Genomic DNA, 57,671 nt, shown 5'->3' with positions numbered 1-57,671 from the left:
GAGCATCCTGCTGACCATTCCTGCAGGCAGTCAGGCCGGTCAGCGGCTACGCATTAAGGGCAAGGGTCTGGTAAGTAAAAAACATACCGGCGATTTGTATGCGGTGATAAAGATCGTCATGCCACCGAAACCTGACGACGCCAGTGCCACCCTGTGGCAACAACTGGCGGATGCACAAAAGACCTTTGATCCGCGCAAAGAGTGGGGGAAAGCATAATGGCTAACGTTACCGTCACTTTTACCATTACCGAATTTTGTCTGTACACCGGTGTGTCAGAAGAAGAACTGCATGAGATTGTCGGCTTAGGGGTGATAGAACCCCATGAAGACGATACGTTTGACGATCATGCGCTGACAGTAATGCGTCGCGCGGTGCGTCTGCGTCAGGAGCTGGAACTTGACTGGCCAGGGATTGCCGTTGCGCTGACGTTGCTGGAGGAGAACGCTCAGTTACGCCAGGAAAACCGCCTGCTGCGCCAGCGCCTGTCTCGCTTTATCAGCCATCCTTAGTATGTCAGGACCAGCATGGTGCTGGTCCTTTTATTATCCGCCCCGCGCTCTTAATGACATTGCCCAGCAGATGACATACAGTCTGAGATGAGAATTATCTTAAACAATAAGACGTTGAGTCATGCAGCTTAAACCCCTCACGAAAGGTCGTTTTCACAACATCTGGCAGCAGGATGATGCCTTGATTGAGAAGATATTTCAGGAACTGCTCTCTGAAACGCAGATTATCCAGGAAGATGAGTATCTATACCGCCAGGGACAGGTTGTCGATCGACTGATCATGGTGCAATCCGGAAGAATTTCACTGCGTTACAGCGCGGAGAATGGTCGCCGATTCCAGTTGGGCGCCATGGAATGCGACGAGCAGCTGTTTGGTGAAATGGAGTTTTTTACCGGGTATCGCTGCCAGCTTGATATCGTCGCGGAAGAACCACTGACCGTAGCGGTGTGCAGCTGTGACCGTCTGGAAGAAGCGCTAAATCAGCACCCCAGACTGGCGATATTTTTTGCCAGTGCAATGGCGATTGATTATCAGGATATGCTGGAAATCTTCCTGCACCGGATGCTCTACCCTATCGTACATAACGTGGCGTATGACCTGTATCGCCAGCATCAGAACAAGCAGCCGATGGATGGTTTCCATAAAAAATACCAGGAAGCTGAGCGATTCGGCACAACCGACCGGGTCTATCGGCGGGCGGTTAAAGCGCTGACGGATGCCGGGCTGGTAACGCGAACGAAGCAAGGACTGGAAATTAAGGATCTGGATGGGCTGCGTAAATTTCTCGGCAATGACATCATTGACTGACACACCAACTCTCGTTAACAGAACATTGGTGTGTCATTTCGGCGCAATCAGAACTTATAGGTGAGGCTGAAATAATGACCGAGCCCGGTGGTACGCCCTGCTCCGCCGTGGTTTTCCATCAATGCCATGTTACGGAAATACTTCAGGCCATAACCGACTGCATAATGCTCTGAATGCCAGTAGATACCGTTATACCATTCAATTGCGTTATTGCTGTATAACGGTTGATTAGCAATCTTATTCGCGGCGAACTGGTAGTCAAAGTACCCCTGATAGTTCAGATAACTGCCGTTGGCAAAGGTATAGAATGGCGTCGACCAGTTAGTCGAGAACATATAGCCATCCCACTTTCCTTCGTTATCCGCACCGTAGTTTTCACGAACATAGTGCGCATAGATGTTCATTCCCACCAGACCAAACCACGGGACCTTCACATCTGTACCCAGGCCAACGTAATGTTCAAATAATTCCCGGTCGCCAATGTTATTTACCGTTGCAATATAGAATTCGTTAAACGGCCCAACGGATAAATCTTTATTAAAAATAGCGTCCAGGGAAAAACGCGGAGATATCTTGGCAAAGAAGTTATCCCCCCCATGACGATCGTCCTGCTCGCGATCCAAAATATCAAAGAAATCCACATAACCGTACAGATCGATAATGCCAGAGCGTGCACCAAACTCCAGTTCCAGATAGGTGTCATTGCGAATACCATATGGCACTTTCGCGTCCACACTTTGCATTAAGTTCATCTGCATCCAGTTAAAATCATTTTTACGGATGTTGCCATCAGTATAGTCAGCTGCGAATGCTTGCATACAGCTCATTGTCACTACTGCACCCAGGATTGTTTTTTTAATCATTAACTTATTGTTCTTCAGCATTTTTCAATTCCTTTGAGTAAGGTTGAGTATCGCCCCACCATATAAATAGTGTGGCGACTGGCTATTTAATTAAAGAGGTAAGTGTTATTAGTGCTTTTAATTACGCTTGAGTTTTAATGTCACCATCAACATGACAAAGATAATTAAATACAACACCGGTATTGCGTACATAATTTTCTGCAATCCCATTGTTTTTTCCATGAGCGCGCTAATCGCCGGACTAAACATGGCCCCGGCACTGCCGCTAATTAAAATATAAGAAACGTTCTGACTGCTCGCGCGCTTCACGAAAGAAACACCGTAGGCAATAAATGAGTTATACAGTGCAGCACAGACAAACCCGTAACTGTAGGCCAGATAATCAATCCCGGAGATATTATCCTTCGTGACGATAATTGTGGTAATAATGCTAGCCAGCAGAATAATACTTAGCAGGAAATAATGTATCTTCACCCGAGAAACAATGACGGTTGATACTAATGCCCCGACCAGCGCAGCGCCCCAGTATTGCGTAATAATATTTCCTGCTTCTTCAAAGGGAATGCCAAATTTGTTCTTCACAAATAATGGTGCCCAGGTCAGGAAGGTGTACAGCGCCAGCATACCTAAGAACAGGCCAATGCCTCCGCTGATGATCCCTGGATTCCACTCCGATTTTACCTTATCTGTCCGATCTGCCGTGGGCGCCGTCTCGCAGGCAGTAAAGCGGGTGAGCGCCACAACGCCCAGCGTGAGTAAGGCCACCATACCCACGCTTAGATAGCTGTAACTCCACGACATATTGTGCGTCAGGGCGAAGGTCGTGATCAGCGGAAAAACCACGCCCGCAACGTTGAAAGTGGCGTCCTGCACCACCAGCATCGTACTTTGAATACGATCCTGCCAGACCGATACCACAATCGTTCCCGCCACGCACAGACCGATCCCACCGCAAAAGCCCACCAGGGTCATGGCGACCATCACAGGCCATAAGCCAGGGCTTAAATGCATTACCAGAGCGCAAAGGAACACTATCGAATAGATAATGAGCGTCATACGCTTCACACCGATTTTCTCAATCAGGAAAAAGGCGGCGATGGTGCCGGCTAATGCTCCACCATTGAGCAACGAAAATATCGAAGCAACGGTATTCACATCGGCATCGTAGCGTACTGCAATCGGTTCGATTAGCATACCGAACTGACTGGCAAACCCTGCCATAATAAAATTTGCCAGAAAACTAATCAGCGTAAGTGCTATTTTATTCTTCATATAATGCCATCTCTGATTGGTTCAATTAAAAGCCGGAACTAAGCGGTAACAGCAGTATTTAGCGCCAACTCAATCATGTTGTTAAAGGTCAATTGTCGTTCTTCTGCGGTTGTTTCTTCTCCGGTCAGGCAATGATCGGAGACAGTTAAAATAGCCAGCGCTTCAATATTAAACTGATGCGCTAAAGCGTATAAGCCTGCTACTTCCATATCTACACCCAGCACACCGAATTTTTCCAATGCCGGTATTAAATTTTCGTCAGGGTCGTAATAAAGATCGCCGCTGAAAACATTGCCCACTTTAATATCAATACCGGCTTTCTGTGCCAGCGTCCACGCCTGCTGCAATAATGGGAAATAGGCGGATGTTGCCATCGCATAGCCTGCGCTACGTTTTAAATTTGTGACTGAATCCGTTCCGGCGGCGACGGCCAGGATAATATCGCGCATTTTGACATGATGTTGTGTTGCCCCTAAACTGCCGACACGTATAATTCTTTGCACACCAAAATCATGTACCAGTTCATGGGCATAAAGCGTCATTGAAGGAATGCCCATTCCATGTCCCATCACCGAAACAGGTTGCCCAAAATATAAACCGGTATAACCCAGCATATTACGTACATTGGTGACTTCGCGGTAATCCATTAGATAATTTTCGGCAATAAATTTAGCACGGAGCGGATCGCCCGGCATAATAACGGTTGGCGCGAAATCACCTGGCTTGGCATTAATATGTGCAGTCATAACAATTCCTGAATTATGGGTATTGAAGATATGCAGGGATTGTAACCAGACGTTTGTGAGGTGATTGAGGACAAAAGTCCTGCTCAGAGGATCGGCCTCTCATTTTTGAGAGTTAGTGGTGCAGGTAAGTGGTAAAACGGAACACAGCGTGTTGGTCTTCTGGCGTGCGGTGAGTAACGTCAGCATCCCGACGCAAAGAAGCAGTACGTTGTTCATGGCAAATTCGCACTGCCAGATGAAGGCGACGGCTGCGACGGGAACCAGTCACAAGCAAGCGCCTCACCATCCGATTGTGGCCCCCCAAATCCCCTCAGCGGCGTGGTCACTACCGTCGCCAGCAGCAGGGACTTACGATTCCCATTTATAATCCGTATGCAGAATAGCGCCAAAGATAATTGCATTTCTGACTCTTGCCGCTCAATATTGTTTTTAAAGGAGGCTTATTGTTATTATCGTTTTCCATTCTAAGATTGAGTTATGCATGCCATGATCCCATTTAGATTTAGTGAGATGGCTCACGCCGATATTCCTGCTGTTCAGTCGTTCCTTATTGAGCATCTTAATTTATTCTTCAATGCCGGCAGCTCCATGCCTTCTGCCGAAGAAGATCTCTTTGATCTCGAACAACAGTATCTGTTACAGGAAAGAAATTTATTGCTTTGCGCATGGAGTGAAAACCAAGAATTAATCGCCACACTGGCGGTATGTCAATATAATGATCGTATTACTGAACTGCGTGGGCGTTACAACTTGCGTGAAACGGCAGAAATTTGTCGTTGCTACGTGGATGAACGCTATCGTAGACAGGGGATTGGTAGCCAATTGTTTGCTTTAGCAGATGTATTCTGCCAGCAACATCAATATAAAACGTTGTATCTTCACACCCATCATTTTTTACCCGGAGGATATCACTTCTGGTTGCGTAATAATTTTAAGGTGATTATGGATATGCAGGATGAATGGCAATTGGTACATATGGAGAGTTCATAAAAAAAGGATTCAAACACCAATCCGCAGCATTTTTGATGGTGATCAATATGTTTCATACGCAGAGATTGAATCATGCTCGTAGTTTGATCAACATCAATCAATTCTCATTTAGCTTTCTGTTGTTATTTTCATTTATAGCAACACACAGAGGAATGCATCTACATCCTATTGTTTTTACTGATCATTTTCAGAACAGCATTATCTCTTTACCTCTTACATTCCGTGGTTGACCTTGTTAACAATTGCCGTTAGAGTCACTTTCGACAGCATTTCATTACATTTTGTGTATGAATAGGAATATGGTGAGAATTATTTAATTCAATTCCATAACTGCCCCCGCAACTGTAGGCGGATGCAGAATATCCTTGTGTGGCTAATAAGCCACTGGTCACTGTAAAGTTTATCTTTATGGGAAGGCTGATATTCTGATTACCGTGAGTCAGGAGACCTGCTGTCAATGATGTATACCATTGAGTGGACGGGATGGTCCATGGGATGAATTATTTGACACAAGCAGTAGTGTATTTATGAATAAGATTTTGGCTAAGTCAGGATTATTTGCATTTTTCGCATATCTTTATTCTTAAATTTCACGATTCAATGTCATCTATCTTCATGTCTCCTCCCGATATATGGAATGAAATGAGCCATGACCAGACCTTAAGATTCTGGCATCAACGGGACGATGACAATGTACGCTAATTCTACCTTTTACTCCTATAAAAAAACGCTTCTGGCTATTTTTGGTACCACTGCTCTGCTGCTCGCTTCCGGTTTTTCTGACGCGGCAAAAACTGAATATCCTCTGACGATTAAAAACTGCGGCCGCGATATTACCTTTAATCAGGCACCAACGCGCGTGGCAACGGTGGGTCAGAACAGTACCGAGATCCTCTATTCATTAGGGCTTGCCGATCGCGTCGTCGGTACTTCATTGTGGTTTGGCCCGGTACTGGACACCTATAAAACAGAAAATGAAAAAGTTGCCGTTATTGCGCAAAATATTCCGAGCTTTGAAGGGATTTTGGCTAAAAAACCGGATCTGGTCGCCAGCCAGTTTGAGTGGCAAATCGGCCCAGCTGGCACGGTTGCCTCTTATGAACAGTTTAGTGAACTGAAGGTTCCTGTTTACACCGCGCCAGCTGACTGTGCGAAAGATAACGAAGATGGTGGTGATGGTGTCCGTAAAGGGATGTTTGATATCACCATGGTGTATCAGGAAGTCGCCGATCTGGCAAAAATCTTCGATGTTCAGGATAAAGGCGAAGCGCTGATTGCCAGCCTTAAAGCACGTGAAGCCGCAGCGAAAAATAAAATTACCGGTATTGATAAGAATGTTTCTGCCGTGTTCTGGTTTTCAAGTGCCGATTTACAGCTCGATCCTTACGTTGCCGGAAAGTTTGGCCCAGCAGCATGGATAGCCCAAACACTGGGTGTGAAGAATGTGATTGATTCTGCCGAAGAATGGCCAACAGTGGGCTGGGAAACTATCGCTAAAGCTAATCCTTCTGTCATTGTGCTCGGCGAGATGAGCCGTCGCCGCTTCCCGGCAGATGACTGGAAGATCAAGATGGAATACCTCAAGTCCGATCCTGTCACCACGCTGGTTCCTGCCGTTAAGGAAAACCATCTGCCGGTCATCGACGTACAGACAATGAATGCTGGGATCAGAACTATTGATGGGCTAGAAAAACTGGCTGATGCCCTGGTTGAATATGGCTTAGCTCATCCGCAGGCTGCTCATTAATCTACGTTTTGCGCTATATCCTGCGCGGTATAGCGCATCTCTGTTACTCAGGAACGCAGATAATCATGAGTGATCCACGCAGGATGCGTCGTGCCTTTGGTCTGCTTGCAGTGAGAGTCGGTGGGCATACCGTCTGGGTCAGTGCGCTGATGTGCTGCGTACTGCTGGCGGGGATTTCCATCGGCGAAACGCTGATCCCCTGGCGGCATGTGCTCAGTACGCTGGCAAATCATCTTTTTGATACCCACTATCCTGTCGATGCGCTGGATGCAGGGATCGTCTGGAACTATCGCCTGACCCGAGCGCTGGTCTCTGCCAGTTGCGGTGCCTGCCTGGCTGTTTCCGGCGTAGTGTTACAGTCGCTGCTACGCAATGCACTCGCCGAACCTTATCTACTGGGGATTTCTGCCGGAGCATCCACCGGAGCGGTGCTGATTGCTCTCACCGGGCTTGGGGCCGGCGTTATCAGCATGTCATTGGGGGCTTTCATTGGCGCGCTAACGGCATTTATGTTCGTTGCACTATTGGCAATGGCTGCTGGCGGTAGACAAGGCGGCGGTGTGACAACCCAAATAATTCTTGCCGGCATCGCCAGCTCGCAGCTTTTCAATGCAATTACGTCGCTCATCATCACCCGCTCAGCAAATGCCGAGCAAGCGCGTGGAATTATGTTCTGGTTGTTAGGTAATTTGAGCGGTGTACGTTGGCCCGATGTTGTCTTAGCCATTCCTACCGCTCTGGTCGGTATTGTGCTGTGCTTCTGTTATGCCCGTCATCTCGACGCCTTCTCCTTTGGCGCTGAGTCTGCGGCATCGTTGGGCATTCCAGTAAAACGTACCCGTGCAGTACTGATTGCCGCCGTCACCGGCATGACGGCAATTATGGTCTCCATTGTTGGTGCGATCGGCTTCGTCGGTCTGGTTATCCCGCATGCCGCTCGTCTGCTGGTCGGCAACCAGCATCATCGACTGCTGCCAGTGAGTGCGCTTACCGGCGCGATTTTCCTCATTATCGCAGATGTTATTTCCCGCACGTTACTCCCCGGCCAGGTTCTACCAATAGGCGTGATCACAGCTCTGGTTGGCGCCCCTGCGTTTTCAATCATTCTGATTAGAGGAAACCAGAACAAATGACGGTGAATCTCGTATCCCCCCTTGTGAACTCTGCACAAGCCGTTATTGAAGCCTGTAATCTGCGCTGGAGGGTTAAAGGTAAGACGATTGTTGATGACATTTCACTCAGCGTAACGCCCGGTGAGTTTGTCGGCATCATTGGTCCCAACGGCTCGGGCAAAACGTCACTGATTTCACTGCTGGCCGGTTTGCTGAAGCCGACCTCCGGGTACATCACTCTGCAACATAAGGCGCTACAGCATTATTCGCGGCGTCATCTTGCGCAACAGGTGGCGCTGGTCGAACAACAGGCTGAAACCAGCGAGCGTCTTACCGCTTTACAAGCCGTTTCTCTGGGGCGAACCCCCTGGCTTAGCATGCTCTCCCCCTGGTCCGCCAAAGATGACGATATTGTGCAAACTATGCTGGAAAAGGTCGATCTCAGTGAATTACAGCATCGCTGCTGGCATACCTTTTCAGGGGGAGAAAAACAGCGCCTGCATATCGCCCGGGCGCTGGCGCAACAACCGAAGTTGTTGCTGATGGATGAGCCCACCAACCACCTCGACATTCAACATCAGATTGGCCTGCTGAGTCTGGTTAAACGTGAAAAGCTCACGGTGATTGCCGCTCTGCACGATCTTAATCATGCCGCGATGTTCTGCGATCGCATCATCGTAATGACGTCCGGACATATGGCGATGCAGGGGAAACCTTGCACCGTTTTTACCCGCGAAAACCTCCACACCTGGTTTGGAATCAACGCCATCATTGAAAAGGATGCGGGTGGTGAAAATTGTTTTATTCGTTATCAACGGCCTGATGAATTTTAAGGAAGAATCAATGAAATACCTCAAACAGAGTCTGCAAATTTTGTGTTTACTCGCCTTCGCCTCTTCTGCCTTCGCACAAACTCACGAAGTGTTGATGAAAAATCGTGGGGCTGGGGGACCAATGGTCTATGAGCCAGATTATCTGGAGATCCAGCCAGGGGATACGGTGAAGTTTATCCGTAAACATAAGAGCCACAACGCGGCTTCAATCGCTGAATTGTCTCCGGCTGGCTATCCTGGATTTATGGGAAAAATAGATGAAGAGATCGAAGTTACTTATGACAATGCCGGGTTTTACGGCATCAAATGTACACCGCATTACGCACAGGGCATGGTGATGCTGATTAAGGTTGGAGATGCCTCGTTACCAGAAAGCTACCGAGCGTTCAAAGCACCAGGTATTGCTGACAAGCGCTTTCAGGAAATTTACGCGCGTATCGACAAACGTTAATCCGCGATACTCAGGGAGGTATACGAGGTGGCAGAGAATAAACTTCCAGACGGCGAAATCCAGGAACAACGTAGGGAATGCCTGTGTAAACTGACAAAATTTGTCGGTGCAGCAGGCATCGCGGCTGCAGTCTGGCCGCTGGTTTCGGCCTTGGGTCCGGATGAAAAAGCGCTTGGGGAAAATGAACCGATTGATGTCTCTCTTGCAGGTGTTGCTGCTGGACAAACCGTCAGACGTGTATGGCAAGGAAAGTTGATTCTTATTCACCATCGCACCACGGATGAAATCATTACTGCCAGAAGTGCCGACCTGGATACGCTTATCGACCCACAGCCAGACAGCGCCAGGGTCTCTGCAGCCCATCCTCAATGGCTGGTAGTTCAAGGTTATTGCCCACATGCCGGGTGTGTACCCAACGCCCGACCGGGAGGGGAGGGGTGGATTTGTCCGTGCCACGGTTCTGAGTTTGATACCTCCGGGCGCGTGACACGCGGGCCCGCGACTGCCAACCTGGCAATCCCAGACTACGTTATTCATTCCGATGGGCAGGTCGTGCGTATCGGCACGAAGGAAGTCTGAAATGAGGAATGAGCTTGTCTATTCGCTTCGCGGGCGTATCCCTTTTCCTCGCTCTGTTGCTGGACTCTGGGTATTTGCAATCGGCGCTATCCTGCTGGTTATGCTCGGGGTGCAGATCCTTACGGGTATTGTGCTGGCGATGTTTTACGTGCCGACGGCTGAGCTGGCATTTGACTCCATTATTCATATTATGCGCGCGGTTCGCCATGGAGAGCTGTTACGCAACATGCATGCTATTGGCGCGTCGCTCTTTTTCTTTGCCTGCTATCTGCATATTTTTCGTGGTATGTACTACAACGTTTACCGCAAGCCCTGGACGACAATGTGGATGGTTAGCGTCACGCTGTATATCCTGCTGATGATAACTGCGTTTCTTGGTTATAGCCTTATCTGGGGGCAAAAAAGCTACTGGGCGGCAACTGTAATTACCCGTTTTGCCCAGGCTATCCCGCTGGTGGGTGATTCAATTTACGCATATTTAGTCGGCAGCCATACGCCGGGGACACCGATGCTTGGCCGCTTTTTTGTTATCCACTTTATTCTTCCCTTCGTGATTATCGTCGCCACGGTTATCCATATACGTACCGTACAGTCGGCGTTTGCCCAAGCGATGAAAAAGAAGTTTAGCGAGAAAGAGTCCAGGAGCCTGTTGTTCGATTACAAAATTACCGATCTCGATGCTATCAAAATCACTCTTTTTTTGATGGTTTTCGCCTGGTTTTTATTCTTCGCACCGCACTATCTGAGCAGCGCCGACAACTTTATTGCTGCGGACCCAACGATTACACCCGCGATTGTTGCGCCGGAATGGTATTTCCTTCCCTTCTTCTCCATCTTGCGCTGCTTCCCGAATGAATTCGTGGGACTAGCCGCGATGTGCGGTTCGATACTGATTTTCTATTTTCTGCCCTGGCTTGATACTTCCCGAGCTCGTTTTCGCCATTACAGCAAACTGGTTAAGTGCGGATACTGGCTATGGGTTATTAATGCCTGCTTTTTAGGCTGGTTAGGGTCGAAAGCGCTGGTTGGCCCGGATCTTCTTGATGGCTTTCGTAATGAAGAGGGTTGGATTCGTGCCGCATCCCAGCTTTCGACACTGATTTGGTTTGCCTGGTTTTTAATCGTCTTACCTTGCCGTCGTTTTTTGGAAAAACAGGATTGAGGATGAAACAACTATTGAAATTCAGCGTCCTGTCCTTTTCTGTATTGGGGCTGGGTTCCTCATATGCGCAGGAAGCCACGCCTGAACGCCAGGAATGGAGCTTCAGCGGCATTACCGGTCAATATGATAAGGAACAGCTTAGACGTGGTCTGCAGGTTTATGAAGAGAAGTGTCGCGCTTGTCACGGCATGAAACACCTTACCTTTCGGACGTTGACCAGACCCGGTGGTCTGGAACTCACGGTTGAAGAAGCAAGAAGTATCGCCAGCGGCTATCAGTTTCCTGCGATTCAGGATGACGGCCAGATAGGTGAGCGCGACGGTACGCTAAATGACAGCTTTATATCACCATATCTAAACGACCGGGAAGCACGCTACCTTAATAATGGCGCTGAACCCGTTGACCTGAGCTATATCGTCCGTGCCCGCTCATACGATCGCGGATTCCCACAATTTTTGTTAGATGCTTTTCTGCCCTACACGGACCAGGGGGCAGATTACGTTTACGCGCTGCTAACCGGCTATCTGCCTGCCGATCCCGAACTGAAGGCTAATCGCTATTTTCCTGGCGGTGTGATTAACATGCAAAAACCGCTGACGAGTGGGGAGATCCAATGGAGCCCAGCGTCGAAAAAAGCTGAAACTGAGGAGCAATATGCCAGGGATGTTACCGCCTTTCTGGCATGGGCTGCCGACCCGACGATTTCTGAACGAAAGCAACAGGGAAATTACGTTATGGGCTATCTGGCTATTATGCTGGGCTTGCTATGGATAGCACGACTAATGAAGAGACGTTCGCTCATGTAGGTCTTGCGAGGCGGGGGATTACTCAGTTCACCAGCATTCAACCGGTCAGGTGCGCAGTTGCCCTTGCGCGAGTAAGACGAGTAAAGGAAGGCAAAATATAAACCGAGCAAAATGAAAAAACCCCAAGCTATTTTATAGCTTGGGGTTTATGTTTGGCGGAAGCGTAGAGATTCGAACTCTAGAACCCTTTCGGGTCGCCGGTTTTCAAGACCGGTGCCTTCAACCGCTCGGCCACGCTTCCAATGAGGCGCACTATAAACATCCCGAACGGACCTGTAAAGCACCAATGTGTTCGTTTGCCTGAAAAACAGCCAAAATGTTGTTAATCGACTGAAATAACAACAAATTGACCATTTATTCAGCACGAATACCGGCTATAGCGCTTAATGTTTTTTGATGTACATATCTTTGGTGTAGTAATTTCCCCGGTTATCCGGCGCAAATCCCCCCACCCACGGCTTCACCAGATGCGTGCGGACATAGTGGTAAACCGGAATCGCGGGCACATCCTCACCTAAAAGGTCTTCAGCCTGCTGATAATATTTACCGCGTTCTTCCAGTGAACTTGCTTTTGCCGCATTACGCATCGCTTCATCAAAGGCGGGGTTACTGTACTTGGTGGTGTTCTCGCTATCACCGGTCCGGAAGATATTGAGAAAACTTGAGGCATCATCATAGTCGGCTATCCACGCATAACGCACGACGTCAAAATTACCGGTGTGCATAGTGTCCAGCATGGTTTTCCATTCCTGGTTTTGCAGCTTCGCCTCGACGCCAAGGTTTTTCTTCCACATCGACGATGCGGCAATCGCAATACGCTGGTGCGTTTCGAAGGTGTTGTAGAGCAGATTTAAGCTAAGCGGATGTTCAGGACCAAAACCGGCTTCAGCCAGCAGTTTTTTGGCTTCAGCAATACGTTTTTCGAGCGGCCATGACGCATACTCCGGCGCATGCAGTTTCACCCCACCTATTTCCGGCTGGCTGATAACCCACGCTGCTCGCTGCCCCTGCCCCATCACCTTTTGCGCAATGATGTCTTTATCCAACGCCATATTCAGCGCCCGGCGCACGCGCGGATCATTAAACGGCGCGCGGGTTGTATTGAACTGATAGTAATACGTTGAAAGCTGAGGCGAGACATGCAGTTCATCCCCCATTGTTTTTTTCAGTTGCGCGAACTGGTTAACCGGTACGCTATACACAATGTCGATTTCACCGGCCTTATAGCGATTTACGTCAGCCGACTCTGAGCTAATAGGCAAATAAGTAACTTTATTAATAACCGTATGCCGATCGTCCCAATAATGTGGGTTACGCTCGGCAACGATGCGCTCATTAACCACCCACTGCGATAATTTGTACGGCCCGCTGCTGACAAAATGCTCTGGCCTGGTCCACTTATCGCCAAAACGACCTATCAACACTTTATCCAGCGGGACCAGAGATGGATGCGCCAGCATCGCCAGAAACGCCGCCGTCGGTTGCGTCAGGGTAATTTCCAGCGTGGTATCATCCAGGGCTTTGACTCCCAGCGTGGCGGGATCTTTTTTCCCCTGGGCAATATCAACCGCGTTCGCAACGTGCATGTTGCCCAGATACGAAGCATAAGGTGAAGCCGTTTGCGGCGAGACCAGACGCTGCCAGCTCCAGACGACATCCTGTGCGGTAATAGCAGATCCATCTGACCAGGTTATGCCCGGGCGTAAATGGAAGGTCCAGACAGTGTTGCCTTTATTCTCCCAGGACGAGGCTAGACGGGGTTCGATAGACCCATCCTGCTTGACAGCCACCAGACCGTCGAACATATCGCTGATTAAATTAAACTCAACGTTGCTTTCAACTTTATGCGGATCCAGCGATGCCGGCTCACTGCCGTTGTTTCTGACCAGTTCCTGTTTTTCTGCCAGTAGTGTTCCTGCGGGAACATTTGCCGCCCTCGCCGCGCCGTTTATAGACATCAAACAGACAGCCAACAGCGTAAACGTCAATATCTTCGATTTATGTTGAATCATTCCCTTTACCTTATTGCTCTGTTTTATGTAGACACCGATGTCACTGTCAGAGAGATTCAGGAATAACGCAATATTTTTCAGTTACCTGGTAGATAGCGATCTGACATTTTTGCACATACAGTGCTAACATCTAATTCGGGAACTTTTGTTGAAATAATATGCTTAAGTCTGGCGGGCTAAAATGCGTAAAGATGGGTAAAACCGCTGTGTCATTCCTCTTGATTTCATTATCCTCCATCATTAATTACATCTGTCATAAGAGAGTGACTCATGGATCGTATTATTAGTTCTTCGCGCGAGCGTACATCGCTACTCAGCACGCATAAGGTGCTGCGCAATACCTATTTCCTGCTCAGCCTGACGCTGGCGTTTTCAGCGATCACCGCAACCGCCAGTACCGTACTGATGTTACCTTCTCCGGGACTTATCCTGACGCTGGTGGGTATGTATGGTCTGATGTTCCTGACCTATAAAACGGCGGATAAACCGGTTGGTATTCTGTCAGCTTTCGCTTTCACTGGCTTCCTGGGCTACATCTTGGGACCGATGCTGAATACATACCTGTCCGCAGGCATGGGTGATGTTATCGCCATGGCGCTGGGCGGTACGGCGCTGGTCTTCTTCAGCTGCTCGGCCTATGTGCTGACCACGCGTAAAGATATGTCCTTCCTCGGCGGTATGCTGATGGCGGGTGTTGTAGTGGTGTTGATTGGTATGGTTGCCAATATCTTCCTGCAACTGCCAGCATTACATCTGGCAATCAGCGCGGTGTTCATTCTGATTTCTTCAGGCGCAATCCTGTTTGAAACCAGCAATATCATCCGCGGCGGTGAAACCAACTATATTCGTGCCACCGTTAGCCTGTATGTTTCGCTGTACAACATCTTCGTCAGCCTGCTGAGTATTCTGGGCTTCGCCAGCCGCGATTAAGATGTCCACACGCATTATCCAGCCCCGCTTATGCGGGGCTTTCTTTTTTGGTAAACTGCCGCCAGTTTGACTAACGCAGTGACGAATTATGTTGATCTTTGAAGGTAAAGAAATCAGTACCGATAGCGAAGGCTATCTGAAAGATACCACACTGTGGAGCGAGGCGCTGGCGGAGAGAATCGCCGAAAACGAAGGCATTACGCTCTCCGCGGAACACTGGGAAGTGGTGCGTTTTGTCCGCGAGTTTTATCTGGAGTTTAATACCTCCCCCGCTATCCGCATGCTGGTAAAAGCGATGGCCAACAAGTTTGGCGAAGAGAAAGGCAACAGCCGTTATCTCTACCGCCTGTTCCCGAAAGGTCCGGCCAAGCAGGCGACTAAAATTGCCGGCCTGCCGAAACCGGTGAAATGTATTTAATAGCGGATACTAAATCCCTTTAGCTCGTCGCCAGGACGATGTGGTTCACTGAGAACCCGGTCAACCCTGGCGCTGCTCGGCCCCCCGGCTTTCAACCACTTCATCAGCTGTTCTACCCGGTCGCTTTCACCGCAGGCGACAACCTCTACGCTGCCGTCATCCATATTCTTCGCGTAGCCGGTCAACCCCAGCCGTTGTGCTTCATGCTGGGTGGTGTAGCGAAATCCTACCCCCTGAACCCGGCCATAGACCCAGGCGATTATGCAGACTTTCGACATTGCGGTTCTCCTTATCATCACAGCGCGCGTTGCAAATATGCGTAAAACTCAGGACAATGGCGCCCATTTCTTTGAATTGACAGAATAGTAAATTATGAGTGTACGTTTAGTGTTAGCCAAAGGGCGCGAAAAATCATTACTGCGCCGCCATCCGTGGGTATTTTCCGGTGCTGTCGCACGTATGGAAGGTAAAGCCAACCTCGGTGAAACCATCGATATTGTTGACCATCAGGGTAAATGGTTAGCACGCGGCGCGTACTCACCCGCGTCGCAGATCCGTGCACGCGTCTGGACATTCGACAAGTCTGAGTCCATCGATATTGATTTCTTCACCCGTCGTCTGCAGCAGGCGCAGACATGGCGTGACTGGCTGGCGAAAAAAGACGGTCTGGACAGTTACCGTCTGATCGCCGGAGAATCCGATGGCCTGCCGGGCATCACCATTGACCGCTTCGGCAACTTCCTGGTGTTGCAGTTGCTCAGTGCGGGGGCTGAATACCAACGCGCCGCGCTGATTAGCGCTCTGCAAATTGTTTTCCCGGACTGCGCCATTTATGACCGTAGCGATGTGGCCGTACGTAAAAAAGAAGGTATGGAGCTGACTCAAGGGCCAGTAACGGGTGAGCTTCCGCCAGCCCTGCTGCCGATTGAAGAGCACGGAATGAAGCTGCTGGTTGATATTCAGCATGGTCACAAAACCGGCTATTACCTCGATCAACGCGACAGCCGCCTGGCCACGCGTCGTTATGTGGAAAATCAGCGTGTGCTGAACTGTTTCTCTTATACCGGCGGCTTTGCGGTCTCAGCATTAATGGGCGGATGCCGTCAGGTTGTCAGCGTTGACACCTCTCAGGAAGCGCTCGATATTGCCCGCCAGAACGTGGAATTGAACAAGCTGGATCTGAGCAAAGCTGAGTTCGTGCGTGATGATGTGTTCAAACTTCTGCGTGCTTATCGAGATCGTGGTGAGAAATTCGACGTCATCGTGATGGATCCGCCGAAATTTGTCGAAAACAAAAGCCAGTTGATGGGCGCCTGCCGCGGCTATAAGGACATCAATATGCTGGCTATTCAGTTGCTCAATCCGGGCGGTGTGCTGCTGACTTTCTCCTGCTCTGGGCTAATGACCACCGATTTATTTCAGAAAATCATCGCTGATGCCGCAATAGATGCTGGTCGTGATGTACAATTTATAGAGCAGTTCCGTCAGGCCGCCGATCACCCGGTGATCGCTACCTACCCGGAAGGGCTGTATCTGAAAGGGTTTGCCTGTCGCATCATGTAACTTGAAAAGTGGAATATTACCCTTACATAAAGGGTATCTATTTCCCGGGAGGTGACTATGATTGCCAGCAAATTCGGTATCGGCCAGCAGGTCCGCCATTCCCTGTTAGGTTACCTCGGAGTGGTCGTGGATATCGACCCGGAATATTCGCTTGATCAACCGTCAGCCGATGAGTTGGCGGTTAACGACGAACTTCGCGCCGCTCCCTGGTATCACGTGGTGATGGAAGACGATAATGGTCTGCCAGTGCATACGTATCTGGCCGAAGCGCAACTGAGTAGTGAGCTACAGGAAGAACATCCGGAGCAACCGTCGATGGATGAACTGGCGCGAACAATTCGAAAACAGCTTCAGGCCCCGCGCCTGCGCAATTGATGCTAACACAGGCCCGATGGCGATTCGCTAATCGGGCCTGTGCGTTTTGTTCGGCTACAGATCAGCCTTACTTCGCCAGTCCCAGCCGCGGGATCTCAATCGCCGGGCAGCGATCCATCACCACCGTCATCCCTGCATCGCGAGCCAGCACGGCTGCCTGCTCGTTAATCACGCCGAGCTGCATCCATAAGGTCTTCGCTCCGATGGCAATTGCCTCCTGAGCAACACCCCACGCCGCTTCAGAATTACGGAAGACATCTACCATATCCACTTTCTCTGGTACATCTGCCAGCGTCGCATAGCCCTGCTGCCCCAGCAGCGTTTTTCCGGCAACCTTCGGTGAAACAGGAATAACGTGATAGCCCTGATCGAGTAAATATTTCATCACCCGATAGCTTGGACGGTCGGGTTTATCGCTTGCCCCCACCAGCGCAATCGTACAGGTCGTTGTCAAAATGCCAGCAATATCGGTCTCTTTCATCGTTTTCCTCCAGGCTGTTTAGCAAAGTGTACGACAAACCTGCCCCCGCAACCATTCATCCCATACTGGCGCATGAGAGCTAAACTCAAAAATATGTCTATATGTTAGTAAACATGATTATCGAAAAATTTAGATACATCTTATAGAGATATTTTCTGGACAGGAGAAACCTATGAAAGCCGGCATTGTGACAGCCTTGATTGCCCTATGTTTGCCGGTAACCGTTTTTGCTACCTCTTTACGTCTGTCTAATGATATTGACCTTCTGGTACTGGACGGAAAAAAAGTCTCCAGCTCATTACTGCGTGGTGCCGACAGTATTGAGCTGGAAAATGGTCGGCACCAGCTCGTGTTTCGCGTAGAAAAAACCATTCGCCTGTCCAGCCACGAAGAACGTCTGTATATTTCGCCTCCGTTGGTCATCAGCTTTGATACCCAACTCGTCAGTCAGGTTAATTTCCACCTCCCACGTCTGAGCAACGAGCGGGATGCAACGCATTTTGATGATGCCCCGCGCGTAGAACTGCTGGATGGGGACTCCATGCCTATACCGGTTAAGCTGGATATTCTGTCAATCACGTCCACCGCAAAAATCGTAGATTATGAAATGGAAACAGAGCGCTATAACAAAGCGGCTAAGCATGCGTCTTTACCGCAATTTGCCACAATGATGGCCGATGACAGTTCGCTGCTTTCCGGGGTGTCAGAACTGGATCGCGTGCCGCCTCAGTCGCAAACACTGACCGAGCAGCGCTTAAAATATTGGTTTCAACAGGCTGACGCACAAACGCGAAGTAACTTCTTACAATGGGCGGAGAAACAACCCCCATCGTGACATTTATGTTCGTATACGCATTTTTTTTGTCTTTCTCTTGCAGCGTCAAGTGCTTCCAGTACTCTGTAACAAGGTTAACTTGGGAGCTGTACTATGGAATTAACGACTCGCACATTGCCAGCGCAGAAACATATTGCGTTGGTCGCACACGATCACTGCAAAAAGATGTTGATGAGCTGGGTTGAACGCCACCAGCCATTACTGGAAAAACACGTTCTGTATGCAACAGGAACAACAGGAAACTTAATTCAACGCGCGACAGGAATGGACGTCAACGCCATGCTGAGCGGCCCGATGGGGGGGGACCAGCAGGTGGGTGCGCTGATTTCAGAAGGGAAAATTGATGTGCTGATTTTCTTCTGGGATCCGCTCAACGCCGTTCCCCACGATCCTGATGTCAAAGCCCTGCTACGCCTGGCCACGGTCTGGAACATTCCAGTCGCCACCAACGTGTCAACGGCTGATTTTATTATCCAGTCGCCAAACTTCAACGACGCAACAGATATCTTGATCCCGGATTACGCCCGTTATCTGGCAGAACGCCTCAAATAAACGCTAAGCAGGCGGTAATTGCCGCCTGCTTTTCAGGGTTTCCTGGTCACCGGAACGTCTAATTGCTTAAGCTCATCAACAAAGCATGATGGCGCGTCTTTGCTAAACAGTAGCCATACCCGATGCCGCGCACGCGTTAGCGCCACATACAGCAACCGTCTCTCTTCCGCATCAGGAAAATCTTCAACAGCCGGGAGTAACGCCTCTTCCATAATCGACTCGCGAGCCGGAGCCGGGAAACCGTCATTCCCTTCATGAAGCCCCATCACAATGACATAATCCGCCTGCTGCCCTTTGCTGGCATGAATAGTCATAAAATCCAGCTGCAGCTTGGGCCAGCGGGTGGCCGCTTTGTCCAGGCTGGCAGGTTTGAGATGATGGTATCGCGCCAGCACCAGAATTCTCTCTTCGGCTTTTACAAAACCCGACAGCTTATCCAGCAACAGATCTAACTGGCTTTCGTCGAGCAACGTGACGGCTTTTTTATCACCGGTCGCCAGACTGTTCAGCGGTTTTGTGAGCTGGTGTGGGTTTTGCTGGATAAACTGGTTTGCGACTTCGCCGATACGGCTATTAAAACGGTAAGTCGTATCCAGATTACAGCTATCGCCCTCACCAAAATTTTGCTGAAATGCGGTTGTCAGAGAAAGCTGTGCTCCGCTGAACCGGTAAATGGCCTGCCAGTCATCACCCACGGCAAACAGCATGGTCTGCGAGTTTTGCTTACGCAAGGCGGCTAACAGGGCGGCGCGCTGAGGGGAAATATCCTGAAATTCATCGACCAGAATATGTTTCCACGGACTGATAAACCGCCCCTTCTCCAGAATGACAATAGCCTGATGGATCAACCCGGAGAAATCGACGGCATTCTCATCCTTCAGGGCACTCTTCCAGGCCTTGAGCAGCGGCGCCATTAGCTTTATGCGTTTACTGAACAGATCACGGATCTCCTCCGGAGCATTAGCAATCATCTCCGCCTGTGCTCCGCCATGCATACGCATCAAACTAACCCAGCGATCCAACCGGGAAGCCAGACGGCGCTGTAATTTTTCGTCATCCCAGAAGTTACCTTCGGGTACAGACCACTGCATTTCTTCTTCTAACCATTGCCGCCAGCCTTTAGCCTGAGCCTTTTTCTCACTGCACTGCTGACGCCAGGTTGTTATAAAGAGTTTGTTGCGCGCGATAGCATCATTTTCAAGCTTGCTCACCGTTGGGACTTTTTTGCTGCCTTGCGAAATAATGTGCAACGCGAGTGAATGGAACGTCCGTGCGGTGACCTCATCCGTATGCAGACGCTCACGGATGCGGTCATCCATCTCCTGGGCTGCTTTGCGTCCAAACGCCAGCAACAGGATCTGTTCTGGTGCAGCTTCTCCTCGTGCAAGCAACCAACCAGCCCGGGCAACTAACACAGATGTTTTACCGCTTCCAGCACCTGCAAGTACCAACAATGATTGCTCACCATTCACCACCGCGCGCGCCTGAGCAGGGTTCAACGGCGAAGATTCAATATGCTGGAAAAACTCGGCATACTCTTCCAGCATTGCATCGGTGTACGCCTGATTGTGCTGTAAGCGACAGGCTTCAATGTCTTTCAACCATGCCTGGCATTGACGTAACGCCTCCCGGCAATTTTCAAATTCCTCCAGCCGATTAACCGGGAGCGGTAACGCGGCAAAGGCACGGCGAATCTGCTGCTGCAGCCCTGACGTTTGTTCGCGCGTCAGCCATTTACTTTCACTAGTACGCGCCGCTATCGCATCCAATTGCTGCTGTAAAACCCCGGCAGCAACGTCACTCATTTCCTGGCTCCACTGTTGCCAGAGCGCATTCAAATGATGATGGAAGCGCTGGGTTTCCGCCCACTCTGTACCGTGAAGACGAACCACCTTCTCATCCGGGAGTACAAACTCCAGCTCGCCCCATACCAGGCCGCGTTTGCAATGAATAGCCAGTAACTGATTGAAGGGAATAAGATACTCGTGACGATCGCCGGAAACTTTAATCCCGGCATTGAGAATAACGGCCCGATCGTAAGGGTGTTGTGCCAGACGTTTTCCAAGAGAAGTTGCTTTCAGTTCCATAAGACTCAAGCGGATCCACACGAAGAGGTTTGCTTATCAGTGTAACCGCCAGAGAAAACGTGCTCCAGCCCAAAAAAACGTTACAATTGCCGAATTCACAGAAAACCAGAGTTAACCGAGGGTTTATGCGTACTGTTCTGAATATTTTAAATTTTGTGCTTGGGGGGTTCGCCACCACCCTGGCTTGGTTACTGGCAACGCTGGTCAGTGTCGTGCTTATTTTTACTTTACCCTTGACCCGTTCATGCTGGGAGATAACCCGACTTTCGCTGTTTCCCTATGGTAACGAAGCGATTCATGTCGATGAACTGAATCCGGCCGGTAAAAGCGTCCTGTTAAATACCGGCGGCACCGTGCTCAATATTTTCTGGCTGATTTTCTTCGGCTGGTGGTTGTGCCTGATGCACATTATCTCTGGTATTGCTCAGTGCATTACGATTATTGGTATTCCGGTTGGCATTGCAAACTTTAAAATCGCTGCCATTGCGCTCTGGCCGGTGGGTCGCCGGGTGGTTTCAGTAGAAGTTGCCCGTGCAGCGCGTGAAGCCAATGCACGTCGTCGTTTTGAATAATCAGGACCGATGGCCTTTATGTTAAGTCCTCTGCTCAAACGCTATACCTGGAACAGCACATGGCTGTACTACGTGCGGATTTTTATCGCGCTATGCGGCACAACGGCGCTACCCTGGTGGCTGGGTGACGTCAAGCTGACTATCCCACTCACGCTGGGTATGGTCGCTGCCGCACTTACCGATCTGGACGATCGTCTCGCGGGCCGATTGCGCAATTTAATCATCACACTGGTGTGCTTTTTTATTGCCTCAGCCTCCGTTGAACTGCTCTTCCCATGGCCATGGCTGTTTGCTATTGGTTTAACGCTTTCCACCAGCGGCTTTATTCTGCTGGGGGGATTAGGCCAGCGCTATGCAACTATTGCTTTTGGTGCATTGCTGATCGCCATTTACACGATGCTGGGCACCTCGCTTTACGATCAGTGGTATCAACAACCCATCCTGCTGCTCGCTGGCGCTATCTGGTATAACCTGCTGACGCTCACCGGACATCTTCTGTTCCCCATCCGCCCCTTACAGGACAATCTGGCACGCAGCTACGAACAGTTAGCGCACTACCTGGAACTGAAATCGCGTCTTTTTGACCCCGACATAGAAGATGAAAGCCAGGCACCGTTGTATGATTTAGCTCTCGCGAATGGCCAACTGATGGCAACGCTGAATCAGACTAAAGTGTCGCTGCTGACCCGCCTGCGCGGTGACCGTGGACAACGGGGAACACGTCGCACGCTACATTACTATTTTGTGGCGCAGGATATTCATGAACGCGCAAGCTCTTCACATATTCAGTATCAAACGCTACGCGATCATTTCCGTCACAGCGATGTGATGTTCCGTTTCCAGCGGTTGATGTCGATGCAAGGGCAAGCCTGTTCACAATTATCTCGCTGTATTTTATTGCGCACACCTTACCAGCACGATCCGCACTTTGAGCGCGCCTTCACCCATATAGATGCCGCACTTGAGCGCATGCGTGCCAGTGGTGAACCTGCCGACCTGCTCAATACGCTGGGTTTTTTACTGTCAAACCTACGGGCAATCGACGCGCAGCTTGCTACCATAGAGTCTGAACAGGCTCAGGTACTCTCGCGCAATGAGTCTGAAAATCAGCTTGCCGATGACAGTCCCCATGGATTCAGTGATATCTGGTTACGTCTGAGCCGTAATTTCACCCCTGAGTCTGCTCTGTTTCGCCATGCCGTTCGCATGTCGTTAGTGCTCTGTGTTGGTTACGCCATTATCCAGATAACCGGCATGAATCACGGATACTGGATCTTGCTGACCAGCCTGTTTGTCTGTCAGCCAAACTACAACGCCACCCGACATCGCCTGGCGCTCAGGATTATCGGCACGTTGGTTGGGATTGCCATTGGTTTACCGATCCTGTGGTTTGTGCCCTCTCTCGAAGGGCAACTGATACTCCTGGTGATCACTGGTGTACTGTTTTTTGCCTTTCGCAACGTCCAGTATGCACACGCCACCATGTTTATCACGCTGCTGGTGTTACTGTGCTTTAACCTGCTCGGCGAAGGCTTTGAGGTTGCACTGCCGCGTGTCATCGATACGCTAATTGGCTGTGCTATCGCCTGGGCTGCTGTCAGTTTCATCTGGCCAGACTGGCGTTTTCGTAACCTACCACGGGTAATTGAACGGGCGACTGACGCTAACTGCCGCTACCTTGATGCTATTCTCGAGCAATATCATCAGGGTCGTGATAATCGTCTGCCCTACCGTATCGCTCGCCGTGATGCGCATAATCGTGATGCTGAACTCGCCTCCGTGGTATCAAACATGTCGAGCGAGCCGGATGTCACGGCCCAAACCCGCGAAACGGCGTTCCGTTTACTGTGTCTCAACCATACGTTTACCAGCTATATTTCTGCGCTGGGCGCACATCGCGAACAGCTGACCAATCCAGACGTTTTGGCATTGCTGGATGACGCTGTTTGCTATGTTGATGATGCCCTTCACCATCAACCCGCTGACGAGCAGCGTGTATATCAGGCGTTAGAAGGGCTGAAGCAGCGAATTCAGCACCTGGAACCACGCCCGGACAGTAAAGAGCCGCTGGTCGTTCAGCAAGTTGGGCTATTGATCGCCCTGCTCCCAGAGATCCGGCGATTACAGCAGCAAATTGACGTGCTGCCGTCTAATACCCCGGCTCCGGCGTAAGAGAACTTACCCACTCAACCAGCTCCTGGCGACGCGTCGCCGGGAGCGCGGCTTCATGTATCCCCCCTACCGCGCCTTCAAGGGCATAGAGTACTTTTACCGTCAGAGCCGGGTTATTTTGCCGAAGTTTCAGCCAGCACATTTGTGCTCCCAACGATCGCATGGTCCCCTCATCTTTAATTCCAGCTTCATTCAACAGAGTCTCCAGATGAAACGTCATATTCGGCAATTCCCGCAGACGATGCTGGGCAAAGCGACTCTGTTTTTCCTTAACCGCTGCATCCAACGAATATCGCGATAGCGACACCAACTGCTGCTGGTTTTGCCACAGGGCATCGTTCACCTGGTAATAATTAAGTACAAGAGGACGTCCGCGCTTAATAAATGTCAGCCAGACAGGAGAATTTTGTACACAATACTGGGCGCTCTGCTCACAGGCGCGAAGATACAGCTCACCATTAGCGACCATGGCAAAGACCGTATCGCCAACCGTCAGACTGTAGCCACCAAACAGTGAGCGATAGTGAATTGTCCCCAGAGAAGCCAGATATTCCTGCGATTTATAGATCCTTGCATAAGAAAGCTCTTTCATAAAAATCCTTTTTAAATCATAACGTAAGCAAATGATTTTCAGTAGCGGATCCGTTAATGACGAAAATAGGCAACTTATGCGTATGGGGCAAGATGAATTTTATTTTTCCCGTGACGACGACTAAAAATTGCGAACCTGTTTCCGAAAATAAGGTTGATCTTTGTTGATTGCAGGGTTACTGTATATCCATACAGTAACTCACAGGGCTGGATTGATTATGTACACTTCAGGCTATGCAAATCGTTCATCGTCGTTCTCTTCCACATCAAGCAACATTGCGAGCGTTTCATCAGAGAACGCAACCGCTGGGCTTATCAGTGAAGTGGTCTATCGCGAGGACCAGCCCATGATGACACAACTGCTGCTGCTTCCCCTGCTGCAACAGTTAGGGCAACAATCACGCTGGCAGCTGTGGCTGACGCCTCAGCAAAAATTAAGTCGGGAGTGGGTGCAGTCAGCTGGACTTCCATTGACGAAAGTCATGCAAATTAGTCAGCTATCCCCCTGCAATACGCTGGAATCGATGATTCGTGCGCTACGCACGGGTAATTACAGTGTTGTCATTGGCTGGCTGGCGGAAGAATTAACGGAAGATGAACATGCCGAACTGGTCAAAGCGGCTGATGAAGGTAATGCGATGGGTTTTATCATGCGTCCGGTTCGCGCCCAGACACTTGCGGGCAGACAGCATTCCGGGCTAAAAATTCACTCGAATTTGTATCATTGAGTAAAATTAGGATTTATCCTGGAATTTTTTTTCATCTCTCAATTTGTCTTTGAGCTGTAATGTGTTTTTCGTCTGAACGCTTGTCTGAAGCGGTTTTCAGGATATCCTCAGTACATTTATTCAGCTATAAATGTTAAATATTGTGTATACAAGCCTTTTTTTTTCATATGCCTGACGGACTTCACACTTGTAAGTTTTCAACTACGTTGTAGACTTTACATCGCCAGGGGTGCTCGGCGTAAGCCGCAGATATCGGTAGAGTAACTATTGAACTGGTCCCCGGGTGAAGGATTTAACCGTGTTATCTCTCTTCGGAGATATTCATGGCGAATTTTGGATGATAACGAGGCGCAAAAAATGAAAAAGACAGCTATCGCAATTGCAGTGGCACTGGCTGGTTTCGCTACCGTGGCGCAGGCCGCTCCGAAAGATAACACCTGGTATACTGGTGCTAAACTGGGCTGGTCTCAGTTCCATGATATTGGCAACAACCGTATCGACAACAACGGTCCGACCCACGAAAGCCAACTGGGTGCCGGTGCGTTCGGTGGTTATCAGGTTAACCCGTACGTTGGTTTCGAAATGGGTTACGACTGGTTAGGCCGTATGCCATACAAAGGCAGCGAGCAGAATGGCGCTTTCAAAGCTCAGGGCGTTCAACTGACCGCTAAACTGGGTTACCCAATCACTGACGATCTGGACGTTTATACCCGTCTGGGTGGTATGGTTTGGCGTGCAGACGCTAAAAACAACGATGGCTTCAAAGACCACGACACTGGTGTATCCCCAGTATTCGCTGGTGGCGTAGAGTATGCAATTACTCCTGAAATCGCTACCCGTCTGGAATACCAGTGGACCAACAACATCGGTGACGCGAACACCGTTGGCGGTCGTCCGGATAACGGCCTGTTGAGCGTTGGTGTTTCTTACCGTTTCGGTCAGCAGGAAGAAGCAGCTCCAGTAGTTGTTGCTCCGGCTCCGGCTCCAGAAGTACAGACCAAGCACTTCACTCTGAAGTCTGACGTTCTGTTCAACTTCAACAAAGCAACTCTGAAACCAGAAGGCCAGCAGGCTCTGGACCAGATGTACAGCCAGCTGAGCAACCTGGATCCGAAAGACGGTTCCGTAGTGGTTCTGGGCTTCACTGACCGCATCGGTTCTGACGCTTACAACCAGGGCCTGTCCGAGAAACGTGCTCAGTCCGTTGTTGATTACCTGATCTCTAAAGGTATTCCTTCTGACAAAATCTCTGCACGTGGTATGGGTGAATCCAACCCAGTTACTGGCAACACCTGTGACAACGTGAAAGCTCGCGCTGCACTGATCGACTGCCTGGCTCCGGATCGTCGTGTTGAGATCGAAGTTAAAGGCATCAAAGACGTTGTAACTCAGCCTCAGGCTTAAGTTATCGTCTTATAAAAAACCCCGCATAGCGGGGTTTTTTTTCATCTGTTTTCATCCAAAGTAAGCCACGCATTCAACCAGCCGACCGCTACCCTTTCCCCAGCAACGCCTGTAAATCCTGTTTCAATGTCGACATTTTGTTCGCGTACTTCTCTTTATGCTCTGCGTCTTCAATCAGCTGCACAATAGTTTCAGAAAGCGTTTTTCCGCGCCGCTGCGCAAGACCTGCCAGACGCTGCCAGACCATAAATTCCAGATCGATGGATTTCTTCCGGGTATGCTGATGCTCAGCATTAAAGTGCCGCTTGCGCCTGGCACGTATGGTTTGTTTCATACGATTAAGCAGCGCAGGATTCATGTGTTCTTCAATCCAGCTATTGACCCGAACCGGTTCATTTTCGAGGGTTAGCAATATATCAACGGCTTCTTTGGCAGCGCTGGCCTCGACGTAACGGGTGATTAATTCCCCCTCACGATGCTTCTTCACCAGATACTTCCATTTCCAGCCGCTTTCAAGGTTTTCAAGTTGTTGATATTTCATTGCGATCTCAATGTTACCGTGTAACTCTTATCAGAATATCAGCTTTTTCGGCATCTGAAGAAAAGAATATCCAGCCTGTGAACTGTCGCGCGTCATCACAACCGTTTCGCGGTGCTTTCCAGGTGTTTAGTGGTGAGGGTTACGGTATAATCTCGTTTTTTACAACAGACTAAAAAACATCAACTTTGACCATTACGAAACTTGCATGGCGTGATCTGGTTCCTGATACCGACAGTTATCAGGAAGTATTTGCACAGCCGCACGTCACTGACGACACCGACACCTTACTTAGTGATACTCAGCCACGTTTACAATTCGCGCTAGAGCAGCTTCTTCAGCACTGGACAACATCCTCGTTCATGTTGGTAAAAGCACCGGAAGAGCTTGAGTATCTCAACCTTATTGCAAAGGCTGCACGTCCCTTGCACACGGATGCAGGAAGCCTGACTGGCGGTCATTACGACATCTCCGGTCACACTATTCGTTATCGTACAGCTGAGAAAGCGGAAGACAATTTTGCGACGTTGACGCAGGTGGTCAGCGCTGACTGGGCCGAAGCCGAACAACTGTTTGGCTGTCTGCGTCAGTTCAATGGCGAAATTACGCTGCAGCCAGGTCTGGTACATCAGGCCAATGGAGGTGTGCTGGTTATCTCATTGCGCACGCTGTTGGCCCAACCGCTGTTATGGATGCGCCTGAAAGCCATTGTCAGCCACGAGCGTTTTGATTGGGTGGCTTTTGATGAGTCTCGCCCGCTGCCTGTCTCCGTTCCGCCTATGCCGCTTAAACTGAAAGTGATTTTAGTAGGTGAGCGTGAATCGCTGGCGGATTTCCAGGACATGGAACCAGAGCTGGCTGAGCAGGCCATTTACAGCGAGTTTGAAGATAATCTGCAGATAGTGGATGCCGAAACCATGACGCAGTGGTGTCAATGGGTCACGCATACTGCTATGCGCAATAATTTGCCTTACCCCGCTCCTGATGCCTGGCAGGTTCTGATCCGTGAAGCCGTTCGCTATACCGGTGAACAGGATACATTGCCGCTTAACCCGCTGTGGATCACCCGACAGTTCAAAGAGGTGGCTCCGTTATGCGAGGGCGAAACCTGCAACGCTGAACAGTTCAGCCTGATGCTGGCTCAACGCGAATGGCGTGAGGGATTCCTGGCTGAACGCATGCAGGATGAAATTCTGCAAGAGCAAATCCTTATCGAGACAGAAGGCGAGCGTATTGGCCAGATCAACGCCTTGTCGGTGATTGAGTTTCCAGGCCACCCACGCGCATTTGGCGAGCCTTCTCGTATCAGTTGCGTCGTGCATATTGGCGACGGCGAGTTTACGGATATTGAGCGCAAAGCCGAGCTTGGCGGAAATATTCATGCCAAGGGTATGATGATTATGCAGGCGTTCCTGATGTCGGAACTCCAGCTGGAGCAACAGATCCCCTTCTCTGCCTCGCTGACCTTTGAGCAATCTTACAGTGAGGTGGACGGTGACAGCGCGTCCATGGCAGAACTGTGCGCATTGATTAGCGCCCTCGCCGACGTTCCTGTAAATCAAAGTATCGCCATTACCGGTTCTGTCGATCAGTTTGGTCGGGCACAACCTGTCGGTGGTCTGAATGAGAAAATTGAAGGTTTCTTCACCATCTGCCAGCAGCGTGAGCTGACGGGCACGCAGGGCGTTATCATTCCTTCGGCTAACGTCAGACACCTCAGCCTGCAGCCTGCGCTGCTACAGGCCATAGAAGAAGAAAAATTCACTATCTGGGCGGTGGACGACGTGACCGATGCGCTGCCACTGTTGTTAAATCTGGTGTGGGATGGCGAAGGCCAGACAACGCTGATGCAAACCATTCAGGAGCGTATTGCCACGGCAACGCAACAGGAAGGTCGTCACCGTTTTCCATGGCCGCTACGTTGGCTGAACTGGATTATTCCGAACTGATCGGACTTGTTCAGCGTACACGTGTTAGCTATCCTGCGTGCTTCAATAAAATAAGGCTTACAGAGAACATGGTAGATAAACGCGAATCCTATACGAAAGAAGACCTTCTTGCCTCTGGTCGCGGTGAGCTGTTTGGCGCTAAAGGGCCACAACTGCCAGCACCAAGCATGCTGATGATGGACCGTGTCATCAAGATGACCGAAACCGGTGGCAACTTTGACAAAGGTTATGTTGAAGCTGAACTGGATATCAACCCGGACCTGTGGTTCTTCGGTTGTCACTTTATCGGCGATCCGGTGATGCCGGGCTGCCTGGGTCTCGACGCCATGTGGCAACTGGTTGGATTCTATCTCGGCTGGCTGGGCGGCGAAGGTAAAGGCCGTGCGCTGGGCGTAGGCGAAGTTAAATTCACCGGCCAGGTTCTGCCGACCGCGAAGAAAGTCACTTACCGCATTCACTTCAAACGCATCGTTAACCGTCGCCTGATCATGGGCCTGGCAGATGGTGAAGTGCTGGTTGATGGTCGTCTGATCTACACTGCAAACGATCTGAAAGTGGGTCTGTTCCAGGACACTTCCGCGTTCTAATCCAGAACTGCGAAGCAGCCAGACATTAACGTTTCCCCGTTTTTTCTGGTGTGCAAAAAGGCGAAACCTCCGCTCTGCGGAGGTTTCTTTTATCTAAAGAGACAGAATCAGGCCATTAAAACCCTATCCCCCATGGCTTCTCGCCAGCCTCCCAGCCAGTATGACCTCTGATTCAGCGTCTGATAGGGACACATTTCTTTTGAGCGTCCGGCAATGCCGGCCTGATATCCACGTTGATGTGCCCGTTCCAGGCGATCTCGTTTTTGTCTCTTCATGCCTCGTTTCCCTCATTTTTGGGTCTGGTGGAAAAGAAAACAGTGATTACTAAGTGTGCAATCACACTAAACGAATACCCCTAAACATCAGGCTCGTCAATGCGCAAAATTCACGCCAGTGTCATATTTGTGAGCTAGCCTCTAAATCATTTGTACAAAAATAGTCAGTCAGAACAGCTATCTTCACGGCTAAAAAAATAAAAAAAACCGCCCCGGGCAATGAACCAGGGGCGGCATAATTTACAATTATTTAAGCTTAAGGGATGCGTTTCAGCTCTTGAGCAATAGCCGTCGCTTCCTGACTCCAGGTATTGGCTAGAACCTTCACCATCTCATCGTAGCCGTCTTTCGTCTGTACAGCTTCGATGTGGAACGGGCGTTTGATCAGTTGTCCCTGATGATTCAGCAACCATTCACCGCTCACAATAACCTTACCATCGTACCGACCGTGGAAGCCGGTTACGGTCACGTTCAGCGTATCCTGAGTGCTTCCCAGCGGTTGTGAAGCGACAACCCAGCCAGGCAACTGCATACTGAGGTTCGCAACCAGTGTATTGCGCAATTGCTGATCTAATGGGCTGGCCCAGAGATTATTATTGGCTATCACATATTTCACATCGCTGGTCTGGTAAACCACCCCATTACCGGCCAGATAATCAGGTACCGCAATCTGTTCAACCCACAGCAGACGGTTTCCCTGATTGGCAGAACTCTGCACTCCGCCTTGTGCGATAGGGAGCTGGTAATAGCTTTTATTTTCTCCGCTGGAGCTGCATGACGTCAGCCAGACCGCCATCATCACCACTAGCCACTTTTTCATTGTTTCGCCCTCTTCGGCTCTGGATCTTTTTTGTCCTTCGCTTCAAATACCAGCGCATTACTCTTATCGTTCAACGTTTTCAGTACCGGTTGCAGTTCACGCAGTACCTGATCAAGACGCTGCATATCCGCCACCATCTTGTTGTAGGCCGCGGAACCAGGCTGGAAGCCCTGCATACTACGATTCAGTTCACGTAGCGTGTTCTGCATATCCGCCGGCAGATCCTGCATCGACTGGCTGGACGTGATCTTGTTCATGTTATCCAGCGTGGTTTGCAGATGCTTCATCGTGCGCTGGCTTTCCGACAACGTATTGGTTGCCTGCTCGATCATCGGGTTCAGCGGCAGATTGTTAATCTTATCCAACGCTTCCATCAGACGCTGTTGGATCTGCGCCAGACCACCGCTCACGGTCGGGATTATCTGATAACCGTTAAATTCACGCACCCCAGTAATCGGCGGCTCTTTCGGGTAGAAGTCGAGATCGACATACAGCGCACCGGTTACCAGGTTCCCGGTTTTGAGCGATCCTCGTAATCCGCGTTTAAGCAGTTGCTCCAAATGAGCGCCAACATCGGTATCTTCTCCCAGCTGTGCCTTCAGACGTTCTGGTTCAATACGCACCAGCACCGGAATGCGGTAATCATTGTTAAATACCTGACGCATATTCGGTGAGAAGAAAGGTACTTTACTCACCGTACCCAAGCGGATGCCACGGAATTCCAGCGGTGCACCAGGCTGTAGGCCACGAATCGAATCTTTAAAGAACATCAGGTAATCAATATGATCGGTATACAGGGAATCCTGAATACTTTTTTGATCGTCATAGAGGTTAAATGAGGCCTGCTGCTCAACCGGTTGACCTTGTTCCAGTCCTTCGGGCACATCAAAACTTACACCACCGCCAAACAGCGTGGAGAGCGATCCCATTTCTACGCGCATACCTGCTGAGGTAAGATCTACGGCGATCCCGCTGTCTTTCCAGAAACGTACATTGCTGGTCACCAGACGATCGTTAGGCGCATTGATGAAAAGCTGATAGCTGATCGTACGCTTTTGCGCATCAAACGTGCTGGTTTCAACCGAGCCCACACGATAGCCGCGGAAAAGCACCGGATCGCCTGGGCTCAACTGACCGGCTTTTTTACTGTCCAGAATCACACGGATCCCTTTTGCATCTGGCGGAGCCAGCGGCGGTGAATCCAGCAGTTGGTAATTTTCCAGCTTACTGCCTTTATTGCCGGGCTGCAGTTCAATATAAGCCCCGGACAATAACGTGCCGAGCCCACTGATACCTTCACGTCCAACCTGCGGCTTCACCACCCAAAAGACAGAATCTTTATGCAGCAGCTTTTCCATTCCGGAGTTAAGACGCGCTTTAATCTCCACATGGGTCAAATCATCAGTCAGGGTTGCGCTCTCGACGATACCGACATCCACGCTGCGGCTCTTAATCGTCGTTTTGCCCCCTTCAATACCTTCGGCATTGGTGGTAATCAGCGTGACCTGTGGCCCCTGATGACTGTAGTGATAAAACAGTACCCACGCGCCAATGAGTGCAGTGACGATAGGGAATATCCACACGGGCGACCAGTTTTTTACCTTTTGCACTTTGGCTTCCCCACTTTTAGATTCCATGCTGTCAGGACTCCTCATGGCCTGGTTCTGGTTCACGGTCCCACGACAGACGCGGATCAAATGTCATCGCAGAAAACATTGTCATAATGACGACTAAAGCAAACATCAAAGCACCCATTGCAGGATAAATGTTCATTAACCCTCCCATGCGTACCAGCGCAGAGAGTACCGCAATCACAAAGACGTCGATCATTGACCAGCGACCGACAAATTCCACAACTTCATAAATCAGGTGCATACGTTCGCTGTCGCGTTTGCCGTGCCCTTTGGCATCCCAACATAGCCAGGCAATGGCGATCATTTTCAACGTCGGCACCATAATACTGGCGATAAAAATAACCGCAGCCACCGGATAAGAGCCTTCGCTCCAGATTAAAACCACCCCTTCAAGTATCGTTGATGGCAGCTTTGACCCGAGCAGATCGGTAATCATAATCGGCAAAATATTGGCAGGAAGATAAAGCATGATCGACGTGAACAGTAATGCCAACGTCCATTGCAGACTGTTTTTACGCCGCACATAGCCTTTCGTCTGGCAGCGCGGACACACCCGTTCATCAGCAAGAAGAATCGCGGTGCAGCAAGAGCAGGAACGCAGTCCCTGTCGAATGCCGGGCACACCTGGTTTTAACTCCTGCTTAATCGCTGGCATTGGCGCAATATCATCCCACAGCCAGCGACGGTCAACGCACTGGAATGCGCGCAGTTGCAAAACGCAAAAGAAGCACCACGGAATAAAGCTGCTGCCCACGCCAATATCGCCGTAAGCCATAAGCTTAACGAAGCTGACCAGCACGCCAGCGAGGAAGATTTCCGCCATCCCCCAGCTTTTTAACTGGAACAGGACGCGTGCAAGACCCGCCTTAAGTCTGGCGGGCATCTGCACCCGATTCACCAGCAGCAAGATAGTCAGCAGGCAAAACGCGGGGACCAACTGCACGAATAATAAAAAGAAGGTGCCGAGACTGGCGTAGTCTTCAGAAAAGAGAACGCTGGGGATCTCCAGCAACGTCACTTCGCTGCTCACCCCTGCGACGTTCATATTCACAAAGGGGAAGAGATTTGACAGAAGCAGCATGAACAATGCTGCTAATACATAGGCGGTAGGACGCTGCCGCGGCGCGTCCCACTCAACCGTTAACGTAGTGCCACATCGTGGACATGCCGCTTTCTGACCATGCTCAAGGCGAGGTAACGCCACCAGCATGTCACACTGCGAGCACAAAATATGCTTCGCGGCATGGTGATGTTCGCACATATGTGCTCCTTTAAATTATGCGCCGTTCTTCAAAGACTCAAGATACTCCCAGCGCTCAAAGGCTTGCTCAAGTTCTTGTTCCGCTTCGTTCAGATTAGCTAATACCTGCTGTGTTTGCTCATGTGGCTGACTGAAAAAAGCGGCGTCAGCAACCTGAGCTTGTAGTCTTTCCAGTTTAGCTTCCAGTTCTTCAAGCTGAGCGGGGAGCTGCTCCAGTTCGCGCTGCAGTTTATAGCTTAGTTTGCTCGTACCACGTTTGACAATTTCTGCTTTAGGAGCAACAGCTTCCTCTGTTTTTTTCGCGACCGGTTGTTTAAACGCCACATACTGAGATTGCTGGCTGCGCGCGTCATGATAACCGCCGACATAACGACCAATTTTACCACCGCCCTCGAAGATCCAGCATTCAGTTACAGTATTATCCACAAACTGACGGTCGTGGCTTACCAGCAGTACAGTCCCCTGATAGCTATCAATTAGTTCTTCAAGCAGTTCCAGCGTTTCGACGTCAAGATCGTTCGTTGGTTCATCGAGAATCAAAAGATTGCTGGGTTTCAGAAAAAGACGCGCCAACAGCAGGCGATTTCGTTCCCCACCAGAGAGCGCTCGCACTGGCGTCATCGCGCGTTTCGGATGGAACAGGAAGTCCTGCAGATAACCCAGCACATGGCGAGGTTTACCGTTAACCATCACCTCTTGCTTACCTTCAGCCAGGTTGTCCATCACGGTTTTATCTGGATCCAGTTCGGCGCGGTGCTGATCGAAATAGGCCACTTCCAGCTTGGTGCCGACGTGAATGCGTCCACTGTCAGCCTGAAGCTGGCCTAACATCAGCTTCAGCAGCGTTGTTTTGCCGCAGCCGTTCGGTCCGATTAGCGCAATTTTGTCGCTACGTTGTACCTGTGCGGAGAAATCTTTTACCAGCTGCTTACCATCAACCTGGTAATCCACGTTCTCCATTTCGAAAACAATCTTGCCTGAACGGCTCGCCTCTTCGACCTGCATCTTCGCCGTGCCCATCACTTCGCGGCGTTCGCCACGCTCGCGACGCATGGCTTTCAGTGCGCGCACGCGGCCTTCATTACGGGTACGGCGCGCTTTGATCCCCTGACGGATCCAGACCTCTTCCTGCGCCAGCTTGCGGTCAAACTCTGCATTTTGTAACTCTTCTACGCGCAGCGCTTCTTCTTTTTCCAGCAGATACTGATCGTAATTCCCCGGGTAGGTCACCAGCTTGCCACGATCGAGGTCGACGATACGCGTCGCCATATTGCGTATAAACGAACGGTCGTGGGAAATGAAGATGATTGTCCCATTGAAAGATTTCAGGAACCCTTCCAGCCAGTCGATGGTTTCAATATCCAGGTGGTTTGTTGGTTCATCCAGCAGCAGTACACGCGGATTGCTCACTAACGCGCGGCCCAGCGCCGCTTTACGCAGCCAACCGCCTGAAAGCGAAGAAAGTGCGGCGTTTGGATCCAGCCCCAACTGCTCCAGCACTTCATTAATACGGCTTTCGAGCTGCCACAGATTGTGATGATCGAGCATTTCCTGAACCCGCGCCATCTCATTCAGATTTCTGTCGCTCGGATCAGTCATCACCAGACGCGAAATATCGTGATAACGTTTGAGATACTCGGCCTGTTCTTCGATACCCTCGGCAACGAAATCATACACGCTGCCTTCAACATTACGCGGCGGATCCTGTTGCAGACGCGCCACAACCAGATCCTGCTCATAAATGATACGCCCGTCGTCAAGCCCCTGCTCACGGTTCAGGATCTTCATCAGCGTCGATTTACCTGCGCCGTTACGGCCAACCAGACAGACGCGTTCGTTATCTTCGATATGCAGTTCTGCATTATCAAGAAGCGGCGCATCGCTGAACGACAGCCATGCACCATGCATACTGATCAATGACATTTATTTATCCTTTCAGGCTGCGGTAATCAGCCAGCAATTGTGGATCTGACGGTTACGGGCAAAATCCTGGGAAAGCGTTTTTTGGGTAATTTCTTGTGCTTTCAATCCCAGTTCAGCCAAACCGTCGAGATCCATACGGAACCCACGTTTGTTGTTGGAGAACATGATCGTGCCGTCTTTACGCAGCAGACGTTTCAGATCTTTCATCAGCGCCAGATGATCGCGCTGCACATCAAACGAATCTTCCATACGTTTTGAGTTAGAGAACGTCGGCGGATCGATGAAAATCAGATCAAACTGTTCATTCGCATCACGCAGCCAGCCCAGGCAATCGGCCTGAATTAAACGGTGAGCGCGACCGCTCAATCCGTTCAGGCGCAGGTTACGTTCCGCCCATTCCAGATAGGTACGCGACATATCGACCGTCGTGGTGCTACGCGCACCGCCCAATCCTGCATGTACGCTGGCGCTACCGGTGTAGGAAAACAGGTTGAGGAAGTCCTTACCTTTACTCATCTGCCCCAACATGCGGCGCGCAATACGGTGATCGAGGAATAAACCCGTATCAAGGTAGTCAGTCAGGTTAACCCACAGGCGCGCGTTGTACTCGCTTACCTCAATGAATTCACCCTTCTCATTCATCTTCTGATACTGATTCTTGCCTTTCTGACGCTCACGGGTTTTCAGCACCAGTTTGTTTGGCGCGATTTCCAGTACTGACAGCGTGGCGGCAATGATGTCGAACAAGCGTTGACGTGCTTTTTGCGCATCAACCGTCTTCGGCGGTGCGTATTCCTGAACCACGACCCAATCACCGTAACGATCTACTGCAACGTTGTATTCCGGCAGATCAGCGTCATACAGGCGATAGCATTCAATGCCTTCCTGACGCGCCCATTTTTCCAGCTTCTTAATATTCTTGCGCAGGCGGTTGGCATAATCTTCCGCTACCGTAGCCGGCTTGCTGTCCGCAGTGGTCTCTGCAACGTGATAATTCTTCTGCACACAATCCAGCGGGCCGTTTTTCGCTTTGAACTGCTTGTCGGCACGTAATTGCAGGCTGCTGAGCAGATCCGGCGAGGCGCTGAACAGCGACAAATTCCAGCCGCCAAACTGGTTTTTCATCGTACGGCCCAGCAGGCTGTGCAGGGCAATCAGCGCCGGTTCGCTATCCAGACGTTCGCCGTAAGGCGGGTTACTGATAACTGTCCCATACGGTCCTTTCGGCAGCGGATTGCTCAGTTTGGCGACATCTTTCACGTCAAACGTCATAAGATCGGCGATACCGGCGCGGCGAGCATTACTACGCGCTTTTTCAATCACGCGCGCATCGCTATCGGATCCATAAAAATGCGAGGTATAGTCAGCCAGTCCCTTACGCGCACGCACCTGCGCTTCGGCTTTAACTTCTTGCCAGACAGCTTCGTCGTGTTGCGCCCAACCGCTGAAGCCCCAGTATCCACGGTGCAGACCCGGCGCGCGATCGGTCGCCCACATTGCCGCTTCAATCAGCAGCGTGCCGGAACCACACATCGGATCGAGTAACGGGGTTCCCGGCTGCCAGCCAGAACGCATAACAATAGCGGCGGCCAGCGTCTCTTTAATCGGTGCCTGACCCGCGCGATCGCGATAGCCACGCTGATGCAAACCGTCACCGCTCAGATCGAGCGCAATGCTGGCAGTATCTTTGTTCAACCAGACGTTGATGCGCAGATCCGGAGATTCACGATCCACATTCGGACGCGGCATATTTTTGCGGGTAAAGGCATCGACAATCGCATCCTTGACCTTCAGCGCGCCGTACTGGCTGTTACGAATGGTCTCGTTCAGTCCGCTAAAATGGACGGCAAACGTAGCACCAGGGTTAAATATCTCTGTCCAGTCGATTGCCTGAACGCCGAGGTACAGATCAAGATCGCTGTAGACCTTGCACTCTCCCATCGGCAGGATAATGCGCGAGGCCAGGCGGCTCCACATCAGGCTCTGGTAAACAAGCCGTGTGTCGCCCTTAAAATGGACCCCACCCTGAACGACCTGACACTCCAGCGCGCCGAGGTTTTCCAGTTCAGTTTTTAACAGCTCTTCCAGCCCGCGGGCCGTACTGGCAAACAGAGAATTCATAATGTCACTTTTACTCCGAGAAAATTGCTGTGCATTATAGCTAATATGGGCTGTATGTCATAAAGTTGAAGGCTTATTTTCATTCGAGGGGCTGTACAGTGGTCACGTTAACCCGACTTTTTATTCATCCGGTTAAATCAATGCGCGGCATTGGGCTTACGCATGCCCTGGCAGATATTAGCGGTCTCGCCTTTGATCGCATATTTATGATCACTGAACCTGACGGAACGTTCATAACTGCCCGCCAGTTCCCACAAATGGTCCGTTTTACGCCTTCCCCATTCCACGATGGGCTGCATCTTACAGCTCCAGATGGCAGCAGCGCGCTCGTGCGATTTGCCGATTTCGCTAGCCAGGATGCGCCGACGGAAGTATGGGGAAACCATTTTACCGCGCGTATTGCGCCAGCGGCTATCAACCAGTGGCTTAGCGGCTTTTACTCCCGTGAAGTACAGTTACGCTGGGTCGGCCCGCAGCTGACGCGCCGTGTAAAACGCCATGTTGATGTTCCTTTATCCTTCGCTGATGGTTATCCCTATCTGCTGGCCAACGAAGCATCCCTGCGCGATCTGCAACAGCGCTGTCCGGCAAGCGTCAAAATGGAACAGTTTCGCCCCAATATAGTAGTTTCGGGAGCTGGTGCCTGGGAAGAAGATACCTGGAAAGTGATTCGTATTGGCGACGTCATTTTTGATGTAGCAAAACCCTGTAGCCGCTGTATTTTCACGACAGTTAGCCCGGAAAAAGGCCTGAAACATCCATCCGGTGAACCGCTTGCCACACTCCAAACCTTCCGCACTGCGGTAGATAACGGCGATGTCGATTTCGGTCAGAATCTTATCGCGCGTAACAGTGGCGTTATTCGCGTCGGCGATGAGGTAGAAATTTTGGCAACCGGCCCCGCCAGAGCGTACGGCGCGGCTGAATCAGACGAAACTACACCCGAACAACAACCTGATGCCACGGTGCTTATTGACTGGCAGGGACAGACCTTTCGCGGAAATAATCAACAGGTATTGCTTGAGCAATTGGAAAACCAGGGTATCCGGGTTCCCTATTCATGCCGGGCAGGCATTTGCGGATGCTGTCGAATTCGACTGGTAGAAGGCGAAGTTAGCCCGTTGAAGAAATCAGCGATGGGGGACGACGGAACAATTCTTTGCTGTAGCTGTGTTCCCAAAACGGCAATCAGGCTGGAGAGCTAAACCGCCTGCTCAAGGCTGAAACTGTCAACAACGGCCTGCGGTTTCAGTCTGTCATTCATTATTTTAATCGCATCGCCAAGCTGCATCGTACGCCCGGCGATAACCACGCCAGGTTGCGCAAGCAGGCAAAGCGCGGCGTTTTCACCCGGCTCAACCACTAACAGGTTTACCTGTTCATCGGTATCGCTTAAATCAACACAGGCTGCGTCACCCACGACCGGCGACCAGTTAATACCGTGTGCGACAAAGTGCCAGCTTTTTGGCATTTGCGGTTTGAGATAACGAATCGCCACCAGCGCATTAAGCACCAGTTCCGCTTTTTGTTCTTTGGCTAAATCCAGGTAGCGACATTTTTCTTCAAAGGAAAAATAAAGCGCGGCGTCATCAACACAAAAACCTGACGGAGAAAATGCATCAGGAGTGAGCATTTTACGAGCAAAACGCGAACGGAATAACATGCCATTGGCTAAATCGAGCATCATACGATCGTGCTCTTCATCATAATACCAGCGCCAGTTATCGTCGGGTTTAATTCGCATCAGTTTCTCTCCTTTCCTTAATCATCACCGTTACGACAGTATCCTTTTGCCGCTTCGTTTATTGCCCTAATAATAAAAGCTCAGAATGTTTAAATAAGCAACAGTAAAGGAATATAAAACAACCAGGGCTAGAAATAAAGCCCTGGTTTGTGATTAAGGTAGCATTCAGATATTGCTGACGATTTCTTTTATCAACGGCGGACCTTTAAAAATAAAGCCCGAATAAATCTGTACGAGGGTTGCACCAGCAGCTATTTTCTCACGTGCAGCAATCACCGAGTCGATACCACCAACACCAATAATCGGCAGCTGACCTTTTAATTCCTGAGACAACTGGCGAATAATTTCTGTACTTTTTAATTGCAACGGTCGACCGCTCAGACCACCCATTTGATCGCAATTTTTCATTCCCTGAACAAGAGAACGATCGAGGGTGGTGTTAGTCGCAATTACGCCATCAATATTATGACGAACTAAACTATCGGCGACCTGGATCAGTTCTTCCACAGAAAGATCCGGCGCGATCTTTACCGCCACCGGAACATATTTATGGTGGATCGCTTGCAGATCGTTTTGCTTATTTTTAATTGCCGTCAGGAGATCGTCCAGCGCCTCGCCGTATTGCAGCGTACGTAATCCCGGCGTATTAGGCGAAGAGATATTAATCGCGATATAACCAGCATAAGCATAGACTTTTTCCATACAAATCAGATAGTCATCTTTGCCGTTCTCTACTGGGGTATCTTTGTTCTTACCAATATTAATACCCAGAATACCGTCGAAATGCGATTTTTTAACGTTCTCAACCAGGTTATCAACCCCGTAGTTATTAAACCCCATGCGGTTGATCAAACCTTCTGCATCGACCAGACGGAACAGACGCGGTTTATCGTTACCCGGCTGAGGGCGTGGCGTCACGGTACCAATCTCAATGGAACCAAATCCCATCGCGCCGAGTGCGTCAATGCACTCCCCGTCTTTATCCAGTCCGGCAGCAAGCCCGAGTGGATTTTTAAACGTCAGCCCCATACAGGTAACCGGTTTTGCGGGTACTTTCTGGCGGACAAGCGCTTCGAGCGGCGTGCCGGTAATGCGACGTAATTGCTGGAATGTCAATTCATGGGCGCGCTCTGGATCGAGCTGAAAAAGGGCTTTACGAACGAAGGGGTAGTACATGAACTCTCCTGGATTCCCGGTGTGCAAACCGGGGGCGTATTATGTGCGATCGCGAGCAAAAAGGGAATTGACCTGCGGCAATAAATAGCAATCGTTTTCCTCGCCCCTGCCTTTTTATTCAATTTCCAACTTTTCTATCCCGTATAAATCATTTCGATAAACAAAGCCTCTCTGCCAGACTGCATAAATTGTTATCAATGTTAATTAAAAGCAAACAATTGGTTATAAGGGGAGAATGAAATTATGCGCGTCATCACTCTGGCGGGGAGCCCTCGCTTTCCTTCTCGCTCCAGTGCGTTACTGGAATATGCCCGAGAAAAACTAAACGATCAGGATGTCGAAATCTTTCACTGGAATCTGCACAACTTTACCCCGGAAGACCTGATCTATGCCCGTTTCGACAGTCCGGCGCTGAACACATTTATCGAACAACTGCAGGATGCTGACGGGCTGATTGTCGCAACCCCGGTCTATAAAGCCGCTTACTCTGGCGCACTGAAAACGCTGCTCGATTTGCTCCCCGAGCGGGCGCTGGAAGGAAAAGTGGTTTTGCCGTTGGCGACCGGCGGCAGCGTGGCGCATTTACTTGCCGTCGATTACGCGCTGAAACCGGTACTGAGCGCATTAAAGGCCCAGGAAATCCTGCACGGTGTGTTTGCCGATGATTCACAGGTGATTGATTATCAGCATAAACCTCAGTTTACGCCCAACCTTCAGCAGCGTCTGGACAGTGCGCTCGATACCTTCTGGCTGGCGTTGCATCGTCGCGATATCCAACCCCCTCAACTGAACACCCTGCGAGGTGCCGCCCATGCTTGATCTTCTCAAGCGTCACACGTCCTGGCTGGCACTGACCGGGCTGTTGTCACTGTCAACCCTGGGGCATGCCGCAGAATCGGCCCCCGATGCCCTGCGCATTGGTTATCAAAAAGGAAGCGTCAGTATGGTGCTGGCCAAAAGCCATCAGCTACTGGAGAAACGCTATCCGCAGACTAAAATCTCGTGGGTCGAATTCCCGGCTGGACCGCAAATGCTGGAAGCACTCAATATCGGCAGTATCGATCTCGGCAGTACCGGTGACATTCCGCCGATCTTCGCCCAGGCAGCCGGGGCCGATCTGGTTTACGTGGGCGTCGAGCCGCCCAAACCGAAAGCCGAAGTGATTCTGGTGCCAAAAAATAGCCCGATCCAGAGCGTCGCGCAGCTTAAAGGACATAAAGTCGCCTTCCAGAAAGGCTCCAGCGCCCACAATTTACTGCTCCGGGCGCTGCAACAGGCCGGACTGAAATTTACCGATATTCAACCGACGTATCTGACTCCCGCCGATGCGCGAGCGGCCTTTCAGCAAGGAAACGTGGATGCGTGGGCTATCTGGGATCCCTATTATTCCGCCGCGTTACTGCAAGGTGATGTACGCGTACTGAAGGACGGCTCAGACCTCAAGCAAACCGGTTCGTTTTATCTCGCCGCCCGTCCTTATGCCGAGAAAAATGGCGCTTTTGTACTTGGTGTACTGGATACCTTTAGCCAGGCCGATGCGTTAACGCTCAGTCAGCGCCAGCAAAGCATTACCCTGCTGGCCAAAACCATGGGGCTGCCCGAACCGGTGATTGCGTCTTATCTGGATCACCGTCCGCCAACCACCATTGTGCCAGTCAACGCCTCTGTTGCTGCCCTGCAACAACAAACCGCCGATCTGTTTTATGACAACCGTTTGGTACCGAAAAAAATCGATATTCGCCAGCGTATCTGGCAACCCACTCAGCAGGCAGGAGAAAAATTATGAGTCTGAATATGTTCTGGTTTTTACCCACCCACGGTGACGGTCATTATCTTGGAACGGAAGAAGGTTCGCGCCCGGTCGATCACAGTTATCTGCAACAAATCGCGCAAACGGCCGATCGTCTTGGATTTACCGGCGTCCTGATCCCAACCGGTCGCTCTTGCGAAGATGCCTGGCTGGTCGCCGCTTCGATGATCCCGGTCACCCAGAGATTAAAGTTTCTGGTCGCGCTGCGCCCAAGCGTCACCTCGCCTACGGTTGCCGCACGTCAGGCTGCTACGCTCGACAGACTCTCAAATGGCCGGGCGTTATTTAATCTGGTGACCGGCAGCGATCCGCAGGAGCTGGCAGGCGACGGCGTGTTCCTCGATCACACAGAACGATATGAAGCCTCTGCTGAATTTACTCAGGTCTGGCGGCGACTGCTGCAAGGTGAAACGGTGGATTTCAACGGCAAACATATTCATGTTCGCGGCGCGAAGCTGTTTTTCCCTCCCGTACAACAACCCCAGCCACCGCTTTATTTCGGCGGCTCGTCTGATGTCGCACAAGACCTTGCTGCCGAGCAGGTTGATCTCTATCTGACCTGGGGCGAGCCCCCTGAGCAGGTGAAAGCGAAGATTGAACAGGTGCGAGCCAAAGCGGCGGCGCTCGGGCGCAAGGTCCGCTTTGGTATTCGTCTGCATGTGATCGTACGGGAGACAACCCACGAGGCGTGGCAGGCAGCGGATCGTCTGATAGCCCACCTTGATGACGACACCATTGCCAAAGCCCAGGCCGCCTTCTCAAGAACGGATTCGGTTGGTCAGCAGCGAATGGCTGCACTGCACAATGGTAAACGCGACAAACTGGAAATTAGTCCGAACCTGTGGGCAGGCGTTGGACTGGTACGCGGTGGTGCGGGTACCGCGCTGGTCGGAGATGGTCCGACTGTCGCGGCGCGTATCAATGAGTATGCCGCGCTGGGAATCGACAGCTTTGTGTTGTCCGGATACCCACATCTGGAAGAGGCATACAAGGTTGGCGAGCTGCTGTTCCCGCATCTGGATGTTGCTATACCGGAAATTCCGCAGCCGCAATACCTGCAACAACAAGGTGAAGCGGTGGCAAACGAATTTATCCCGCGCAAAGTCGCGCAAAGCTAAGGAGCGGCTAATGGCAACGCCGAAAAACAGGTGGTTATTACGCCTCGCGCCCTGGTTTTTACCGGTAGGTTTGGTGGCGCTCTGGCAGCTCGCATCTTCAATGGGCTGGCTGTCCACTCGCATTCTGCCCTCTCCGGAAGGTGTTATCGAAGCTTTCTGGACGCTTTCCGCCAGCGGCGAGCTTTGGCAGCATCTGGCCATCAGTTCCTGGCGCGCGCTGATCGGATTCTCCATCGGTGGATCGATTGGCCTGACACTAGGACTTATCAGCGGTCTTTCGCGTTGGGGAGAACGCCTGCTGGACACCTCGGTGCAGATGCTGCGTAACGTACCGCATCTGGCGCTGATCCCGCTGGTGATTTTGTGGTTCGGCATTGATGAATCCGCCAAGATCTTTCTCGTGGCGTTGGGAACACTGTTCCCAATTTACATCAACACCTGGCATGGGATCCGTAGTATCGATCGTGGGCTGGTAGAAATGGCGCGCAGCTATGGATTATCCGGCTTTTCACTGTTTGTTCATGTGATCCTCCCCGGCGCCCTGCCCTCGATTATGGTCGGCGTGCGTTTTGCTCTCGGGCTGATGTGGCTGACGCTGATTGTGGCGGAAACCATTTCTGCCAATGCTGGTATTGGTTATCTGGCGATGAACGCCCGCGAATTTCTGCAAACCGATGTGGTCGTGGTGGCCATTATTCTCTACGCCCTGCTCGGCAAACTTGCCGACATCAGCGCCCAATTGCTGGAGCGAGTCTGGCTACGCTGGCACCCGGCTTATCATGTAAAGGAGGCTACCATATGAATACCGCTCGCCTGAATCAGGGTACACCGCTGTTGCTGAGCGCCGTGACAAAACAATACGCCGCCAATACAGTGCTCAATCAATTAGATTTGCATATTCCGGCCGGACAGTTTGTTGCCGTGGTTGGCCGCAGCGGCGGTGGTAAAAGTACATTGCTGCGTCTGCTGGCAGGGCTGGAATCGCCCACCTCAGGCGCATTACTTGCCGGAACCACCCCACTGGCGGAAATTCAGGATGATACACGTATGATGTTCCAGGATGCGCGTCTGCTGCCATGGAAGACGGTTATCGATAATGTGGGCCTGGGTCTGAAAGGTCAGTGGCGCGATGCGGCCCGAGATGCGCTGGCCGCAGTTGGGCTGGAGAGTCGTGCTCACGAATGGCCGGCTGCGCTGTCCGGTGGACAAAAACAGCGTGTCGCCCTGGCACGGGCATTAATTCATCGCCCCGGTTTGCTGCTGCTGGATGAACCCCTCGGCGCTCTGGATGCCCTAACCCGCCTTGAAATGCAGGATCTGATCGTCTCTTTATGGCAAGAGCACGGCTTTACCGTACTGCTGGTCACTCATGACGTCAGTGAAGCGGTGGCAATGGCCGATCGCGTGTTGCTGATTGAGGACGGAAAAATCGGACTGGATCTTACGGTGGATATTCAGCGCCCCCGCCGTTTGGGATCGGTACGGTTAGCCGATCTGGAAGCAGAAGTGTTGAACCGGGTTATGAAACGCGGCGAGACGGAACAACCGATCCTTCGACATGGATAACCGCTCAGAAAACCAGGCCCGGTAGCGCTTACCGGGCCTTTTGCCGGATGGCGGCGTTACCGCCTTATCCGGCCTACTAAACTACAGGTCAACGTTTCAGGCTAACGCTTTGTCAATCTTCTCGAACAGATCGCCGGAGAGATTCTCCAGACCTTTCAGCTGTTCCAGCGCCGCACGCATTTTCGCCTGACGTTTTGCATCATAACGTTTTAAGCGAATCAGCGGCTCAATCAGACGTGACGCCACCTGCGGGTTACGACTATTAAGCTCAGTCAACATGTCGACCAGGAACTGATATCCACTACCATCTTCCGCATGGAATGCCGCCGGGTTGCTACCTGCAAAGGCACCGATCAGCGAACGGATTCGGTTCGGGTTACTCATACTGAAAGAGCGATGCTTCAGCAGGCCGCGTACCGTTTCCAGCACGTTTTTCGCCGGGCTGGTGGATTGCAGGATAAACCATTTGTCCATCACCAGACCGTCATGGTGCCACTTATCGTCATACTCCTGCATTAGCGCGTCGCGACAAGGCAGCTGCGCCGCCACTGCCGCGGATAGCGCCGCCAGCGCATCGGTCATATTGTTCGCTTCACGATACTGCTTGCTTACCAGCGTGTCAGCCAGATGGGTTTCGCCAAAGGCCAGGAAACGCAGGCAGGCGTTACGCAGCGTACGCTTGCCAATATCGGCATGCTCAACGCGGTACTCATCAAGATGATTAGCGTTATAGATGGCGAGGAATTCATCTGCCAGCTCGGCCGCCAGCGTGCGGGTTAACGCTTCGCGTACTTCGGTTATCGCCACCGGATCGATGATGTCGAACAGTTCGGCTATTTCATTTACTGAAGGCAGCGTCAGGATCTCTGCCGCCAGCGCCGGATCGATTTTCTCATCCAGTAAAATTGCGCGGAATGCATCAGCCACGTGTACCGGCAGCGACAGCGGTTGTCCCTGCTGATGACGAGCAACGTTAAGCTTAATATAGGTCGCCAGCAGGCTTTGCGCCGCGTCCCAACGAGAGAAATCGTTACGCGCATGACGCATCAGGAAGGTCAGCTGCTGATCGCTCCATTTGTATTCCAGTTTTACCGGCGCGGAGAATTCGCACAGCAGCGCCGGAACCGGCTGGAAGTAGACGTTATCAAAGACAAAGGTCTGCTCTGCCTGGGTGACGTTGAGTACAGAATTCACCGGGTGCCCGCCTTTTTGTAACGGGATCACTTTCCCTTCGTTGTCATACAACTCGAGGGCGAAAGGAATATGCAGCGGCTGTTTTTCGGCCTGATCCGGCGTGGCCGGCGTGCGCTGGCTGATCGTCAGCGTGTACTGCTCAGTTGACGGATTGTAGTCATCACGCACGGTCAGAATCGGCGTACCGGACTGACTGTACCAGCGGCGGAAATGGGAGAGATCAACGTTAGAAGCATCTTCCATCGCCTGCACGAAATCATCACAGGTTGCAGCACTGCCGTCATGACGCTCAAAGTACAGTTGCATCCCTTTCTGGAAGTTAGCCTCACCGAGCAGGGTGTGGATCATACGAATGACTTCAGCGCCCTTTTCGTACACGGTCAGGGTATAGAAGTTGTTCATTTCAATGACCATATCCGGACGGATAGGATGCGCCATCGGGCTGGCATCTTCAGCAAACTGCAGACCACGCATGGTGCGCACATTGCTGATGCGGTTTACCGCGCGTGAGCCAAGATCGGAACTGAACTCTTGATCGCGGAACACGGTTAAGCCTTCTTTCAGGCTCAACTGGAACCAGTCACGGCAGGTCACACGGTTGCCGGTCCAGTTGTGAAAATACTCATGACCGATAACGCGCTCAATATCGAGGTAGTCTTTGTCGGTGGCGGTATCGGTACGTGCCAGCACATATTTGGAGTTAAAGATGTTCAGACCTTTATTCTCCATCGCGCCCATGTTGAAGAAATCCACAGCGACAATCATATAGATGTCGAGGTCATACTCGAGGCCAAAGCGCTCTTCATCCCATTTCATGGAGTTTTTCAGCGAGGTCATCGCCCACGGCGCGCGGTCAAGGTTGCCGCGATCGACGTACAGTTCCAGCGCCACTTCACGCCCGGAACGGGTGATAAAGGTATCGCGCAGAACGTCGAAATCACCGGCTACCAACGCAAACAGATAGCACGGTTTCGGGAACGGATCTTGCCACTGTACCCAGTGACGACCATTTTCCAGTTCGCCCTGCGCCACACGGTTGCCGTTAGAGAGCAGGAACGGATATTGGGTTTTATCGGCGATAATTTTGGTGGTAAAACGCGCCAGGACATCAGGCCTGTCCAGATACCAGGTAATATGGCGGAACCCTTCCGCTTCACACTGGGTGCACAGCGCTTCGCCAGACTTGTACAGCCCTTCCAGCGCGGTATTGGCCGCTGGGCTAATTTCATTCACGATACGCAGCGTAAAACGTTCCGGCAACTGACTAATGACCAGAGCGCCCTCTTCTTCTTTATACTCTGTCCACGGCTCGTCGTTCACGTGGATCGACACCAGGGTCAGATCTTCGCCATTCAGGCGCAGGGGCACATCGGACGCGCCATGACGGACAGCCTGGCTCACTGCGGTGACCACGGTTTTTTCAGCATCCAGGTCAAAGGTCAAGTCAATATCAGTAATCTGGTAATCCGGCGCACGATAGTCGTGACGGTATTTGGCTTGTGGCTGTTGTGTCATAAAAAAACCTTTAGCATCTTTAATAGAGTCTCGGCTTCAGTCTATTCCTGTTGCGTAAATCGCGCTACGCAGAATGTTCATCTTTTCAGGCACAAACACCCTTTTTGCTACATTTTCATAACACGTGGCACGAATTGCCCTCGACCAGAAAGAGAGCTTATGGTGTGATCGGGGTTCAATAAATCGCTAAACAGGGTATACTCCAGCGGTTTTCTTAGTTGTTTATTGTACTAAACGCTCCCGTGAGAGGATGCTACTGCGCACCTATGACACAATTCGCTTCTCCTGTTCTGCACTCGCTGCTGGATACAGACGCTTATAAGTTGCATATGCAGCAAGCCGTTTTTCACCACTACTATGATGTACAAGTAGCGGCTGAATTTCGTTGCCGTGGCGATGACCTGCTCGGTATTTATGCCGATTCTATTCGTGAGCAGGTGAATGCTATGCAGCACCTGCGACTGCAGGAGGATGAGTACCAGTGGCTCTCCGGCCTGCCTTTCTTTAAAGCTGATTACCTCACCTGGTTACGTGATTTCCGCTATAACCCGGAACAGGTTTGCGTCACCAATGATAACGGCAAGCTAAACATCCGCTTAACCGGTCCGTGGCGTGAAGTGATCATGTGGGAAGTCCCGCTGTTAGCGGTGATTAGCGAACTGGTACACCGTTACCGTTCACCTGAATCAGGCGTCCCGCAGGCACTCGATGAGCTGGAAAGCAAACTAGTAGAATTCTCTGCTTTAACGAAAGATGTCGATATGTCCCGCTTCCATTTGATGGATTTCGGTACGCGTCGTCGTTTTTCGCGCGAAGTACAGCAGGCTATCGTTAAACGCCTGCAGCAAGAGCCCTGGTTTGTCGGCACCAGTAACTACGATCTGGCCCGCCGCCTGTCATTAACCCCAATGGGTACGCAGGCGCATGAGTGGTTCCAGGCTCATCAGCAAATCAGTCCAGAACTTGCCACCAGCCAGCGCGTAGCCCTGGCAGCCTGGTTAAATGAATACCCTGATCAACTCGGCATTGCATTGACCGATTGCATCACCATGGACGCATTTTTACGCGACTTTGGCGTTGAGTTCGCTACCCGCTACCAAGGGTTACGCCATGACTCAGGCGATCCGGTGGAATGGGGTGAAAAAGCCATCGCCCATTATGAAAAACTGGGTATTGATCCGCTAAGCAAAACGCTGGTCTTCTCAGATAATCTCGATCTGAAAAAAGCGATTGAACTCTACCGCCACTTCTCTTCCCGTGTACAGTTGAGTTTTGGTATTGGGACACGGCTAACATGCGACATTCCGCAGGTTAAGCCACTCAATATTGTGATCAAGCTGGTGGAATGTAACGGCAAACCGGTGGCGAAGTTATCTGACAGCCCGGGTAAAACCATCTGCCACGATAAAGCATTTGTTCGTGCACTGCGCAAAGCCTTCGATCTCCCGCATATCAAAAAAGCCAGTTAAGCCTTCCAGGGAGCCATTTTGGCTCCCTTTTTCGCGTTTATTTCCGAAATCTTTCACTCCAGCTACGAATTCTGCTTGTCTGATTGCAGATGCCAGGTAACATAGGTATCCCCCCATTACGGGTGGACATGTGTTTATATATCCGACTATTAACAGAGAGAATATTATGAGCGTTGTGCCTGTAGCCGACGTACTCCAGGGCCGCGTAGCCGTTGACAGCGAAGTCACCGTGCGCGGATGGGTGCGTACCCGCCGAGATTCAAAAGCTGGCATCTCCTTCCTCGCCGTTTATGACGGTTCCTGCTTTGATCCTGTACAGGCCGTCATCAATAATTCTCTGCCCAATTACAATCAGGACGTACTGCGCCTGACGACGGGTTGTTCAGTTATCGTAACGGGTAAAGTCGTTGCATCTCCTGGACAAGGACAGAGCTTTGAAATTCAGGCCACTGAGGTTGAAGTAACGGGCTGGGTTGAAGATCCTGACACTTACCCAATGGCAGCTAAGCGTCACAGCATTGAGTATCTGCGTGAAGTGGCGCACATGCGTCCGCGTACCAACATGATTGGTGCGGTAGCGCGTGTACGTCATACGCTGGCGCAGGCTCTGCATCGTTTTTTCCACGAGCAGGGTTTCTTTTGGGTATCGACTCCGTTGATCACCGCTTCCGATACGGAAGGTGCCGGTGAAATGTTCCGTGTTTCTACGCTGGATCTGGAAAACCTGCCGCGTAACGATCAGGGCAAAGTCGATTTCGACAAAGACTTCTTTGGTAAAGAGGCCTTCCTGACCGTTTCCGGTCAGCTGAACGGTGAAACCTACGCCTGCGCCCTGTCTAAAATTTATACTTTTGGCCCGACGTTCCGTGCAGAAAACTCTAACACCAGTCGTCACCTGGCAGAGTTCTGGATGCTGGAACCAGAAGTGGCTTTTGCTGACCTGAATGATGTTGCAGGCCTGGCTGAAGCGATGCTGAAGTACGCGTTTAAAGCCGTACTGGCAGAGCGTGCGGATGATATGAAATTCTTCGCTGAACGTGTCGACAAGGACGCGATTTCACGCCTGGAACGTTTCATTGACGCTGACTTCGCGCAGGTGGATTACACTGACGCGGTAAGCATTCTGGAAAAATGCGGTAAACAGTTCGAAAACCCGGTTTACTGGGGTGTGGATCTGTCTTCTGAGCATGAACGTTACCTTGCTGAAGAGCACTTTAAAGCGCCGGTGGTAGTGAAAAACTACCCGAAAGATATCAAAGCGTTTTATATGCGCCTTAACGAAGACGGTAAAACCGTTGCTGCAATGGACGTACTGGCCCCGGGAATCGGTGAAATCATCGGTGGTTCTCAGCGTGAAGAGCGCCTGGACGTGCTGGATGCCCGTATGCTGGAAATGGGTCTGAACAAAGAGGATTACTGGTGGTATCGCGACCTGCGTCGCTACGGTACCGTTCCGCATTCCGGCTTCGGATTGGGCTTCGAGCGTCTGATCGCTTACGTCACCGGCGTACAGAACGTCCGTGATGTTATTCCGTTCCCGCGTACTCCACGTAACGCCACCTTCTAAACGTGCGTTATTGTTTCAAAGGCCAGCATTGCTGGCCTTTTTTATACCCTTTTAGTGCTATCTGGATACCCATCTCACGTTAAACACAACCTTTCAATCCCCTCCACCTGTTACGTAATATTTCATCGCAACACATTTGCACAAAAAATAATCAGCAATTTTATTGTGGATTAGCATTTTCTGATTAAATAGTACATTTTTTAACCTCTAGCACGGCATTCCAGACGTCCAAAAATCGTTACCTGTAAAATCCGAACTTTCCGGCATAACGGATAAAAAATGACCTTAGCAAAATTAAACATAAGAAAATCATATAAATAGAAATAAAAACGAGAATTTTAAGCGCAGGGGCATTCGAAGTTTGACGCTGTTCACAAAGTTGCACAAAAATAACATCTTGTTACACATTTTTTCTTTTTGAAACTAAATCTTTATATTTGTAGCACTTTGACGGTAGCGAAACGGTAGTTTGAATGGAAAGATGCCTGTCAGACACATAAAGACACCAAACTCTCATCAATAGTTCCGTAAATTTTGATTGACGGAATTTATTGGCGGCAGTGGCAGGTGTCATATAAAAACCGATGAGGGTAATAAATAATGATGAAGCGCAATATTCTGGCAGTGGTTATCCCTGCTCTGCTGGTAGCCGGGGCAGCTAACGCTGCAGAAGTTTATAACAAAGATGGCAACAAAGTAGACGTATACGGTAAAGCCGTTGGTCTGCACTATTTTTCCAAGCACAACGGTGAAAATGCCTACGCCGCTAACGGCGATCAGACATACGCCCGTCTTGGTTTCAAAGGGGAAACTCAGATTAACGACCAACTGACCGGTTACGGCCAGTGGGAATACCAGTTCAGCGGCAATAACTCCGAAGGTGGTAGTGACGCTCAGAACGGTAACAAAACTCGTCTGGCATTTGCCGGTCTGAAATTCGGCGACGCGGGCTCCTTCGACTACGGTCGTAACTACGGCGTCGTATACGATGCACTGGGTTACACCGATATGCTGCCAGAATTCGGTGGTGATACCGCTGCTTCTGACCAGTTCTTCTCCCAGCGTAACGGCGGTCTCGCAACCTACCGTAACTCTAACTTCTTCGGCATGGTTGAAGGCCTGAACTTCGCCGTTCAGTACCTGGGCAAAAATGAGCGTGATGACGCGCGTCGCTCTAACGGTGATGGTGTTGGCGGCTCAGTAAGCTACGAAATGGATGGCTTCGGTATCGTGGGTGCTTACGGCGCAGCTGACCGTACCAACGCGCAAGAAACGCTGACCTATGGTCGCGGTGCAAAAGCTGAGCAGTGGGCTGCTGGTGTGAAATACGATGCGAACAACATCTACCTGGCGGCGAACTACAGCGAAACCCGTAACGCTACCCGTATCTCTAACGGTTATGCTAACAAAACTGAAGACGTACTGTTGGTTGCTCAGTACCAGTTCGACTTCGGCCTGCGTCCGTCCCTCGCCTATACCAAATCTAAAGGTAAGGACATTGAAGGCATCGGTGACGTAGATCTGGTGAACTACTTCGAAGTAGGTGCGACTTACTACTTCAACAAAAACATGTCCACCTATGTTGATTACATCATCAACCAGATCGATTCTGACAACAAACTGGGCGTAGGCTCTGACGACACCGTAGCAGTCGGTATCGTTTACCAGTTCTAATAGCAGACCTCTTTGTTAAATGCCTATAAAACAGGACTTCGGTCCTGTTTTTTTATATCTGCTAGCGAATTCTTGCGTCTTAAAAAAACACCTCAGCTTTTCGTCAGTAACGGTTGGCATTTTGTAAATCTACCGTTAACCTGATAGCGGACTTCCCTTCTGTAATCACTATGGAACCTCGTCATGTTTGAGAACATTACCGCCGCTCCTGCCGACCCCATTTTGGGTCTGGCTGATTTGTTTCGTGCCGATGACCGCCCTGGAAAAATAAACCTCGGGATCGGTGTATATAAAGATGAGACAGGCAAAACGCCGGTGCTGACCAGCGTTAAAAAAGCCGAGCAATATATACTGGAAAATGAAACCACCAAAAATTACCTTAGCATTGACGGTATTCCAGAGTTTGGTCGCTGCACTCAGGAATTACTGTTTGGTAAAGAAAGTTCGCTGATCAACGATAAGCGTGCACGTACCGCACAGACCCCTGGCGGCACTGGTGCACTGCGTGTGGCAGCTGATTTCCTGGCAAAAAATACGTCGGCTAAACGCGTATGGGTGAGCAATCCAAGCTGGCCGAACCATAAGAGCGTCTTTAACTCTGCAGGCCTGGAAGTTTGTGAATACAACTATTACGATGCAGCAAACCACTCGTTAGATTTTGATGCGCTGCTGGCAAGCCTCAGCGAAGCGCAGGCTGGCGACGTAGTGCTATTCCACGGCTGCTGCCATAACCCTACCGGCATCGATCCTACGCTGGAACAGTGGCAAACACTGGCTCAGATGTCTGTCGAAAAAGGTTGGTTACCGCTGTTTGACTTCGCATACCAGGGCTTTGCCCGTGGTCTGGAAGAAGATGCAGAAGGTCTGCGCGCATTTGCGGCTCTGCACAAAGAGCTGATCGTTGCCAGCTCCTACTCCAAGAACTTTGGACTGTACAATGAGCGTGTAGGCGCCTGTACGCTGGTTGCTGCCGATGCTGAAACCGTTGACCGTGCGTTCAGCCAAATGAAATCAGCCATTCGCGCTAACTATTCCAACCCACCAGCACACGGTGCATCCGTAGTGGCCACGATTCTGAGCAACGACGCGCTGCGTGCCATCTGGGAACAGGAACTGACTGATATGCGCCAGCGCATTCAGCGCATGCGTTTACTGTTTGTGAATACGTTGCAAGAGAAAGGTGCAAACCGCGACTTCAGCTTTATCATCAAACAGAACGGCATGTTCTCGTTTAGCGGCCTGACCAAAGAGCAGGTTCTGCGTCTGCGTGAAGAGTTTGGTGTCTACGCTGTCGCTTCCGGACGCGTAAACGTGGCAGGAATGACGCCAGACAACATGGCGCCGCTGTGCGAAGCGATTGTTGCAGTACTGTAATCTATCGCGCACAAAAAAGGCCGCAAATGCGGCCTTTTTATTTATTAAACGAATTACCAGACAGGCATTTCATCTTGCAGGAACGGGTTATGTAGCCGTTCGTTACCCAGCGTAGAAAGTGGGCCGTGCCCCGGAATAAACGTTACGTCATCGCCTAACGGCAATAGTTTACGTTTAATCGAATCGATCAGTTGGCTGTGATCACCGCGCGGGAAATCGCTGCGCCCTACGCCACCTTTGAAAATCACGTCACCTGAAATCAGTAACTTTGATTGCTCATCAAAGAAGACCACATGTCCCGGTGTATGACCCGGACAATGCAGAACCTGTAACGTCACGTTGCCAACGCTTATCCTGTCACCTTCATTCAACCAGCGATCGGGCGTCAGCGGCTCACAATCGCCCAGGCCAAACATGCGGCTCTGAGCAGGGAGTCCCTGTAACCAGAACTCATCTTCTTTTTCCGGGCCAATAACCGGTACACCATAATGCTGTGCCAGTTCAGCCGCCGCGCCTACGTGATCAAGATGACCATGGGTAAGCAGGATCTGCATAAGCGTCAGACCGCTGGCATCCACTTCCTGTTTGATTTTCTCGGCATCGCCGCCGGGATCGACCAGCGCGGCCAGACGAGTCTGCTCACACCAGATTAGCGAGCAGTTCTGGGCGAATGCAGTGACCGGAATAATACGATAGTTCATACAGCTCCTGTTTCATTAAGCTTATGGATCACCAGTGCCGTGCAGGGCCGGTGTCAATATGCACAAAGTTACTGCTGGGGTAGTATCCTACACCACCTGCGCGCATAGATAACGCAGCTTTGCGAATATTACTTAATGCGATGCCTTCAATATGGAAATCCATGGCCTGACCTTTAGTGTGGTAGCTTTTCTTGGCCACACCACGGCTACGTGCACGGAGTTCATTATTGGTATCGATAGAGCGATAGCCTGAAATCAGCTGTACGGGTTTACGCGTGCCCAGCAGGCCCTGCAGACGGAAGAGTTGATCAAACAGTCCCGGGTCAATGGATTTCACTTTATTGGCCCGAAAATCACGGAAAAAGTGGTTAAGTTTTGCTAATTCGTCCTGAATATAGCCCCTGCCATCAAAAAACTCTGCTTTTATTGACTCACCGGTATGCAGGTTATTCAGAGTCAATATACGCGGACGTGGGGTAGAGAGTGTTGCAAACGCAGGCGTAGGCAAGATGGCAGCGCCGAGGGCAATACCACCAAGCGCCAGCAGTTTGCGGCGATTAGCGTCAAATTTGTCCATGGTATTAAGGTCTACAAGGTCAATGTTATCGTATGTATGCTCTAGCGCACGCGGGAAACCTTATCTGGCTAAGTAGTCCACGTCAAGGCTCCCAACCCCAGGAAATACGGGGCTCACAGCCATTTGGCCCCGTTTCCAGCATAACTTACGACAATCATTTTCCTCGAACTGCTTCATTTATCTGATTAATTGCTCGGCTTTTGACACAATTTGTGCGCTGGATCGCGCTGTCAGATCGTAATTGTAAATATCTGTACGATACTGCGTGCGCCCATCAGGGCCGACAAATGCGGTCAGATAGTAGAGGTTGACCGGGATATTCTGGCGAATATTCACGTACCGCGTATCCCCTTGCTTCAGGGCATCCGAGATGCGCGTATCATTCCAGCCCGCATCCTGTAGCAGCATATTTGCCAGCTCAGAGGCCTTATTCACCCGCACGCAGCCGGAGCTTAATGCCCGCGTATCCTTCTGGAACAGATTGTGGTTCGGCGTGTCGTGCAGATAAATAGCGTCCGAACTCGGCATGTTGAATTTATAGCGTCCGAGCGAGTTACGCGCTCCCGGAGCCTGCTGGAAGCGGAACGGCAGATTGGAGGCAGTGATGGTAGCCCAGTCTACCTGCCACGGATCTATCGTTTCTTTGCTGTTCCAGCCGCGCATCACGGTATAACCGTGACGCTCAAGATACCCCGGATCATTCCAGACCTTAGGCAGGATATCTTTTCGGGCCAGCGTTGGCGGCACGTTCCACGGTGGGTTAACGACCACGTTATTCAGCGCACTGCTCATCATCGGCGTTTTACGATCGGGACGCCCGACAATAACGCGCGAGGCCAGCACCTGATTGCCATTCTGATAATAAACCAGCGAATAGGCAGGAATGTTCACCATGATACCGGTAGACAGCTCACTCGGCAGCAGGCGCAAGCGCTGAATATTTAACGCCAGCACGCCCGCACGCTGAGCAGGCGTCACGTTCAGCCAGTCACGTGTGGCTGGGCCAATCGCGCCATCTGCGCCAAGTCCCTGCCACGTCTGAAAACGCTTTACCGCATCAACCAATTCACGATCGTAGGTGCCACGACCTTCTTTGCCAGACGTACTGACGGCAGGCTCCAGCATCCCGGTTCGGCGCAAAATTTCACGCAGCGCGGGGATGTCATTACTCCACTCCCCCGGACGCAGCGTTGCTGTACTGGTGAGCTGCGGCCAGGGACGTGTATCGCCCACCAGCTTGAGCAGTGATTCATGCATGGCTGCATACTGCGGATGTTGAGGCGCAAGGCTGGCCACAAATGAAGTCAGTTGACCGTTATCCAGTGCGACCTGCCACTGGTTGATGACGGAAATCGGCGGCGTCGTTAGCGCATAGGGCTTATCGCTGTAAAGCCAGCGATTACCTTTGACAGGGATGTTAGCAATAAAGTGCAGATACCCCATCATCGCATCAGAGAGCACGATGTCTCTCGCCTGACCGGTTACTGCCGGGTCAGTCAGAAGTGCAACCCAGGTAGTGAACTGCGGCTGAAAGCCGGCAATTGCAACCTCGGCTAACTGTTGCTGAAATGCCTTTACCGCATCACGATTTTCCCACATCGGCTTCATTTCGCGTGCGGCATACAGCAGTTCCAGCTGGCTCATGTAAACCGGCGTATAACCTGCTGGCAGTTGAGAGTGTATTTCGGCGCGGGCTTTATCGACAGACACGCCTTCTGGCAGCGGTTGAATACCCGCCATGATAGCCGTCGCAGAAGATTGAACCTGCGGCTGCGATAACGCTGTTGGCTGTTCACTGACGGTCGCAGAGCTATCGCCAGGGATCATTTCAGGCTCATCGGCCTGAGCATTGAACAGTGGAGCGAATGTTACGGCCAGGCACAAACTGATTGCCGACAGCCGACGACCACACATTTTATTAAGCAACATCCCTTGCCCCCTGTTTTCTTTATCATACTCTGAATAGCCAGGCCGTCTGTATTCCCCTTTATTCTGACGAGGGTCGGACCTGTAAAACGCCGATACAAACTGAAGTATGACGAGCAAGCCTGTGACGCGTTAGGCTCACCTTTAGTATATAAACATCAAAAACTTTTTGCCTAACCTAATGTAAAGAAGTCTAAAGAAATTACACCAGGCATGAAGTCTTTTCGGAAAAAGATAAGGCGGCCATGTAGCCGTAATGCCAGTCAGTTAGCGCCTCAGTTTCAGTAAACTGGCGGAGGTAAAGAACATGCTATCTCGGAAATAGAGTTCCGTTCACCTCATGCTCATTGTTTCTCTGAAACACGGATTCCCGTGAACGTGTAAAGGGCGTTCTCCGCCACGCCCTTTACAATCCCGGCTCCCGGCGGGAAAATTGTTGCTACGCAATACCCTCCGCTTATTCCTCCTGGCTACCGGGCCGGGCGCGAGGAAGCGTCCCTGCAAAGCGCGCCCTGAGCCAGCATCCATGCTGGCTCTCCCGGCCTTACGGAAA

55 protein-coding genes, 1 tRNA gene and 1 riboswitch (1 of these 57 only partly in view) are annotated in these 57,671 nt (G+C 50.8%); of the genes, 33 read left to right on the top strand and 23 right to left on the bottom strand.

Features of this window, described 5'->3' with window-relative positions:
- The 3 genes from cbpA to OGY10_RS17665 form a co-directional block, all read left to right on the top strand.
- A protein-coding gene (gene cbpA / locus OGY10_RS17675; RefSeq protein WP_286577124.1) for a curved DNA-binding protein crosses the window boundary here: on the top strand, window positions 1-217 show its 3' end. 704 nt of this gene lie to the left of the window's left edge; 217 of the gene's 921 nt are visible here — the last part of the coding sequence; the start codon falls outside the window, past its left edge; its stop codon occupies window positions 215-217.
- Complete coding sequence (gene cbpM, locus OGY10_RS17670; RefSeq protein ID WP_186413535.1) at window positions 217-510, top strand: chaperone modulator CbpM; 294 nt, start codon at window positions 217-219, stop codon at window positions 508-510. The genes cbpA and cbpM overlap by 1 nt, the downstream gene beginning before the upstream one ends.
- A gap of 121 nt (window positions 511-631) precedes the next feature.
- The gene (locus OGY10_RS17665) at window positions 632-1,318 is read left to right on the top strand and encodes a Crp/Fnr family transcriptional regulator (RefSeq protein WP_003832031.1); all 687 of its coding nucleotides are present in this window, start codon (window positions 632-634) and stop codon (window positions 1,316-1,318) included.
- Between the two features lie 47 nt (window positions 1,319-1,365).
- Here OGY10_RS17665 and OGY10_RS17660 read toward each other — a convergent pair whose 3' ends face one another.
- From OGY10_RS17660 to OGY10_RS17645, 4 genes are all read right to left on the bottom strand, one after another.
- A complete protein-coding gene (locus OGY10_RS17660) occupies window positions 1,366-2,202 on the bottom strand; it encodes a nucleoside-specific channel-forming Tsx family protein (protein WP_032942924.1) in 837 nt (278 codons plus the stop codon).
- Between the two features lie 96 nt (window positions 2,203-2,298).
- On the bottom strand, window positions 2,299-3,453 hold the full coding sequence (tsgA, locus tag OGY10_RS17655) for an MFS transporter TsgA (RefSeq protein ID WP_191226201.1): 1,155 nt from the start codon (window positions 3,451-3,453) through the stop codon (window positions 2,299-2,301).
- Between the two features lie 38 nt (window positions 3,454-3,491).
- Window positions 3,492-4,199: a purine-nucleoside phosphorylase gene (deoD, locus tag OGY10_RS17650; RefSeq protein ID WP_032942921.1), complete on the bottom strand. Its 708-nt coding sequence runs from the start codon at window positions 4,197-4,199 to the stop codon at window positions 3,492-3,494.
- Between the two features lie 112 nt (window positions 4,200-4,311).
- Window positions 4,312-4,467: a hypothetical protein gene (locus tag OGY10_RS17645; RefSeq protein ID WP_156183252.1), complete on the bottom strand. Its 156-nt coding sequence runs from the start codon at window positions 4,465-4,467 to the stop codon at window positions 4,312-4,314.
- A 218-nt stretch (window positions 4,468-4,685) separates the two neighbouring features.
- Between OGY10_RS17645 and OGY10_RS17640 the strand changes: the two genes are divergently transcribed.
- The 8 genes from OGY10_RS17640 (at window position 4,686) to OGY10_RS17605 (ending at window position 11,879) form a co-directional block, all read left to right on the top strand.
- A complete protein-coding gene (locus OGY10_RS17640) occupies window positions 4,686-5,189 on the top strand; it encodes a GNAT family N-acetyltransferase (RefSeq protein WP_191227217.1) in 504 nt (167 codons plus the stop codon).
- Between the two features lie 247 nt (window positions 5,190-5,436).
- Window positions 5,437-5,659, top strand: a riboswitch (cobalamin riboswitch).
- Window positions 5,660-5,880: 221 nt separating this feature from the next.
- The gene (locus tag OGY10_RS17635; RefSeq protein WP_057067669.1) at window positions 5,881-6,936 is read left to right on the top strand and encodes an ABC transporter substrate-binding protein; all 1,056 of its coding nucleotides are present in this window, start codon (window positions 5,881-5,883) and stop codon (window positions 6,934-6,936) included.
- 65 nt (window positions 6,937-7,001) lie between these two features.
- Window positions 7,002-8,069, top strand: a complete 1,068-nt coding sequence (locus tag OGY10_RS17630) for a FecCD family ABC transporter permease (RefSeq protein ID WP_020996505.1) — start codon at window positions 7,002-7,004, stop codon at window positions 8,067-8,069.
- Complete coding sequence (locus tag OGY10_RS17625; RefSeq protein ID WP_008784303.1) at window positions 8,066-8,881, top strand: ABC transporter ATP-binding protein; 816 nt, start codon at window positions 8,066-8,068, stop codon at window positions 8,879-8,881. The genes OGY10_RS17630 and OGY10_RS17625 overlap by 4 nt, the downstream gene beginning before the upstream one ends.
- A 10-nt stretch (window positions 8,882-8,891) precedes the next feature.
- Entirely contained in the window at window positions 8,892-9,332 is a 441-nt protein-coding gene (locus OGY10_RS17620; RefSeq protein WP_008784302.1) for a pseudoazurin, read from the top strand.
- Window positions 9,333-9,359: 27 nt separating this feature from the next.
- On the top strand, window positions 9,360-9,911 hold the full coding sequence (gene petA / locus OGY10_RS17615; RefSeq protein WP_008784301.1) for a ubiquinol-cytochrome c reductase iron-sulfur subunit: 552 nt from the start codon (window positions 9,360-9,362) through the stop codon (window positions 9,909-9,911).
- A gap of 1 nt (window position 9,912) precedes the next feature.
- Window positions 9,913-11,073: a cytochrome b gene (locus OGY10_RS17610; protein ID WP_053069337.1), complete on the top strand. Its 1,161-nt coding sequence runs from the start codon at window positions 9,913-9,915 to the stop codon at window positions 11,071-11,073.
- 2 nt (window positions 11,074-11,075) lie between these two features.
- Window positions 11,076-11,879, top strand: coding sequence for a cytochrome c1 (locus tag OGY10_RS17605; protein ID WP_191226202.1), 804 nt, complete (start codon window positions 11,076-11,078; stop codon window positions 11,877-11,879).
- A gap of 153 nt (window positions 11,880-12,032) precedes the next feature.
- Here OGY10_RS17605 and OGY10_RS17600 read toward each other — a convergent pair.
- Window positions 12,033-12,120 (bottom strand) — tRNA-Ser (locus OGY10_RS17600).
- Window positions 12,121-12,262: 142 nt separating this feature from the next.
- The gene (locus OGY10_RS17595; RefSeq protein ID WP_032942916.1) at window positions 12,263-13,891 is read right to left on the bottom strand and encodes an ABC transporter substrate-binding protein; all 1,629 of its coding nucleotides are present in this window, start codon (window positions 13,889-13,891) and stop codon (window positions 12,263-12,265) included.
- A gap of 270 nt (window positions 13,892-14,161) precedes the next feature.
- Between OGY10_RS17595 and yccA the strand changes: the two genes are divergently transcribed.
- Both yccA and tusE read left to right on the top strand, forming a co-directional pair.
- Window positions 14,162-14,821: an FtsH protease modulator YccA gene (gene yccA, locus OGY10_RS17590; protein ID WP_008784297.1), complete on the top strand. Its 660-nt coding sequence runs from the start codon at window positions 14,162-14,164 to the stop codon at window positions 14,819-14,821.
- Between the two features lie 88 nt (window positions 14,822-14,909).
- Window positions 14,910-15,239: a sulfurtransferase TusE gene (gene tusE, locus OGY10_RS17585; protein WP_008784296.1), complete on the top strand. Its 330-nt coding sequence runs from the start codon at window positions 14,910-14,912 to the stop codon at window positions 15,237-15,239.
- On the opposite strand, the gene yccX is transcribed toward tusE, so the two are convergent.
- The gene (gene yccX / locus OGY10_RS17580; protein ID WP_020996508.1) at window positions 15,236-15,517 is read right to left on the bottom strand and encodes an acylphosphatase; all 282 of its coding nucleotides are present in this window, start codon (window positions 15,515-15,517) and stop codon (window positions 15,236-15,238) included. The two genes, tusE and yccX, sit on opposite strands and share 4 nt — an antisense overlap.
- Before the next feature lie 94 nt (window positions 15,518-15,611).
- On the opposite strand from yccX, the gene rlmI reads away from it, so the two are divergent.
- Both rlmI and hspQ read left to right on the top strand, forming a co-directional pair.
- Entirely contained in the window at window positions 15,612-16,802 is a 1,191-nt protein-coding gene (gene rlmI / locus OGY10_RS17575) for a 23S rRNA (cytosine(1962)-C(5))-methyltransferase RlmI (protein ID WP_008784294.1), read from the top strand.
- Window positions 16,803-16,859: 57 nt separating this feature from the next.
- The gene (hspQ, locus tag OGY10_RS17570; RefSeq protein ID WP_003035905.1) at window positions 16,860-17,177 is read left to right on the top strand and encodes a heat shock protein HspQ; all 318 of its coding nucleotides are present in this window, start codon (window positions 16,860-16,862) and stop codon (window positions 17,175-17,177) included.
- A 67-nt stretch (window positions 17,178-17,244) separates the two neighbouring features.
- Here the strand turns inward: hspQ and OGY10_RS17565 are convergent, their stop codons facing one another.
- Window positions 17,245-17,658 carry a CoA-binding protein gene (locus tag OGY10_RS17565; RefSeq protein ID WP_191226203.1) on the bottom strand — a complete coding sequence of 138 codons (414 nt, stop codon included), beginning with the start codon at window positions 17,656-17,658 and terminating at the stop codon, window positions 17,245-17,247.
- Window positions 17,659-17,830: 172 nt separating this feature from the next.
- Between OGY10_RS17565 and csgI the strand changes: the two genes are divergently transcribed.
- Both csgI and mgsA read left to right on the top strand, forming a co-directional pair.
- Window positions 17,831-18,493: a curli synthesis inhibitor gene (csgI, locus tag OGY10_RS17560; RefSeq protein WP_016149882.1), complete on the top strand. Its 663-nt coding sequence runs from the start codon at window positions 17,831-17,833 to the stop codon at window positions 18,491-18,493.
- Between the two features lie 93 nt (window positions 18,494-18,586).
- Window positions 18,587-19,045, top strand: a complete 459-nt coding sequence (gene mgsA, locus OGY10_RS17555; RefSeq protein WP_003035897.1) for a methylglyoxal synthase — start codon at window positions 18,587-18,589, stop codon at window positions 19,043-19,045.
- Between the two features lie 32 nt (window positions 19,046-19,077).
- On the opposite strand, the gene helD is transcribed toward mgsA, so the two are convergent.
- On the bottom strand, window positions 19,078-21,132 hold the full coding sequence (gene helD, locus OGY10_RS17550) for a DNA helicase IV (protein WP_191226204.1): 2,055 nt from the start codon (window positions 21,130-21,132) through the stop codon (window positions 19,078-19,080).
- A gap of 125 nt (window positions 21,133-21,257) precedes the next feature.
- On the opposite strand from helD, the gene OGY10_RS17545 reads away from it, so the two are divergent.
- Together OGY10_RS17545 and yccS are read left to right on the top strand one after the other, a co-directional pair.
- Window positions 21,258-21,704, top strand: coding sequence for a YccF domain-containing protein (locus OGY10_RS17545; RefSeq protein WP_003831998.1), 447 nt, complete (start codon window positions 21,258-21,260; stop codon window positions 21,702-21,704).
- Between the two features lie 18 nt (window positions 21,705-21,722).
- Window positions 21,723-23,876 carry a YccS family putative transporter gene (gene yccS, locus OGY10_RS17540; RefSeq protein ID WP_191226205.1) on the top strand — a complete coding sequence of 718 codons (2,154 nt, stop codon included), beginning with the start codon at window positions 21,723-21,725 and terminating at the stop codon, window positions 23,874-23,876.
- Here yccS and OGY10_RS17535 read toward each other — a convergent pair.
- Window positions 23,854-24,468: a TfoX/Sxy family DNA transformation protein gene (locus OGY10_RS17535; protein ID WP_003831996.1), complete on the bottom strand. Its 615-nt coding sequence runs from the start codon at window positions 24,466-24,468 to the stop codon at window positions 23,854-23,856. The two genes, yccS and OGY10_RS17535, sit on opposite strands and share 23 nt — an antisense overlap.
- A gap of 217 nt (window positions 24,469-24,685) precedes the next feature.
- Between OGY10_RS17535 and sulA the strand changes: the two genes are divergently transcribed.
- Together sulA and ompA are read left to right on the top strand one after the other, a co-directional pair.
- Window positions 24,686-25,195: an SOS-induced cell division inhibitor SulA gene (gene sulA, locus OGY10_RS17530; protein ID WP_191226206.1), complete on the top strand. Its 510-nt coding sequence runs from the start codon at window positions 24,686-24,688 to the stop codon at window positions 25,193-25,195.
- Window positions 25,196-25,552: 357 nt separating this feature from the next.
- On the top strand, window positions 25,553-26,599 hold the full coding sequence (gene ompA / locus OGY10_RS17525) for a porin OmpA (RefSeq protein ID WP_020996510.1): 1,047 nt from the start codon (window positions 25,553-25,555) through the stop codon (window positions 26,597-26,599).
- Between the two features lie 88 nt (window positions 26,600-26,687).
- On the opposite strand, the gene matP is transcribed toward ompA, so the two are convergent.
- Window positions 26,688-27,140, bottom strand: a complete 453-nt coding sequence (gene matP, locus OGY10_RS17520) for a macrodomain Ter protein MatP (protein ID WP_191226207.1) — start codon at window positions 27,138-27,140, stop codon at window positions 26,688-26,690.
- A 185-nt stretch (window positions 27,141-27,325) separates the two neighbouring features.
- Between matP and OGY10_RS17515 the strand changes: the two genes are divergently transcribed.
- Together OGY10_RS17515 and fabA are read left to right on the top strand one after the other, a co-directional pair.
- Window positions 27,326-29,086: an AAA family ATPase gene (locus tag OGY10_RS17515; protein WP_137377300.1), complete on the top strand. Its 1,761-nt coding sequence runs from the start codon at window positions 27,326-27,328 to the stop codon at window positions 29,084-29,086.
- A gap of 68 nt (window positions 29,087-29,154) precedes the next feature.
- A complete protein-coding gene (gene fabA, locus OGY10_RS17510) occupies window positions 29,155-29,673 on the top strand; it encodes a bifunctional 3-hydroxydecanoyl-ACP dehydratase/trans-2-decenoyl-ACP isomerase (protein WP_003035875.1) in 519 nt (172 codons plus the stop codon).
- A gap of 107 nt (window positions 29,674-29,780) precedes the next feature.
- Here fabA and rmf read toward each other — a convergent pair whose 3' ends face one another.
- The 6 genes from rmf to rlmKL all read right to left on the bottom strand — a co-directional run bounded on the left by rmf (window position 29,781) and on the right by rlmKL (window position 37,707).
- The gene (gene rmf, locus OGY10_RS17505) at window positions 29,781-29,948 is read right to left on the bottom strand and encodes a ribosome modulation factor (protein ID WP_003035871.1); all 168 of its coding nucleotides are present in this window, start codon (window positions 29,946-29,948) and stop codon (window positions 29,781-29,783) included.
- Between the two features lie 256 nt (window positions 29,949-30,204).
- A complete protein-coding gene (gene pqiC / locus OGY10_RS17500; protein ID WP_191226208.1) occupies window positions 30,205-30,768 on the bottom strand; it encodes a membrane integrity-associated transporter subunit PqiC in 564 nt (187 codons plus the stop codon).
- Window positions 30,765-32,405 (bottom strand): intermembrane transport protein PqiB, encoded by a 1,641-nt coding sequence (pqiB, locus tag OGY10_RS17495; RefSeq protein ID WP_020996511.1) that lies wholly within the window; start codon window positions 32,403-32,405, stop codon window positions 30,765-30,767. Before pqiB ends, pqiC begins: the two co-directional genes overlap by 4 nt.
- A gap of 4 nt (window positions 32,406-32,409) precedes the next feature.
- A complete protein-coding gene (pqiA, locus tag OGY10_RS17490; RefSeq protein ID WP_191226209.1) occupies window positions 32,410-33,663 on the bottom strand; it encodes a membrane integrity-associated transporter subunit PqiA in 1,254 nt (417 codons plus the stop codon).
- A gap of 15 nt (window positions 33,664-33,678) precedes the next feature.
- Complete coding sequence (locus OGY10_RS17485) at window positions 33,679-35,586, bottom strand: ABC transporter ATP-binding protein (protein WP_008784281.1); 1,908 nt, start codon at window positions 35,584-35,586, stop codon at window positions 33,679-33,681.
- Window positions 35,587-35,598: 12 nt separating this feature from the next.
- A complete protein-coding gene (gene rlmKL / locus OGY10_RS17480) occupies window positions 35,599-37,707 on the bottom strand; it encodes a bifunctional 23S rRNA (guanine(2069)-N(7))-methyltransferase RlmK/23S rRNA (guanine(2445)-N(2))-methyltransferase RlmL (RefSeq protein WP_003831977.1) in 2,109 nt (702 codons plus the stop codon).
- Between the two features lie 98 nt (window positions 37,708-37,805).
- On the opposite strand from rlmKL, the gene OGY10_RS17475 reads away from it, so the two are divergent.
- The gene (locus OGY10_RS17475) at window positions 37,806-38,912 is read left to right on the top strand and encodes a YcbX family protein (RefSeq protein ID WP_191214941.1); all 1,107 of its coding nucleotides are present in this window, start codon (window positions 37,806-37,808) and stop codon (window positions 38,910-38,912) included.
- Here OGY10_RS17475 and zapC read toward each other — a convergent pair.
- Together zapC and pyrD are read right to left on the bottom strand one after the other, a co-directional pair.
- Window positions 38,909-39,451, bottom strand: coding sequence for a cell division protein ZapC (gene zapC, locus OGY10_RS17470; protein ID WP_003035852.1), 543 nt, complete (start codon window positions 39,449-39,451; stop codon window positions 38,909-38,911). The genes OGY10_RS17475 and zapC overlap by 4 nt on opposite strands.
- Before the next feature lie 165 nt (window positions 39,452-39,616).
- Entirely contained in the window at window positions 39,617-40,627 is a 1,011-nt protein-coding gene (gene pyrD, locus OGY10_RS17465; RefSeq protein WP_148362160.1) for a quinone-dependent dihydroorotate dehydrogenase, read from the bottom strand.
- Between the two features lie 243 nt (window positions 40,628-40,870).
- Here pyrD and ssuE point away from each other — a divergent pair, with 243 nt between their 5' ends.
- The 5 genes from ssuE to ssuB are packed head-to-tail and all read left to right on the top strand — an operon-like array spanning window position 40,871 to window position 45,121.
- Window positions 40,871-41,446 carry an NADPH-dependent FMN reductase gene (gene ssuE, locus OGY10_RS17460; protein ID WP_191214943.1) on the top strand — a complete coding sequence of 192 codons (576 nt, stop codon included), beginning with the start codon at window positions 40,871-40,873 and terminating at the stop codon, window positions 41,444-41,446.
- On the top strand, window positions 41,439-42,413 hold the full coding sequence (locus OGY10_RS17455) for a sulfonate ABC transporter substrate-binding protein (protein ID WP_100272693.1): 975 nt from the start codon (window positions 41,439-41,441) through the stop codon (window positions 42,411-42,413). Before ssuE ends, OGY10_RS17455 begins: the two co-directional genes overlap by 8 nt.
- Window positions 42,410-43,555, top strand: a complete 1,146-nt coding sequence (gene ssuD / locus OGY10_RS17450) for an FMNH2-dependent alkanesulfonate monooxygenase (protein WP_191226210.1) — start codon at window positions 42,410-42,412, stop codon at window positions 43,553-43,555. Before OGY10_RS17455 ends, ssuD begins: the two co-directional genes overlap by 4 nt.
- 10 nt (window positions 43,556-43,565) lie before the next feature.
- On the top strand, window positions 43,566-44,357 hold the full coding sequence (ssuC, locus tag OGY10_RS17445) for an aliphatic sulfonate ABC transporter permease SsuC (RefSeq protein WP_191226211.1): 792 nt from the start codon (window positions 43,566-43,568) through the stop codon (window positions 44,355-44,357).
- Window positions 44,354-45,121: an aliphatic sulfonates ABC transporter ATP-binding protein gene (ssuB, locus tag OGY10_RS17440; RefSeq protein WP_032942896.1), complete on the top strand. Its 768-nt coding sequence runs from the start codon at window positions 44,354-44,356 to the stop codon at window positions 45,119-45,121. Before ssuC ends, ssuB begins: the two co-directional genes overlap by 4 nt.
- Before the next feature lie 96 nt (window positions 45,122-45,217).
- Here ssuB and pepN read toward each other — a convergent pair whose 3' ends face one another.
- Window positions 45,218-47,830 (bottom strand): aminopeptidase N, encoded by a 2,613-nt coding sequence (gene pepN, locus OGY10_RS17435; RefSeq protein ID WP_071444989.1) that lies wholly within the window; start codon window positions 47,828-47,830, stop codon window positions 45,218-45,220.
- A 266-nt stretch (window positions 47,831-48,096) separates the two neighbouring features.
- On the opposite strand from pepN, the gene pncB reads away from it, so the two are divergent.
- The 4 genes from pncB (at window position 48,097) to aspC (ending at window position 53,914) form a co-directional block, all read left to right on the top strand.
- A complete protein-coding gene (gene pncB, locus OGY10_RS17430; RefSeq protein WP_003836860.1) occupies window positions 48,097-49,299 on the top strand; it encodes a nicotinate phosphoribosyltransferase in 1,203 nt (400 codons plus the stop codon).
- Between the two features lie 166 nt (window positions 49,300-49,465).
- A complete protein-coding gene (gene asnS, locus OGY10_RS17425) occupies window positions 49,466-50,866 on the top strand; it encodes an asparagine--tRNA ligase (protein WP_020996514.1) in 1,401 nt (466 codons plus the stop codon).
- 600 nt (window positions 50,867-51,466) lie between these two features.
- Window positions 51,467-52,540, top strand: a complete 1,074-nt coding sequence (gene ompF, locus OGY10_RS17420; RefSeq protein WP_032942894.1) for a porin OmpF — start codon at window positions 51,467-51,469, stop codon at window positions 52,538-52,540.
- Between the two features lie 183 nt (window positions 52,541-52,723).
- Window positions 52,724-53,914, top strand: a complete 1,191-nt coding sequence (gene aspC, locus OGY10_RS17415) for an aspartate transaminase (protein ID WP_032942893.1) — start codon at window positions 52,724-52,726, stop codon at window positions 53,912-53,914.
- A gap of 53 nt (window positions 53,915-53,967) precedes the next feature.
- Here the strand turns inward: aspC and OGY10_RS17410 are convergent, their stop codons facing one another.
- From OGY10_RS17410 to ldtD, 3 genes are all read right to left on the bottom strand, one after another.
- Entirely contained in the window at window positions 53,968-54,615 is a 648-nt protein-coding gene (locus tag OGY10_RS17410; RefSeq protein WP_003831949.1) for an MBL fold metallo-hydrolase, read from the bottom strand.
- Window positions 54,616-54,643: 28 nt separating this feature from the next.
- The gene (mepK, locus tag OGY10_RS17405; RefSeq protein ID WP_003831948.1) at window positions 54,644-55,192 is read right to left on the bottom strand and encodes a peptidoglycan L,D-endopeptidase MepK; all 549 of its coding nucleotides are present in this window, start codon (window positions 55,190-55,192) and stop codon (window positions 54,644-54,646) included.
- A 177-nt stretch (window positions 55,193-55,369) separates the two neighbouring features.
- Window positions 55,370-57,121: a L,D-transpeptidase gene (gene ldtD, locus OGY10_RS17400; RefSeq protein ID WP_032941806.1), complete on the bottom strand. Its 1,752-nt coding sequence runs from the start codon at window positions 57,119-57,121 to the stop codon at window positions 55,370-55,372.
- Window positions 57,122-57,671: the final 550 nt, after the last annotated feature.

This window comes from Citrobacter sp. Cpo148 (assembly GCF_030332375.1).
GTDB lineage: Bacteria > Pseudomonadota > Gammaproteobacteria > Enterobacterales > Enterobacteriaceae > Citrobacter > Citrobacter portucalensis.
This window is presented reverse-complemented; position numbering and strand designations above follow the sequence as displayed.

Bases quoted from the DNA above. Each gene is read 5' to 3' on its own strand.
- rmf (WP_003035871.1), bottom strand. From the start codon at position 29,948: ATGAAGAGACAAAAACGAGATCGCCTGGAACGGGCACATCAACGTGGA.
- yccA (WP_008784297.1), top strand. From the start codon at position 14,162: ATGGATCGTATTATTAGTTCTTCGCGCGAGCGTACATCGCTACTCAGC.
- OGY10_RS17610 (WP_053069337.1), top strand. From the start codon at position 9,913: ATGAGGAATGAGCTTGTCTATTCGCTTCGCGGGCGTATCCCTTTTCCT.
- OGY10_RS17630 (WP_020996505.1), top strand. From the start codon at position 7,002: ATGAGTGATCCACGCAGGATGCGTCGTGCCTTTGGTCTGCTTGCAGTG.
- yccS (WP_191226205.1), top strand. From the start codon at position 21,723: ATGTTAAGTCCTCTGCTCAAACGCTATACCTGGAACAGCACATGGCTG.
- tsgA (WP_191226201.1), bottom strand. From the start codon at position 3,453: ATGAAGAATAAAATAGCACTTACGCTGATTAGTTTTCTGGCAAATTTT.
- OGY10_RS17410 (WP_003831949.1), bottom strand. From the start codon at position 54,615: ATGAACTATCGTATTATTCCGGTCACTGCATTCGCCCAGAACTGCTCG.
- ssuC (WP_191226211.1), top strand. From the start codon at position 43,566: ATGGCAACGCCGAAAAACAGGTGGTTATTACGCCTCGCGCCCTGGTTT.
- cbpM (WP_186413535.1), top strand. From the start codon at position 217: ATGGCTAACGTTACCGTCACTTTTACCATTACCGAATTTTGTCTGTAC.
- sulA (WP_191226206.1), top strand. From the start codon at position 24,686: ATGTACACTTCAGGCTATGCAAATCGTTCATCGTCGTTCTCTTCCACA.
- OGY10_RS17605 (WP_191226202.1), top strand. From the start codon at position 11,076: ATGAAACAACTATTGAAATTCAGCGTCCTGTCCTTTTCTGTATTGGGG.
- hspQ (WP_003035905.1), top strand. From the start codon at position 16,860: ATGATTGCCAGCAAATTCGGTATCGGCCAGCAGGTCCGCCATTCCCTG.
- ompA (WP_020996510.1), top strand. From the start codon at position 25,553: ATGAAAAAGACAGCTATCGCAATTGCAGTGGCACTGGCTGGTTTCGCT.
- pyrD (WP_148362160.1), bottom strand. From the start codon at position 40,627: ATGTACTACCCCTTCGTTCGTAAAGCCCTTTTTCAGCTCGATCCAGAG.
- pncB (WP_003836860.1), top strand. From the start codon at position 48,097: ATGACACAATTCGCTTCTCCTGTTCTGCACTCGCTGCTGGATACAGAC.
- OGY10_RS17625 (WP_008784303.1), top strand. From the start codon at position 8,066: ATGACGGTGAATCTCGTATCCCCCCTTGTGAACTCTGCACAAGCCGTT.
- ssuD (WP_191226210.1), top strand. From the start codon at position 42,410: ATGAGTCTGAATATGTTCTGGTTTTTACCCACCCACGGTGACGGTCAT.
- ssuB (WP_032942896.1), top strand. From the start codon at position 44,354: ATGAATACCGCTCGCCTGAATCAGGGTACACCGCTGTTGCTGAGCGCC.
- OGY10_RS17660 (WP_032942924.1), bottom strand. From the start codon at position 2,202: ATGCTGAAGAACAATAAGTTAATGATTAAAAAAACAATCCTGGGTGCA.
- csgI (WP_016149882.1), top strand. From the start codon at position 17,831: ATGAAAGCCGGCATTGTGACAGCCTTGATTGCCCTATGTTTGCCGGTA.
- OGY10_RS17665 (WP_003832031.1), top strand. From the start codon at position 632: ATGCAGCTTAAACCCCTCACGAAAGGTCGTTTTCACAACATCTGGCAG.
- asnS (WP_020996514.1), top strand. From the start codon at position 49,466: ATGAGCGTTGTGCCTGTAGCCGACGTACTCCAGGGCCGCGTAGCCGTT.
- aspC (WP_032942893.1), top strand. From the start codon at position 52,724: ATGTTTGAGAACATTACCGCCGCTCCTGCCGACCCCATTTTGGGTCTG.
- OGY10_RS17595 (WP_032942916.1), bottom strand. From the start codon at position 13,891: ATGATTCAACATAAATCGAAGATATTGACGTTTACGCTGTTGGCTGTC.
- helD (WP_191226204.1), bottom strand. From the start codon at position 21,132: ATGGAACTGAAAGCAACTTCTCTTGGAAAACGTCTGGCACAACACCCT.
- OGY10_RS17535 (WP_003831996.1), bottom strand. From the start codon at position 24,468: ATGAAAGAGCTTTCTTATGCAAGGATCTATAAATCGCAGGAATATCTG.
- ldtD (WP_032941806.1), bottom strand. From the start codon at position 57,121: ATGTTGCTTAATAAAATGTGTGGTCGTCGGCTGTCGGCAATCAGTTTG.
- rlmKL (WP_003831977.1), bottom strand. From the start codon at position 37,707: ATGAATTCTCTGTTTGCCAGTACGGCCCGCGGGCTGGAAGAGCTGTTA.
- OGY10_RS17635 (WP_057067669.1), top strand. From the start codon at position 5,881: ATGTACGCTAATTCTACCTTTTACTCCTATAAAAAAACGCTTCTGGCT.
- pqiB (WP_020996511.1), bottom strand. From the start codon at position 32,405: ATGGAATCTAAAAGTGGGGAAGCCAAAGTGCAAAAGGTAAAAAACTGG.
- pepN (WP_071444989.1), bottom strand. From the start codon at position 47,830: ATGACACAACAGCCACAAGCCAAATACCGTCACGACTATCGTGCGCCG.
- OGY10_RS17640 (WP_191227217.1), top strand. From the start codon at position 4,686: ATGATCCCATTTAGATTTAGTGAGATGGCTCACGCCGATATTCCTGCT.
- mepK (WP_003831948.1), bottom strand. From the start codon at position 55,192: ATGGACAAATTTGACGCTAATCGCCGCAAACTGCTGGCGCTTGGTGGT.
- mgsA (WP_003035897.1), top strand. From the start codon at position 18,587: ATGGAATTAACGACTCGCACATTGCCAGCGCAGAAACATATTGCGTTG.
- OGY10_RS17545 (WP_003831998.1), top strand. From the start codon at position 21,258: ATGCGTACTGTTCTGAATATTTTAAATTTTGTGCTTGGGGGGTTCGCC.
- pqiC (WP_191226208.1), bottom strand. From the start codon at position 30,768: ATGAAAAAGTGGCTAGTGGTGATGATGGCGGTCTGGCTGACGTCATGC.
- fabA (WP_003035875.1), top strand. From the start codon at position 29,155: ATGGTAGATAAACGCGAATCCTATACGAAAGAAGACCTTCTTGCCTCT.
- matP (WP_191226207.1), bottom strand. From the start codon at position 27,140: ATGAAATATCAACAACTTGAAAACCTTGAAAGCGGCTGGAAATGGAAG.
- OGY10_RS17565 (WP_191226203.1), bottom strand. From the start codon at position 17,658: ATGAAAGAGACCGATATTGCTGGCATTTTGACAACGACCTGTACGATT.
- ompF (WP_032942894.1), top strand. From the start codon at position 51,467: ATGATGAAGCGCAATATTCTGGCAGTGGTTATCCCTGCTCTGCTGGTA.
- OGY10_RS17485 (WP_008784281.1), bottom strand. From the start codon at position 35,586: ATGTCATTGATCAGTATGCATGGTGCATGGCTGTCGTTCAGCGATGCG.
- ssuE (WP_191214943.1), top strand. From the start codon at position 40,871: ATGCGCGTCATCACTCTGGCGGGGAGCCCTCGCTTTCCTTCTCGCTCC.
- deoD (WP_032942921.1), bottom strand. From the start codon at position 4,199: ATGACTGCACATATTAATGCCAAGCCAGGTGATTTCGCGCCAACCGTT.
- pqiA (WP_191226209.1), bottom strand. From the start codon at position 33,663: ATGTGCGAACATCACCATGCCGCGAAGCATATTTTGTGCTCGCAGTGT.
- zapC (WP_003035852.1), bottom strand. From the start codon at position 39,451: ATGCGAATTAAACCCGACGATAACTGGCGCTGGTATTATGATGAAGAG.
- OGY10_RS17455 (WP_100272693.1), top strand. From the start codon at position 41,439: ATGCTTGATCTTCTCAAGCGTCACACGTCCTGGCTGGCACTGACCGGG.
- tusE (WP_008784296.1), top strand. From the start codon at position 14,910: ATGTTGATCTTTGAAGGTAAAGAAATCAGTACCGATAGCGAAGGCTAT.
- rlmI (WP_008784294.1), top strand. From the start codon at position 15,612: ATGAGTGTACGTTTAGTGTTAGCCAAAGGGCGCGAAAAATCATTACTG.
- yccX (WP_020996508.1), bottom strand. From the start codon at position 15,517: ATGTCGAAAGTCTGCATAATCGCCTGGGTCTATGGCCGGGTTCAGGGG.
- OGY10_RS17620 (WP_008784302.1), top strand. From the start codon at position 8,892: ATGAAATACCTCAAACAGAGTCTGCAAATTTTGTGTTTACTCGCCTTC.